This window comes from Pseudomonas sp. GW823-FHT02C02, from assembly GCF_058797635.1.
Genome location: NZ_JBXAJV010000020.1, coordinates 1 through 55,782, shown reverse-complemented (window position 1 = coordinate 55,782; position 55,782 = coordinate 1). Strand labels below are relative to the sequence as shown.

Below are 55,782 nucleotides of genomic sequence, written 5' to 3'. Positions count from 1 at the left end.
GTCGTCAGCCGCTTTATCGGTCGGATTGGCGATCAGGGCCTTGAGCTCGTCGCTCATCGGGAAGTTCAGGTTCAGGCCTTTAGGCGGGATTGGCTGCATGAACCATTTTTCGTAGATCTTGTTGATCTCGCCCGAAGCGTAGGTTGCCTTGATGGCGTCATCCACCGCCTTCTTGAACGGCTCGTCGCCTTTGCGAACCATGCAGCCGTAGATCTCGTAGGACTGTGGAGTACCGGTCACGGCCCAGTCATCCGCCTTCTTGGCTTTGGCTGCTTCACCGGCCAGCAAGGCGTCGTCCATCATGAAAGCCACGGCGCGGCCGGTTTCCAGCATCTGGAAGGATTCGCCATGGTCTTTGGCGGAGATGACGTTCATGCCCATCTGCTTGTCGGCGTTCATCGACTTGAGGATGCGCTCGGACGTGGTGCCCGCGGTAGTCACGACGTTTTTGCCTTTCAGGTCGCCGAAGTCCTTGTAAGCGGAGTCTTTCTTGGAGAGAAGACGCGTACCGATTTCGAAAATGCCGACGGAGAAGGCAACTTGCTGCTGACGTTCCACGTTGTTGGTGGTGGAACCGCACTCGACGTCCACGGTGCCGTTCTGCACCAGCGGGATACGGGTTTGCGAGGTCACGAGGTTGTATTTGACCTGGAGGTTGGGCATGTCCAGGTCTTTCTTGATGGCTTCGACGATTTTCAGCTGGATATCGTGGGAGTAGCCGACCGGTTTGCCGGAAGCATCAGCGATATAGGAAAACGGGATGGAAGCGTCACGATGCCCGAGGGTGATCACACCGGACTCTTTGATCTTCTTCAGTGTGCCGGTGAGTTCGGCAGCGAAAACTGGAGTGCTAATCAGAGCGGCAGCAATGGCTGCGCCCAGGATATGGGGAACGATGCGCATCAAATTTTCCTCGACATTGTTTTTTTTATGGAGCCAGTTCATCGGCCCTTTTGTGCTTCGAATGCCTGACGGCTCCTGAAGTGGGTGCACAAGAGACATTCGTCCAAGAGTGTAGAGCATGACTCGTGCCAGGCCAGGCGAGTCAAATCAAGTTATTGATTTATAAAGGGATTAAATATTTATGGCGTTCTTTTTTTGTGAAGGATAATCCGGTTAACCGAATCGACCGACAGGTCGTGTTCGGAAAACCGAATAGTGTTTGGGGCTGCCAGCTGATTATCGAAAATCAGCTTTCCTGGCTTAGCGGCGTTTCATGCAGGTAGATCCACTGGGCGTTGCGGTGATGCAGGTCAATGATCGCCACCGAAACCCTTGAGCTTTCGCGCTGGTCGAGGCGATGGGTTTCCTTGTAGCGGATCGCCACGCTGTGGCCTTCCTGCCAGACCGTTTGCAGGTCGCTGATGATGATCTCCAGACCTGGCTTGGCGCCGATTGCACCCTTGAACATCTGTTCGACCGTCGCCCGGCTGACGACGGCGGCCGAGGTGGCGACCAAGGTGAAGTGCTCGGCGAACGCCGACATCAGCGGCTCGATCATGGCCTGTCCCTGACCGTTTGCATCGGAGAACAGGGTTTGAATCAACTCGTGCACGTGATGAACGCTGTGGTGCGCCTGTTCAACTATTTTGTTGTGCATGACAGTCCTTTTGAATGTTCAACTGACTCAGTTGAAAGAGTGGAAACAGGCCCACCAGCGCGGCGATGGCGAAGGTCGCGTGATAGGCCTGGGTGGTATCGAAGTGCTTCAAGAGCAGGTTGAAAACCATCAGGAACAGGGCGGCACCGATGCTGAATGACATCTGTCGGTTGATGTTCCAGATGACACTGGCCTTGTGCGTGTCATTGCCCTCGAAGTCCATCAGCGATGTGGTTTGTGCGGTGTTGGCACCGATGCCACCGCCAATCCCCATCAAGCTGTAGGCGATGACTATTACCCAGAGGTCCGAGGGATCGTGGACCAATAACAGGGTGGCGATGCCGGCGCTGTGCAACAGCATGCCGAGGGCAAACAACCGCTTGGCGCCCATCCGGTTGTAGGTCCGGCCACAGATCAGCATCGCGATGAACGCGCCGATGGCGTAGAGGATCATGAACATCCCTGTCAGTCGGGCGCTGAAGTGCAGGGTGTTTTGCAGGAAGAAGATGCTCATCAGGTTGACCCCCGTGAACACACCGGGAATCGCGTAATAGATAAAGATGGAGGTGCTGAGTTTTTTGCTTTTGAGCAGGCTCAGTTCAATGATCGGGTTTTTGCAGCGGCGGTAGTGCAGCCCGTACAGCAGGACAAACGTAACGCCGGCCGTGACGAAGAGGGCGGCCACCCAGGCCGGAGCGTCGCCGCCATACAACGACATGCCCATCAACAGGCTGCCGAGTGCGGCGCTGACCAGCAGCAAACCCTTGATGTCGGGCCGGGGCAAGCTTGTCGGCCGCGCTTCGTTGATCCAGAACCAGGACAGCAAAGCCGCGATCAGCGAGAACGGGATGTTGCTGTAGAACACCCAGCGCCAGGAACTGCTGTCGACGATGATGCCGCCGATGGTCGGTGAAATGGCGGGCGCTATCAGGGCAACAGCCATGACCAACGTGGATATTTTCGCCCGCTGCTCACCCTTGAACAGGTTGAATGTCAGTGCCTGGCCGACTGGAATCAACAGACCGCCGCCCATCCCCTGGACGAAGCGCCAGATCACCAGCTCGTTGAAACTGTCGGCCAGCCCGCACATCCACACGGAGGCTGTGAACAGGATCATCGAGGCGGTGAGGATTTCCCGACTGCCAAAACGACCGGCCAGCCAGGTGCTGACCGGGATGATCAGTGTCAGCCCCAGAATATAAGCGTTAGCCACCCAGGCAACGTCTGAAGTACTAACGTGCAGCGCCGCCGATAGAGTCGGTAGTGCGACCGCCGATATAAAGATGTTAATGCAGTCTATAAAAAAGCCGATGAGAAATATCAGTGCAACTTTGTAGCGATAGGTCATGTTGTTTCCCCTTTGTCGCAAAGCATAGGGGCGATGGACTTGAACTGTCGATACGACTATCCTTGAAACAGTGTTTGACGGGATTGAACAGTGAGCTCTATTGCTATGCACACTCATCTTAATCGGGTACAGACATTTCTGGCGGTGGTCGATTTTGGTTCTTACACCAAGGCCGCCAATTACCTGAATATCAGCAAAGCCATGGCCAGCCTGCATGTCAAGGCGCTGGAGGATGTGCTGTCCGCGACGTTGTTGATTCGAAATACCCGAAATATCTCCCTCACGGAAATAGGTCAGGATTTTTATGAATCGTTCAAAGGTATTGTCGGGGACATCGATAGTGCCTTCGATAATGTATTGAAAGGTCATAATCGTGTCACCGGCAAGTTGCGGTTCAGTTCCACCATAGAATACGGCGAGGCTTATATCCTTCCGTTGATACCGCAATTTATAGAGCGCTATCCGGAAATAAAACTTTGCTATGACTTTAACTCTTCACTCAATGATCTGGTGGCGGAAAAGTTAGACCTGGTTATTCGTCTGGGCAACTTGGCAGACTCGGCTTTCAAGAGCCGTAAGCTGGCGGATTATGAAATTGTCCTGGTGGCTACGCAGACGTTCCTTGCGCGTCACCCGGTGCAAACGCCTCAGGACCTGAACTCGGTGCCGTGGATCGCCAACAGCAACCTGCAGGCACCGACCCAGTGGACGTTGCGTCATCCGCAATCAGGGGCTGTCGAGATCAACGGGATCAATCAGTTTGAATCCAACTCTTCCACGGCCATTCGCTCCATGACGGTGTCGTCGCTGGGCGTCTCGGTGCTGCCCGCCTGGGTGGTCAAGGACGACATCGCCAGCGAGCGGCTGATTCGCCTGTTGCCCGACTATTCGCTGCCCTCGCAGTCCGTCAACGTGGTGTTTCCCAACAGCCCGCATTTGCCCCACAAAACGAGGGCGTTCATTGATTTCCTGTTGCTGCATCTGGCGCAATGAGCGCCTGCAAAAAAGCCCCTGAATCGTCGGATTCAGGGGCTTTCATTTAAACGGATGGCGATCAGGCCGCTTCGATCTTGCTGCGGTTCTGCTCGACCTTGCTCAGGTAATCCACCAGTTTCTGCTGTTCCGCCGGGGTAGTGAACAAGCCCAATTTGCTGCGGCGCCACAGAATGTCATGGGCGGTGGTTGCCCACTCTTCGCTGCACAGGTAATCGACTTCGCGGGTGTAGAGACCGCCGCCGATGTGGTCGCCCAGGTCGTTGAGGTTCTGCACGCCTTCCATCATGCGCCAGGTGCGGCTGCCATAGGTGGTTGCCCAGCGGCGTGAGATTTCAGTCGGAACCCAGTCGAACTTGTCGCGAATCAGCGAGCTCAGCGCCTGCGGGGTGGTCATGTCTTCGCCGCCCGGCAGGGTGGCGCTGGCAGTCCAGCTTGGCTTGATGTGCGTGAAGTACGGCGCCAATTGTGCCAGCGCCGACTCGGCCAGTTTGCGGTAGGTGGTCAGCTTGCCGCCGAACACCGACAGCAACGGCGCTTCTTCGCCAGTGCCCGAGAGCGCCAGGGTGTAGTCGCGGGTGACGGCTGACGGGTTGTCGGATTCGTCGTTGCACAGCGGACGGACACCGGAATAGCTGTGCAGGATATCGTCGCGGCTGATCTGCTTCTTGAAGTGGGCGTTGACCACTTTCAGCAGGTAATCGGTTTCGCCTTCGGTGATCGCCACTTTGGCCGGATCGCCGGTGTACTCGCGGTCGGTGGTGCCGATCAGGGTGAAGTGATTGAGGTACGGAATGGTGAAGACGATGCGCTGATCTTCGTTTTGCAGAATGTGCGCGTGTTCGCCTTCATACAGTTTTGGCACGATCAGGTGGCTACCCTGAATCAGGCGAATGCCGTAGGGCGATTCCATCTTCAGGTCATCACGAATGAACTTGGCGACCCAAGGGCCGGCGGCGTTCACCAGCGCTTTGGCGCGGATCGAAAACAGGCTGCCGTCGGCGCGTTCCAGGTGCAGATGCCACAGGCCCTTGGTACGACGGGCGCTGACGCAGCGGGTCTGGGTGTGAACGTGGGCGCCTTTCTCGCGGGCAGCCATGGCGTTCAGCACCACCAGGCGCGCATCGTCGACCCAGCAATCGGAGTATTCGAAGCCTTTGGTGATTTCGCTTTTCAGCGGGCTGTCCGGACCGAACTTCAGGCTTTTCGAGCCTTCGAGTTTTTCCCGCTTGCCGAGGTTGTCATACAGGAACAGGCCGGCGCGGATCATCCAGGCTGGACGCAGGTGCGGACGGTGCGGCAACACGAAGCGCATTTGCTTGACGATGTGCGGCGCCTTGGCCAGCAGCACTTCGCGTTCGGCGAGGGCTTCGCGTACCAGGCGGAATTCGTAATGTTCGAGGTAGCGCAAGCCGCCGTGGATCAGCTTGCTGCTGGCCGACGAAGTGTGGCTGGCCAGGTCATCTTTTTCGCAAAGGAACACCGAAAGGCCGCGACCGGCGGCATCCGCTGCGATCCCAACGCCATTGATCCCACCACCGATGACGGCGATGTCGTAGACCTCAGCGAGAGGGGGCGTAGGCAAGGTAGAAGTGGGCATCGGCTGGCCTCGGGCTCTTTTGATTTTCTGTATTGGAATTCGAACATTAATGTTCATTTGCGAAAATGGTAGCCCATAAAGCCGCCCACAGCCAGTCAACTTCGATTGAAAATACTGATCGAAGGACCGAAAAAGGAAAATATACGAACATTAAATGAGGGGGGTGGAGGCTTTTGTGGCGAGGGAGCTTGCTCAGCAGACGCAAATCAGTCGACACGCTCTTCCTGAAATACAACGATTACCGGTTTCAGGGCTGCTTCGCAGCCCAGCGGGAGCAAGCTCCCTCGCCACAAGGGAGCGCGCTGTTTGGAGAGGGTTAAACGACTTCCAGCCGAATCTTGTGCTGACTCAGCAGTTGCGCCAGCGCCGGCGAAGGTTGTTGGTCGGTGACCAGGCAATCAATCAGGCTGATCGGCCCCAGGCGAATCATGGCGTTGCGCCCGAATTTGCTGGAGTCGGCCGCCAGAATGACCTTCCGGGCGTTGGCGATGATCGCCTGGGATACCCGCACTTCCTGATAATCGAAGTCCAGCAGGCTGCCGTCTTCATCGATACCGCTGATGCCGACCAAGGCAAAGTCGACTTTGAACTGGTTGATGAAATCGACACTCGCCTGGCCGACCACGCCACCGTCGCGCCGCACATTGCCGCCCGTCAGCAGAACGTCGAAGTCGTCCTTGGCGCTGAGCATCGAGGCCACGTGCAGGTTGTTGGTGATGATTTTCAAGTGGTTGTGGTTGAGCAGCGCCCGGGCAATCGATTCGGTGGTAGTACCGATATTGATGAACAGCGAGGCGTGATCCGGGATCTGAGCCGCAATGGCTTCACCGATACGCTGCTTCTCATCGCGCATCTGGTCGGCGCGCATGGCGTAGGCGGTGTTCTCGACACTGGAATCGTAGGCTGCGCCGCCATGGTAGCGACGCAACAAATTGGCTTCCGCGAGCTGATTGATATCGCGGCGGATGGTTTGCGGTGTAACGACGAACAGCGTAGCCATTTCCTCGATGCTGACATAGCCGCGTTCGCGGACCAGTTCGAGGATTTGCTGCTGACGGGGAGGCAGATTCATGGGGCTTCCTTTGGCTGCCGTGCAAAATTTGCCCATGATGCCGCAGGAATCTGCTCCCTACCAGTTACATACCGATACGAGTACTCAGGTTGGCTTATTCAGCGCCTTCATGTGGTTCCCAGTCGCGGGTGCGGCTGACGGCTTTTTTCCAGCCGGCGTAGAGTTTTTCCTTGGCGGTTTCGTCCAGGGTCGGTTCGAATTCGCGTTCGATCACCGCCTTGCCGCGCAGCTCATCCAGGCTGCCCCAGAAGCCACACGCCAGGCCGGCCAGGTAAGCGGCGCCCAGTGCAGTGGTTTCGCGCATTTGCGGACGCTCGACCTGAGTGCCGAGGATGTCGGCCTGGAACTGCATCAGGAAATTGTTCGCAACCGCGCCGCCGTCCACGCGCAGGGATTTCAGACGTTCGCCGGAATCCTGTTGCATGGCGTCCAGCACGTCGCGGGTCTGGTAGGCAATCGACTCCAGGGCTGCACGAATAATGTGATCCACACGCACGCCGCGGGTCAGGCCGAACAGGGCGCCACGGGCATACGGGTCCCAGTAAGGCGCGCCGAGGCCGGTGAAGGCTGGCACCAGGTACACGCCGTTGCTGTCCTTGACCTTGTTGGCGAAGTATTCGGTGTCGTGGGCGTCGTTGATGATCTTCAGTTCGTCACGCAACCACTGAACGGTCGAACCACCGTTGAACACCGCGCCCTCCAGTGCGTAAGCCACTTCGCCGCGCGGGCCGCAAGCGATGGTGGTGAGCATGCCGTGCTTGGATTTCACGGCTTTGTCGCCCGTGTTCATCAGCAGGAAGCAGCCGGTGCCGTAGGTGTTTTTCGCCTGGCCTGGCTCGACGCACATCTGGCCGAACAGGGCGGCCTGCTGGTCGCCGGCAATACCGCCGATGGCGATGCCGCTTTTGGTGTGGCCGTAGATTTCGGACGAAGATTTAACTTCCGGCAGCATCTCGCGCGGAATATCCAGTATCTCCAGCATCTTCGTGTCCCACTCAAGCGTGTGGATGTTGAAGAGCATGGTGCGCGAGGCGTTGGTGTAGTCGGTGACGTGGACCTTGCCGCCGGTAAATTTCCAGATCAGCCAGCTGTCGACGGTCCCGAACAGCAGTTCGCCGTTGCGCGCACGCTCGCGGCTGCCTTCGACGTTGTCGAGGATCCACTTGAGCTTGGTGCCGGAGAAGTACGGGTCGGTGACCAGGCCGGTGGTCTCGCTGATGTATTGCTCGTGGCCGTCGCGTTTGAGCTGCTGGCAAATCTCGGTGCTGCGGCGGCACTGCCAGACGATCGCGTTGTAGATCGGGCGGCCGGTGGTCTTGTCCCAGACCACGGTGGTTTCGCGCTGGTTGGTGATGCCGATGGCCGCGACCTGGTCGTGATGCAGGCCGGCTTGAGCCAGGGCTTCGACCATCACGGCGCTTTGGGTGGCGAAGATTTCCATCGGGTCGTGTTCGACCCAACCGGCTTGCGGGTAATGCTGGACGAATTCGCGCTGGGCGGTGCAGACCACGTTCGCGTCGCGGTCGAAAATGATCGCGCGGGAGCTGGTCGTACCCTGATCGAGGGCAATGATGTAGTTCTTATTCTGAATGTCGGTCATGTCGATTGCCTTGGACGAAAAAAGGAAGAGAGGTCCGGCGCGTGATCTTATGGGCAGGATCACGCGCCTACGGTATCAAGAAGTTCTTGGTTTGCCGTCAATGGCCGGTGTTACGTCCTGTGTAGCAGGTGTGGCGCTGGGCAGATGACGGGCAATCAGCCCGCGATAAGCGGCAGCGCCGAGGCAGGCACCGACAATCGGTGCAAAAATCGGAATCAGGAAATACGGGATATCGCGGCCGCCGGTGAGGGAAATTTCACCCCAGCCGGTGAAGAAAGTCATCAGCTTCGGACCGAAATCACGCGCCGGGTTCATCGCGAAACCGGTCAGCGGGCCCATCGAGCTGCCAATCACGGCGATCAGCAAGCCAATCAGCAGCGGTGCCAACGGCCCTTTTGGCAGGCCATTGTTGTCATCGGTCAGGGACATGATCACGCCCATCAGGATGGCGGTGATGATGACTTCCACCAGGAAAGCCTGGGCGGTGGACAGGGCCGGGTTGGGGAAGGTGGAGAACACCGACGCCAATTCGAGGCTCGCCTGGGTGCCACGGACCATATGGTGAGTTTGTTCGAAATCGAAGAATAGATTGCTGTACAGCGTGTAGACCAAAAATGCGCCGCAGAACGCGCCAGCAATTTGAGCGAGGATATAGAACGGCAGTTTGCGTTTTTCGAAGTCGGCGAAAATGCTCAGTGCGATGCTCACGGCGGGATTGAGGTGAGCCCCGGAAACCCCGGCGGTCAGGTAGATCGCCATGCTCACGCCGACGCCCCAGATGATGCTGATTTCCCACAGGCCAAAGCTGGCACCCGCGACCTTGAGAGCGGCAACACAACCGGTGCCGAAAAAGATAAGCAGTGCGGTGCCCAGAAACTCGGCCATGCATTGGCTTGAGAGCGACGGTTGTTGTAAAGCAGTTGTCATTGAAAACCTCGTTTTTGTTGTTGTCTGGCGCTTCTTTCATCATGGCCAAAGCGCGTTTTCCACCGAGGCAGAATCCCCATCCTGTTCTCGGCCTGCTACTGGGGTGCTGCGATGACACATTCGTACAGTATTCAGATTCGAAAAAATATAGACAAGAAACGCTGCTGTCAAAGGTCGAAAGTGAACTGTTGGTCACAATTCAACTATTAGTCATGTGAATGATCGTATTGTTCACGCGTCCGGCCTGGCACGGACGAACGGTAGCCTGTGCCGTCAAGCCGCTGAAACAGTGGCGCAATAGAGCCTTTTGCCGACCAATGTCCTAGAATCCAGCGCAGGATTTTTCTACTGCCGCCCACTCTGGAGCTGCCATGACCCCCGCATTGGATTTGTTGAAAAAAGTTCGAGCCGAACATCGCGTGCACAGTTATGAACATGATCCAAAGGCTGCGTCCTATGGGCTGGAGGCCGCGGAGAAACTGGGGCTGAACCCGGCGCAAGTGTTCAAGACGCTGCTGGCCGCCAGTGAGAAAGGTGAGTTGCTGGTAGCGGTGGTGCCGGTCGTCGGAACTTTGGACTTGAAGCATCTGGCTCACGCGGCGGGCGTGAAAAAAGCCGAAATGGCCGATCCTGCCGCTGCGCAGCGCGCGACGGGTTATCTGTTGGGCGGGATCAGTCCGTTAGGGCAGAAGAAGCGCTTGCGCACGTTTATCGATAACTCCGCTCAGCCCTTTGCGACCATCTTCGTCAGCGCCGGCCGGCGCGGTCTTGAGGTTGAATTGGCGCCGGCGGTGCTGGCCGAACACACTCAGGCCAAGTTTGCCGATATCGGCCGCGCCTGAATCAGGGAGAAGGTTATGCAGCTTGAATTTCATCAAGTCGATGCGTTCAGTGATCGTCCGTTCAGTGGTAACCCGGCCATGGTGTATCGGCTCGAGGCGTGGCTAGCCGATGAGTTGATGCAGAAGATTGCCGCCGAACATAACCTCGCCGAAACCGCCTTCGTGGTGCGTGAAGGGCAGGGTTGGCACATTCGCTGGTTTACCCCGACGACCGAAGTGCCATTGTGCGGCCATGCGACCCTGGCCAGCGCGCATGTGTTGTTTGACATCTATAAGGAGCCGGTCGAGCGCCTGGACTTCATCTGCAAGTCCGGCCCGTTGAGCGTAAGCCGCGAGGACGGGCGCTTGTGGCTGGATTTTCCGGCCGTCGTGCCATCTGAAGTGGGCGTGACCCTGGATGTCGAGCGCGCCTTGGGCGTCGAAGTGGTCGATGTTCTGGGTTCCAACGAGTTGTTCGTGGTGTTGGAGTCCGAGCAGGCCGTGCTCAACTGCCAGCCAGACATGATCGCCCTGGCCAAGCTGCCGTGGCCGGGTGCAATCGTCACCGCCAAGGGGAGTCAGCATGATTTCGTGTCCCGGTACTTTGCCCCGGCAATCGGCATCAATGAAGACCCGGTGACCGGTTCGACCCATTGCAGCTTGATTCCGTATTGGTCGAAGCGGTTGGGCAAGACGAGTCTCAGCGCTTATCAGTGCTCGAAGCGAGGCGGGGCGTTGTTCTGCCGACTGGAAGGGGACCGGGTGAAGATTGGCGGGAATGCGACGCTGGTTGCGAGCGGAACACTCATTCTCGGTTAACCCAAATTTGATGTGGGAGTGAGCAGCCACGCTCCCACATTTTTTGTCCGTGTGTATTAGCTGGCGGTGCTGTAGCGCCGGACACCCGACTCTACCACCGGAATCTGCGCAGCCGTGCTGCCCGATGCCTGGAACAGCACCAGGTGTTCAGCCGCGACTCGAATACCCACTTCGGCACCGACTTGATGATCGGCATGGCTCGGGAAAATCGACTCCAGTTGCGCCCCGGTCGGCAGCTGCAAACGGTACAACGTCGAGGCCCCCTGGAACGACTTGCCGACAATCCGCGCCTTTAAACCGCTGTCGGGTGCATAAACGATATCGTCCGGACGCAGCAACACATCCACCGCACCGCCCACGGGCCAGGTGTAGGCACGATTGCCGCGCAACTCACCCAATTCGGTCTGCACCGACTCGGGGCTGCTCAGCTGGCCGCGAATGAAATAACCCTGGCCAATGAAGCTGGCCACAAACGGCGTCAGTGGTTCGTGATACAGGTTGTAGGGCGTGTCCCATTGTTCCAGTCGACCTTCCTTGAACACCCCGACATGATCGCTCACCGCGAAGGCTTCTTCCTGGTCGTGGGTCACCAGAATCGCGCTGGTGCCACGGGCCTTGAGAATGTCGCGCACCTCATGGCTGAGCTTGCGTCGCAGTTCGCCATCGAGGTTGGAGAATGGTTCGTCGAGCAACAGCAATTGCGGTTCCGGTGCCAGTGCGCGGGCCAGTGCGACACGCTGCTGCTGACCACCGGACAACTCGTGCGGAAAGCGCTTGCCGAGGTTTTTCAGGTTGACCAGCTCCAGCAACTCTTCGGTGACACGATCCTTTTGCGGGTGCTTGCGGATCCCGAAGGCGATGTTCTCGGCCACGCTCAAATGCGGAAACAGCGCGTAGTCCTGGAACACCATGCCGATCCGGCGTTTCTCCGGGGCAAGGGTGAAACCGGCGCGGGAGATGGTCTCGCCTGCGAGGGTGATTTCACCTTCCTGCACCGGTTCGAAACCGGCAATCGCCCGTAGCGTGGTGGTCTTGCCGCAGCCCGAGGAGCCCAGCAGGCAACCGATGTCACCGGCATTCAAATGCAAGTTGAGGTTCTGCACGACGCGCTGGTCTTGATAGCCGCAGGCGAGGTTGCGCAGGTTAAGCAGTAATGGAGGGCTCATGCGTGGTGATACGCCGGCTCGACGAGGAACTCGAGCAGGGCCTTTTGTGCGTGAAGGCGGTTTTCCGCCTGGTCCCAGGCGACCGAGCGCTTGTCATCAAGCACGTCGAGGCTGATTTCCTCGCCACGGTGGGCCGGCAGGCAGTGCATGAACAGCACATCCTCGGCCGCCAGGTCGAGCAGGGCGCGAGTCACCTGGAACGGCGCGAACAGCTTCAGGCGCTTGGCGGTTTCTTCTTCCTGGCCCATGGAGGTCCAGACATCGGTGCTCACCAGGTGGGCGCCGCGTACGGCATCCTTCGGATCGCGGACGATGGTCACGCGATCGCCGGCCATGGCCACGAACTGCGGGTTGGGTTCAAACCCTTCAGGGCAGGCGATGCGCAACTGGAAGTCGAACTGGATCGCCGCTTCTATATAGCTGTTGCACATGTTGTTGCCGTCGCCGATCCAGGCCACGGTCTTACCCTGAATCGAGCCGCGATGTTCGAGGAACGTCTGCATGTCGGCCAGCAACTGGCACGGATGCAGGTCATCGGACAGGCCGTTGATCACGGGAACGCGGGAATTGGCAGCGAATTCGGTCAGGGTGCTGTGGGCAAAGGTGCGGATCATCACGGCGTCGAGCATGCTCGACATCACGATGGCGCAGTCGCCGATCGGCTCGCCACGGCCCAGTTGCGTGTCGCGCGGCGACAGGAAGATGGCCTGGCCGCCGAGCTGGATCATGCCGGCTTCGAACGAAATACGGGTACGGGTCGAGGACTTCTCGAAAATCATCCCGAGCACGCGGTTTTTCAGAGGCTCGAACAGTACGCCGCGGTTACGCAGGTCTTTGAGCTCAACGCCTCGACGGATCACGCTGACCAGCTCTTCGGGCGTGCAATCCATCAGGGAGAGAAAGTGCCTTGCGCTCATCATTGACTACCTTTTTGCAACAGACCGCAGATACTCAAAGCCTTGTTTAACTGAAAAACGGGCGAGACCTGCGGCGTAAGCCGCACGGGGCGACGAAATAGGGGGAGGCGCGATATTGACATTAAATGTCGCGTTTTTCCAATAGGAGGCTTTTTTTACGGTTTCCAACATGTTTCAAGCGATACAACGCGATCCGCGTTGCGAGTTTGTGAGCAGCATTTGTACACGGTGCCGAAGCTCGATTGCAATAACTGCCGTGATCTGGCTCGATATCCGGCGAAGAATGGAAGACCCGCTGAACAGCGCCCTCCGGGCCCCTTACAAGCTCGCGGAGTTGTTTGCTGTTACGTTTTCAGGTGCCGGGTTTCGGATTGCGCTCAGGTATTATCCGCCTCATTGCGGATTCTCGACTGCGTAAAGTCAAACACTCCCAGGGAGGGAGCGCTGTATGGCGATCAATAAACCCGGACACACTGGTCTGACGCGCCTTCGTCGTGTTTCGCCGGCCTTCGATATGGCTGTCATTTCTACGGTCATGGGCTTCGCGATTATCGCAAGCACGATTTATCCGGGTGTTCCGAGCGCAGTGGTGGGCGCCATCGTCGGCGCTTTTATCGGCGTGAAGAATTTCAGGGATGACGCGATTGCAGATTGATTCGACCCAGTTTTTGGTAGTGGGGGGATTGGTCGCAATTGGAATCTACCTGGGAGCTTCGCTACTCGCGCGATCGACGCCGGACCTGAAGCATGGAGCTGCCCTGGTGGTCGCGTGGTTCACAGTGGTGAGCGTCATTGATATCGCGTTGCAGGTCTATCAAGCCGAGCCTCATCAGCTGGGCATCCTGGCAAACCAGAAAGCTATCATCCTGATCGGGTCCGGCGTGATGCTTTGGCTGGCGGTCGGCGGAATCTGGACGGCCTTGGCCTCACCGCTCAAAAAGAAGGCGTCGAAGATTTCTCAGCCTCAGTGAGCCTGTCTGTGTGGTCGAACGCAGGTTTTGACGAGGTCGTTTCGTGTCTTGTCTGTTGTTCAAGGCGCCGGTTGTCACCGTGTTCTGGATGAAACGTTTGCTAATACAAAGTGCTGGGTTATAACTAACTCACGAGTGACGCAGGAAGCCTTCGGAATGGAATCGAAAGAACAGCTTTTAATGGATTTACTCGGCCTCACGGCCCGCTCCTTGACCCACCTCACCGCTTCCATGACGTCGATGTCCTTCGAATTGATGCGCAGTGAAGACGAAGTGACCAAAGCAGCCGGTCGACGCATGATCGATCGCATGGCAACCATTAGTACCGGGCTCGACGAACACTGGCGACTGATCGGCGAGCTCACCGGCGTACATATCGCCCAGGAACAGATCGAAACCATTCAAGAGATCCAGTTGCAGGCGCCGCCGCCCAGGTTGCCGCCGAATTGATCGTGCACGGCCATCGGCTAGCCTGATGGTCGTCGATTCACAAGACGAACGTCGCTGGCGCAGTCGCGGGTCAGGCGCCATAGTTTTGTTCCCGCGGCTGATATTGCCCGCCCAGAACAAAACAGAGACTGGCCATGACCAAGACTCTCCATCACCGTGCCTGCCACCTGTGTGAAGCCATCTGCGGCCTGACCATCGAGACCTCCGAGGTCGAAGGCAATGGCGTGCAGATCACCTCAATCAAGGGTGACCCGCTGGATACGTTCAGTCGTGGGCACATCTGCCCCAAGGCGGTTGCCTTGCAAGACATCCAGAACGATCCGGATCGCCTGCGTCAGCCGATGTTGCGAGTGGGCAGCGAATGGCAGCCTATCGAGTGGGAAGACGCTTTCAGCCTGGTCGCCGAACGCCTGGCGGCGATTCAGGAGCATCACGGGCAGAATGCGGTGGCGGTTTATCAAGGCAACCCCAGCGTGCACAACTATGGCTTGATGACCCACAGCAATTATTTCCTGGGCCTGCTGAAAACCCGCAACCGGTTTTCCGCGACCTCGGTCGATCAGTTGCCTCATCACTTGACCAGCCATTTGATGTACGGCCACGGCTTGCTGCTGCCGATTCCGGACATCGACCACACCGATTTCATGTTGATCCTCGGGGGCAATCCCCTGGCCTCCAACGGCAGCATCATGACCGTGCCGGATGTGGAGAAGCGTCTGAAGGCGATTCAGGCCAGGGGCGGCAAAGTGGTGGTGGTCGATCCGCGCCGCAGCGAAACGGCAGCGATAGCCGATCAGCATCTGTTCGTGCGCCCAGGTGGCGATGCGGCGCTGTTGTTCGGGTTGCTCAATACCTTGTTCGCAGAAGGTCTGACTCGCGACAGCCATTTGCCGGTCGACGGTCTGGATGAAGTCCGTCAGGCGATCAGCACATTCACTGCCGACACGATGAGCCCCTTGTGCGCGGTGCCGGCAGAACAGATTCGTCAGTTGGCCCGGGATTTCGCGGCGGCGCCGACAGCGGTCTGCTATGGCCGGATGGGCGTCTCGACCCAGGCCTTCGGCACGCTGTGTCATTGGCTGGTGCAACTGATCAACCTGGTCACCGGTAACCTCGACCGCGTCGGCGGTGCCTTGTGCACTGAACCTGCGGTGGATCTGGTGGCTTCGACGTCGGGTGGGCATTTCAATCTGTGGCAGAGCCGGGTGTCCGGGCGTCCCGAGTACGGCGGTGAGTTGCCGGTGTCGGCCCTGGCGGAAGAGATGCTGACGGGCGGGGAAGGGCAGGTTCGTGCGCTGATCACCGTGGCCGGCAATCCGGTGCTGTCCACACCCAATGGCCGGCAACTGGAACAGGCGCTGGACGGTCTGGAGTTCATGGTCAGCATCGACCTGTACATCAATGAAACCACGCGCTATGCCGACCTGATCCTGCCGTCGACTTCCGCACTGGAAAACGATCACTACGACACCACGTTCAACATGTTCGCGGTGCGCAACGTCACCCGTTTCAACCGGGCGATCCTGGGCAAGCCCGAAGGTGCATTGCATGACTGGGAGATCTTTGTCGGCCTGGCCCAGGCTTTTGCGGCGAAGACCGGCAAGGAGCTGAAACCGACCATTGCACCGGCGCAGATGATCGATCGTGGGCTGCGGATGGGGCTTTATGGCGATGCCTCGGCGCACAAGCTTTCGTTGGCGACGCTGTTCGATCACCCGCACGGCGTCGATCTGGGCGCGCTCAAATCGAACCTGGCGCCACGCCTGAAAACCGCCAACCAGCGAGTCCAGGCCGCGCCGGCTGCGATTCTCGCTGACCTTGCCCGTTTCGCCGCGCTGCAAGCACCGGCTGCCGACGAATTGCTGATGATTGGTCGTCGCCATGTGCGCAGCAACAACTCGTGGATGCACAACTATCACCGTCTGGTGAAGGGCAAGCCGCGCCATCAATTGTTGATGCACCCGGATGACCTGGCCAGTCGTGGACTCGGTGACGGGCAGCGCGTGCGGGTCAGTTCGCGGGTCGGTGTGATCGAAGTGGAAGTGCTCGCCAGCCTGGACATGATGAAAGGCGTGGTCAGCCTTCCTCACGGTTGGGGGCATGCACGGCCCGGCGTGCAGATGACGATCGCCAGTAGTCAACCGGGCTCCAGCGCCAACGACCTGACCGATGAATGTCAGCTCGACGAGTTGTCGGGGAATGCTGCGTTGAACGGTGTTCCGGTGACGGTGGCGGCGGCCTGATTATGTCTGTCGGGGAGACCGAGCATGGCGCTCGGGTTTCCGTTACAATGCGCCACCGTGCCGACCTCTGAGTCGGAAAGTTCAGCCGAGGTGCTCCATGGATATCATCGAAACGATTAAAGAGCAGATTGCTAACAACACCATTCTGCTTTACATGAAAGGTTCGCCGAATGCCCCGCAGTGTGGCTTCTCCGCGAAAGCCGCGCAGGCCGTGATGGCATGTGGTGAAAAGTTTGCTTACGTGGACATCCTGCAGAACCCGGAAATCCGCGCCAACCTGCCAAAATACGCCAACTGGCCAACCTTCCCGCAACTGTGGGTCGGTGGTGAGCTGGTCGGCGGTAGCGACATCATGACTGAAATGTCGGCTGATGGTTCGCTGCAGGCCACGATCAAGGCTGCCGTTGAAGCGGCTGCTGCGAACAAGACCGAAGCCTGACCCGGTACCTGTAGGCGCGAAGCTTGCTCGCGAAAGCGGTACAACATTCAGCACATAAGTTGACTGGACTACCGCTTTCGCGAGCAAGCTTCGCTCCTGCAGATGTTTCGTCCTGAAACAGGTGCAAACCTTGTTCAGGACGAGACAAAGGGCATTAAAAAGCCCCGCCTCTATAAAAGAGTGCGGGGCTTTTTATTGTCTCGAGTTTAGCGGGCGCTAACTTACTCTTCGCCCATCTGCGATTGCAGATAGTTCTCAAGACCGATTTTATCGATCAGGCCCAGTTGAGTTTCCAGCCAGTCGATGTGTTCTTCTTCGGACTCAAGGATATCTTCGAGCAATTCACGGCTACCGAAGTCACCCACGGTTTCGCAATGAGCGATGGCAACCTTGAGGTCGGCATGACCAGTTTTCTCAATACGCAGGTCGCATTCGAGCATCTCCTGGGTGTGTTCGCCGATCTGCAGCTTGCCCAGGTCCTGGACGTTTGGCAGGCCTTCGAGGAACAGGATGCGCTTGATCAGCTTGTCCGCGTGTTTCATCTCGTCGATGGATTCGTGGTATTCGTGCTTGCCGAGCTTGTTCAGACCCCAATCTTCGTACATGCGCGCATGCAGAAAATATTGATTGATCGCGACCAGCTCATTGGCAAGGATCTTGTTGAGATGCTGGATGACTGTAATGTCGCCTTTCATGATGGGGTCCTGCCCTGTATTAGCTGTCAATAAGGCGGAGTTTGAGCCGCACAACTAAGAGTGTCAAACCTAAGTTATTGAAACTTAAATGAAAATTAATCGGAATAAGAATGTTTGTGTTCCGCGTCTGGAGCGTAAGCAGTTGATTTTCAGACATAAAAAAACCGGACATCAAGTCCGGTTCTTTGGAATAGGGTAGTTACGCGGCAGTAAATTCTACAGGGAAAGGAATCGCAGCCTGGGCCGATTGCAATTTGGTCAGGGTTTCACGCACCACTTCCTTGGCAAGGCAGGCGCATTTACCGCATTGGCTGGCTACGCCAGTGGCCTGGCGGACTTCTTTGTAGCTGCAGCAACCTTCATAGATTGCATCGCGGATTTGACCGTCGGTGACGCCAGTGCAGAGGCAGACATACATAAGCTAAGAACCGTCGCTGGTGGTGACTCAGTTGCGATGGATCTTAATGTTAACGAGAATGATTGTCAAAGTGCTTTCTGAAAGCTTCGCGTTATAAGCGAGTATGACTGACGAACGGTTTTCATCCGGGCTTCTGCCATCACCTGTCGCGACGACCAATTTGACGCGCGGTTGAAAAACCGTTGAGGACAGCCCAAAAACGCCGTGTATGATGGTCGGTCCTTGCGAAGGGGGGCGTGTCACAGGGCTGTCGCCTGAGGGTGGCAGGCTGACACGAACCCAGTTCTTCACGATATATAGACCAGGAGATATTCAATGAGCGTACTCGTAGGCAAACAAGCCCCGGACTTCACCGTACCTGCCGTCCTCGGCAATGGCGAAATCGTTGACAGCTACACCTTGTCCTCGGCCATCAAAGGCAAATACGGCCTGGTGTTCTTCTACCCACTGGACTTCACCTTCGTTTGCCCGTCCGAGCTGATCGCTCTGGACAACCGCATGGCTGACTTCAAGGCGCGCAACGTTGAAGTGGTCGCGGTGTCGATCGATTCGCACTTCACCCACAACGCATGGCGCAACACCCCGGTGAACAATGGCGGTATCGGCCAGGTTCGTTACACCATGGCTGCCGACATGAAGCACGAAATCGCCAAGGCCTACGACGTTGAGTCCGAAGGCGGCGTGGCTTTCCGTGGCGCGTTCCTGATCGACGACAAAGGCGTTGTCCGTTCGCAGATCATCAACGACCTGCCGCTGGGCCGTAACATGGAAGAGCTGATCCGTCTGGTCGACGCGCTGCAATTCCACGAAGAGCACGGCGAAGTCTGCCCTGCCAACTGGAAAAAAGGCGACAAAGGCATGACTGCTTCGACCGAAGGCGTCGCGGCTTACCTGACCGAGAACGCTGCTGCGCTGTAAGGCACGTTCGAGGCATAAAAAAACCGGCCACTGAGGCCGGTTTTTTTATGGTCGGGAGAAATTCAGCGACCGGGATCAGTCGTTGAAGTCTTCCCAGCCGCCCATTTGTTTCCAGCGATTGACGATGCCGCAGAACAGCTCGGCCGTCTTCTCGGTGTCGTAGCGCGCCGAGTGAGCCTCACGACCGTCGAAGTCGATGTCCGCCGCCTGGCAAGCCTTGGCCAGTACGGTTTGACCGTAAGCCAGGCCAGCGAGGGTCGCGGTATCGAAACTGGAGAATGGGTGAAACGGGTTACGTTTCATGTCCAGGCGTGCGACAGCGGCGTTGAGGAAACCCAGGTCAAAGCTGCTGTTGTGCCCAACCAGAATTGCCCGTTTGCAGCCGTTGGCTTTCAGGGCCTTGCGGATACCACGGAAGATATCGGTCAGGGCCGTTTCTTCGCTCACCGCCATACGCAGCGGGTGATCGAGTTTGATCCCGGTGAATTCCAGCGCCGCGGCTTCAATGTTCGCGCCTTCAAAAGGTTCGACGCGGAAGAAATAGGTGTGATCGGGATACACAAAGCCTTTTTCATCCATGGCGATCGTGGTCGCGGCGATTTCCAGCAGGGCGTCAGTGGCAGAGTTGAAACCACCGGTTTCAACGTCGACAACAACTGGCAGGTATCCACGGAAGCGCTCAGCCATGGGGTGGCGCGAACCACCTCCGCCGCCTTGACCGTCCTGTTCGTCGTCGAAATGGTCTTCACTCACGCGTGTTCCTCCAGCAGGCGCCAGCGCAGTTTTTCACCGGCGCGCAGCGGGATTACGGTCAGCTCGCCAAATGGCAGGCTGGTTGGGGCGGTCCACTCATCGCGGACCAGGGTGATGCGATCGGTGTTCACCGGCAGGCCATAGAAGCGCGGGCCGTTGAGGCTGGCGAAGGCTTCAAGCTTGTCCAGCGCGTTGCGTTGTTCAAAGGCTTCGGCGTACATCTCGATCGCCGCATAAGCGGTGTAGCAACCGGCACAGCCGCAGGCCGCTTCTTTGGCGTGCTGGGCGTGAGGCGCCGAGTCGGTGCCGAGGAAGAACTTGTTGCTGCCGCTGGTGGCGGCGTCGAGCAGGGCTTCCTGGTGGGTGTTGCGCTTGAGGATCGGCAGGCAATAGAAGTGCGGCCGAATCCCGCCCACCAGCATGTGATTGCGGTTGTACAGCAGGTGATGCACGGTGATGGTCGCGCCAACGTTGGCCGAAGCCTCGTTGACGAACTGCACGGCGTCCGCGGTGGTGATGTGTTCAAACACCACTTTGAGCGTCGGGAAACGCTCGACCACACGACGCATATGCTCATCGATGAAGATTTTTTCGCGGTCGAACACATCGACATCGCCGCGGGTGACTTCACCGTGAATCAGCAAGGGCATCCCGACGTCGGCCATGGCCTCAAGTGCAGGGAAGATCTTGTCGATACTGGTGACACCCGAGTCCGAGTTGGTGGTCGCGCCGGCCGGGTACAGCTTGGCGGCGTAAACGAAACCGCTGGCCTTGGCCTCGCGAATTTCGTCGGGCTGGGTGCGGTCGGTCAGGTACAGCACCATCAACGGTTCGAAACGACTGCCGGCCGGACGTGCAGCGAGAATCCGCTGGCGATAGCCGTCGGCTTCAGCGGCGTTACGCACCGGAGGTACCAGGTTGGGCATGATGATGGCGCGACCAAAGGTGCGCGCGACATCCGCAACGGTATTGGTCAACACAGCACCATCGCGAAGATGAATATGCCAGTCGTCGGGACGCAGCAGGGTCAGGCGGTCGGACATGAGGGGATTCCAGGCGGGTCAAACTCTGGGGAATGCTACCGGAAAAGACTCTCTCAGGCACTCGCTATCAAGTTTTGCAGGAAGCTTCCGATATCCAACAGGTATGCCGTAAATATGTGTGTCGGTCTTTTTGTTGTAGAAGCCAGTGGAGCCTCCCGTGCGCCAGCGTTATTTAGCCTTGCTCAGTGTGTTTGCCAGCCTCCCTGCGATGGCGCTCACTTTCCAGACACGTCTGGAGAGCATCGAGTGGACGGTCGAAGGTGACAAGTTCGAATGCCGCCTGACTCAACCGATTACCGATTTCGGTTCGGGTGAATTCGTGCGCCGCGCCGGCGAGCAGGCGACGTTTCGTCTGAAAGCCTACAACGCGATGATCGGTGGCGGTTCAGCAACCCTGCTGGCGGCCGCTGCGCCGTGGCAACCGGGACGTGGCGACATCAATCTGGGATCGGTGAGAATCGGCAGCGGCAACGTGTTGTTCAACAGTTCGCAAGTTCAGGCCGGGCGCCTGATCAGCGGGTTGATGGATGGCCGCAGTCCGGTCATCCGGCATTCCTCTGGTGATGGCCGCGTCTCTGAAGTGCGCCTGTTGCCGGTCAAGTTCAGCAAGGCCTTCAACGACTACCAGGGTTGCGTGGCGAAACTGCTGCCGAAGAATTTCGAGCAGGTCAAACAGTCCGAGATCGGTTTCCCGGGTGAAGGCGTTGATCTTGATTCGCAAGCCAAGGCGCAGTTGCAGGTGATGCTGGAGTTCATGAAAGCGGATCCGACGGTCAATCACATCGAACTCGACGGGCACTCCGACAACAGCGGCAATCGCCTGACCAACCGCGAGCTGTCACGCCGCCGGGCGTTGGCGGTGATGGACTATTTCAAGGCCAATGGCATCCAGGAATCGCAGATCACCCTGCGTTTCCACGGTGAGCGCTACCCTGTGGCGCCGAACACCAGCGCCGCCAACCGCGCGAAGAATCGCCGGGTCGCGGTGCGCCTGGAGCGGGTGGCACCGACCGAGAAAGTCGCGCCTCAAACCACGACGCCGGGAAGCTCTTCGGCGACATCCTGAGTTTGCTGAATTCGTCGCTCGCTCGACAGAATCTGTCGCTTCGTCGTCATAAGCTGTCGCGCCTCTGTAAATTATTCCGTATGACCGGTAGACTTCACGGCTTTCCGTAGAACCCCGTGGAGTGATGGCATGGCGGACGTAAACAAGGTCGTTCTGGCGTATTCCGGCGGCCTGGACACTTCGGTGATCCTCAAGTGGCTGCAGGATACTTATAACTGTGAAGTGGTGACCTTTACCGCTGACCTGGGTCAGGGCGAAGAGGTTGAACCTGCACGCGCCAAGGCTCAGGCCATGGGCGTGAAAGAGATCTACATCGACGATCTGCGCGAAGAATTCGTGCGCGATTTCGTTTTCCCGATGTTCCGCGCCAACACCGTTTACGAAGGCGAGTACCTGCTGGGTACTTCCATCGCTCGCCCGTTGATCGCCAAACGCCTGATCGAAATCGCCAACGAAACCGGCGCTGACGCCATTTCCCACGGCGCCACCGGCAAGGGTAACGACCAGGTTCGTTTCGAACTGGGCGCCTACGCACTGAAGCCAGGCGTGAAAGTGATCGCCCCTTGGCGCGAATGGGACCTGCTCTCGCGTGAAAAGCTGATGGATTATGCTGAAAAGCACAATATCCCGATCGAGCGTCACGGCAAGAAAAAGTCCCCGTACTCGATGGATGCCAACCTGCTGCACATTTCCTATGAAGGCGGCGTGCTGGAAGACACCTGGACCGAGCACGAAGAAGACATGTGGAAATGGACCGTCTCCCCGGAGAAGGCTCCAGACAAGGCGCAGTACCTGGAACTGACCTACCGCAACGGCGACATCGTGGCACTGGACGGCGTCGAAATGACCCCGGCCACCGTGCTGGCGACCCTGAACCGTATCGGTGGCGAACACGGTATCGGCCGTCTCGACATCGTCGAGAACCGTTACGTGGGCATGAAGTCCCGTGGTTGCTACGAAACTCCTGGCGGCACCATCATGCTGCGCGCTCACCGTGCGATCGAATCGATCACTCTGGACCGCGAAGTGGCTCACCTCAAAGACGAGCTGATGCCTAAATACGCCAGCCTGATCTACACCGGTTACTGGTGGAGCCCTGAGCGTCTGATGCTGCAGCAGATGATCGATGCGTCCCAGGCACACGTGAACGGCGTTGTGCGCCTGAAGCTGTACAAGGGCAATGTGATCGTCACCGGTCGCAAGTCCGACGAATCGTTGTTCGATGCCAACATCGCGACCTTCGAAGAAGACGGCGGCGCCTATAACCAGGCCGACGCGGCGGGCTTCATCAAGCTCAACGCCTTGCGCATGCGCATTGCTGCGAACAAAGGCCGGAAGCTTTTCTGAGATCTTTGAAGCTGCAACGACGGTAATGGAAATGTGGCCTTGTCAGTGACAAGGCCACATTTCTGAAAGAGGGATTTTTCCTGCCGGGTATCATGTATCAACTTTCTTGTTGTTGTTACAAATAAGCTTTCGTCTGCTTTACTCTCCGACTGCCCGTCGCAATCGGTCTTCTGCTATTGGTGCTCAAGCCATCGTCGTCATGCCATGTGAGCTCAAATTGTAGGCAACCCAGAACGTAGTGCTGTTGCGTTTCTTTGTTTGTTTCGAATGCTTGTGTGCGCCTTCCTTCAGTAACGCCTCTGAATCAGTACAGGTTAGGAACACGATCACGCGCGCAGGGTTTTCCTGTGGTTGCTGGATCTTTTCCATCAAAGTGTTGAAGTCCATTTTGTTGCTCATCCATCGTGCATCGACGATGTGCAGATCCTTTAGCAACACCGATGAGCGTAAGGGGTGCTCAATCAAATGCTCGGGTGTATTGAATTGCGCGTGATCGGCATCGGTCATGGCCTTGATGAAATGCTTGCCTTTCTCAAAATCAGAGGGCGCGTAAAGCGATCGATAGTTGAAGTTGAGTGTGGCGAAGAATAGGAAGAGCAAATAAAAGGGAAAGCTGATAAGGAACCAGATATAGATCTCTCGTTCCTTATTGTCGAGAAATGGAAGAGAGATAGCAGCCGAAGTTTCAGACAGTGTTGCAAATATTGCAATGATTGTCATGGGGTTGGAAATTCTTATTTTGAGTTTGTTCATGTTGTTTGCTCATGGAAGATTGTCTGTTCTCGATCAATTTATGGAGAGGTTTCGGGTGTTGGTAAGTTGTCGGAGTCGGGAAGGCGGTCTGCTGTTTTGGTGGTGTCCTTTTAGTGGGTTTGTTAACGGGAGTCATAGTAGCTGTATTATTTGCGCCTCGGGTATTTTTGTTATTGTTGTTTTGGTAAGTGTGGCGTTTATTGCTGTTTCTGAAGTGTTGCCTGGTGTAAGGGTTGTTGTAAGTTGATTAGTGGTCACGTCTTGATTTTTAACGAGTGAGTGTGAATGTTCGCCTGAAAATATCGGTTGTTTTTTAGCGTAGCTCAATCGTCAGCGTCTGTCGGATCCTTCGGTCAACCTCTGGTTTCTTTGATTTCCTGATGTAAATCGATACAAAAACACTTTTGAAAGCACCGTGCCGCCGGGGCGATAAAATTTAAGACACACAGTATTCGTCTGATTTTTGTAAGACATGTCCTGCTTGTTTGTAGGGAATGTCTTTCGCTGCGGGTGGCCGAGGGGGGCGGCATGCCACGGATGAAACGACTAGGCTATTGTGCGGGCTCTAAAAATTCGAACAGCGAAATTGGACTTGCCCATGAATAAAGTGCTGATCGTGGATGATCACCCCGTCATTCGTCTTGCGGTACGTATGCTGATGGAACGTCATGGCTACGAAGTCATTGCAGAAACAGATAACGGTGTGGATGCGTTACAACTTGCCCGCGAACTTATGCCGGATATTGTCATTCTGGATATTGGGATACCGAAGCTGGACGGGCTGGAAGTCATTGCGCGTCTGACCACAACAGCGATGCCTCTTAAAGTGCTGATCCTGACCTCTCAGGCCCCCGGACATTTTTCCATGCGTTGCATGCAGTCGGGGGCCGCGGGGTATGTCTGCAAACAACAGGATCTCACTGAATTGCTCAGTGCGATAAAGGCCGTGCTTTCGGGCTACAGCTACTTTCCGAATCAAGCGCTGCATACCGTTCGCTCCAGTCTCGGGAATGCCAGTGAAGCCGATATGGTGGATCGTCTATCCGGGCGCGAAATGATGGTGTTGCAACAGTTGGCTCGAGGAAAGACAAACAAGGAGATTGCCGATGGCATGTTCCTCAGCAATAAAACGGTCAGTACTTACAAGACACGCCTGTTGTTGAAGCTCAATGCTCGCTCATTGGTTGATCTGATCGAACTCGCTCAACGTAATGGACTGGTATGAGCGCACTGGCGATTGACGAGGCGTGATGAAAGGGCGTTCATCGGGGGGCGGGCAGCACCCAGTAAAAAGCCTCCGTTTCGGGAGGCTTTCAGGTGTCAAAGGTCAAAATCGTAATCGGCCAACTGCTTTTGCAGTCGACGCTCCTCCAGCAGATTGTCGATGGTGCGGCGTTTGCTCAGGTTGGTCTTCGCCACTTCAACCACCGGTTCAGCGTCATCGGTCTCAACAGGTGTGAAGTCGTCTTCTACGTCCAATTGCTCTTTGCCAGTGCTCATAAGGTTAACTCCAGGCTAAGACTGCCTTTGGCGCTCCTTATATCGACAAACTCCCGGCGGGTAAAAAAGATTTTTTCAATCGATGGATCAATAAAACTAATACTGCCTCAATCGTCCGAGGTCTTTTGCTTGTATTCGCACAGGTCTTCGATCCGGCAGCTCCCGCAACGAGGCTTGCGGGCCAGGCAAACGTAGCGTCCATGAAGGATCAGCCAGTGGTGTGAATCGAGCAGGTATTGCTTGGGGACAAACTTCATCAGCTTCATCTCCACCTCGACCACGTTTTTGCCCGGTGCAATGCCCGTGCGGTTGCTGACTCGGAAAATGTGGGTATCCACGGCCATAGTCAGTTGCCGGAAAGCGGTATTGAGCACCACGTTGGCGGTCTTGCGGCCGACGCCGGGCAGCGCCTCCAGTTCCTCTCGGGTTTGCGGAACCTCGCCACCATGGCGCTGAACCAGCAAACGACAGGTTTCGATCACGTTTTTCGCTTTGCTGTTGAACAGGCCGATGGTCTTGATGTATTCCGACAGCCCTTCGACGCCCAAGGCATAGATCGCCGCCGGCGTGTTGGCCACCGGATAGAGTCTGGCGGTGGCTTTGTTCACACCGACATCGGTCGACTGGGCGGACAGAATGACCGCAATCAGCAATTCGAACGGCGAGGAATAGGCCAGTTCGGTCTTCGGTTCCGGGTTGTCTTCGTGAAACCTGCGGAAAATTTCCAGACGTTTTGCGGCATTCATGGACAGTGCGTTTCCTCGAAGTCGGTCAGTGTGAGGGAGTCGGTCGGTGCCAGGCCTGCCAGGCGGCGATCAGCAGTCCCAAGAGAATGAATCCGCCAGGGACCAGCGTGGCCAGGTGCAGACCGCCGTTGCCGATCACCTCGCGCAGCAGGCCTAGCCCCACCAATAGCGCGCCAAACAGGCCACACAAACGCAGGCGATCAAGCCGCGGTTCCTGGAAAAAACCATTGTGCTCCAGCACCACACATTGCAAGGCGATCAATCCTGCATAGATCCCCGCGTGCTGATGCCATTGAAGTGACCCGACCTGCGAGGCCAGTTCCGCGCAACTGGTCAACGTGGCGGCCAACAGGATGCTGGCAAGCAAGCGGGTGGACGGGATCAGCCGTGCTCGCAAGATGGCCATGCTGAGGTCATATGCATTGATCACTACGAAGAACATCAGCCACAGGCCGAGAGCGGTCGGCCAGGCCTGCGTAGCGCCGATCAGAGGCGCAAGCATCAGAGAGTTGCGCAGTGTCGATGTCTTATTCATGCGCACTGCTCCCGATTAGCTGTTGCGGGTGTTCGTCGAAGAAACGCAACGCGTCATGAACGGCGCTGATTACCGCCCGTGAAGTAATGGTCGCGCCCGCTATCTGATCGAATTGACCCTGGTCTTTTTTCAAGGCCCAGCCGGTGTCGCCGGGGTCGTTTCGCGACTTGCCAGTAAACACCTGAAGCCAGGTATTGGGCCAGTCGGCGATCTTGCCGCCCAGGGCTGGGGTTTCCGATTGCTTGAGGGTCTTGACCCCCAGCAACTTGCCGTTGGCGCCGATGGCGATCAGCAGCTCGATGGAGCCCTCGTAGCCCAAGGTCTGGCTGCGCAGCAACACCGCGCTCGGTTGGCTGGCCTTGGTCGCCAAATAGCCGCCCAGCAGCGTGCTGTTGGGCAGCCGGATGTTTTCGAGGGCGAGTGGCTGGTCCAACGGCTGATTGTCGTAGCTGTCTGGCGGTAGCAGGTCCAGCAGGTTGCGGCTGTCGATCAAGCGCTGTTGCGCACTGATGCGCGGTTCGCTGGCGTGCTGCACGACGTACGTCACGCCAATTCCCAACCCGGCCAGCAACACCAGCATCACAACGCTCGTCGCTCGGTTCATGGGGCCATCTGCTCCTGCCTGGACGCGACTAACCGCTCCAGCGCCGGGACGCCAAGGTTCATCAGCAACACGGCAAACGCTATACCGTCGGGGTATCCGCCCCAAGTACGAATCAGGTAGGTGAGTAATCCCACGCCGGCACCGAACAACAGTCGGGCACCGGGGCTTTTCGCGCCGGACACCGGCTCGGTGGCAATAAAAAACGCGCCCAGCATGGTCGCGCCGGTGAGCAGGTGAAACAGCGGCGAGCCATGGGAGTCGGAGCCCGAACCGTTCCAGCACAGCAGGCTGATGATGAACAGACTGGCAAGCATGCCGACCGGTGCGTGCCAGGTGAACACCCGCCGTTGCAGAAGAAACGCGCCGCCAGCGAGAAAGGCCAGGTTGACCCATTCCACACCGCGTCCGCCGAAATGGCCGAACGCCGGATTGCTCGCGAAGAGTTCATCCATGGTCAGGCTTTTGTTGATTCGCAGGCTGTCCAGCGCCGTGGCCTGGGCCCAGGCATCTGGCGCCTGACCGAAGCCGAAGACCTGTTGCAAGCCACCGAGCAGACTCATGCCGTGGGCCGACGGCCAGAGGGTCATCTGTTGGGGAAACGTAACCAGCACCAGGGCAAAACCAAGCATCGCCGGGTTGAACGGATTTTTGCCAACCCCGCCATAAAGTTGTTTACCGAGCAGGGCGAATGCCGCCGCACTGACCGTCAGCCACCACGGGCAATAAGGCGGCAAGGCCAAGGCCAGCAACGTCGCGCTGACGAGCGCGCTGCCGTCGCTCAACGTTGGCTTGATCGATTGCTTGCGCAGGTGCAGCACCGCAGCTTCAACCGCCAATGCGGTAACAGCCGTCAAAATCAGGTTGATCAACACGCCCCAGCCATACAACCAGAACAACGCCAGCATGCCCGGCACCGTGGCCAGCAACACCAGCTTCATGGCCTGCTGAAGGCGTTCGTCCACCGATTCAAGGGGCGACATAGGCATCCACCTGACGCTCGGCGTCCATCACAGCGCGTTCCAGCGCTGCAATCTGTTCAGCTGCGGCTTCGCCGGTTCGCGCCTTGTTGAGTTCGGCGCGGCGCATGGCCAGCTGGATCTTCGCCCGTTTCAGCTCGGCATCCTTCGCTGGCGCGGCGGGTGCCGGTGCGGGGATGGGCGGCGCGCTGCTTTCCAGCTTGGCCAAGGCTTGCTCTGCCATCTCGAATTGCTGTTGCAGCACGATCAATTGCGACTGCTGCTCGAAGGTCGGCGGATGCCCGAACGCCTTGAGCGACTTGTTCAGTTGCGCACGACTCATCGCCAGGTCGATCTTGGCTTTTTTCAACGCCGCATCGGCGTTTGCCGCTTTCTGCGCACGCACCCGCTCAAGCGCAGCCTGAACCGGGTCGAGCGTGGGCACTTCGTTTTGCGGCGTGGCGCGTTGAGCGCGGGCCTGACGTTCGGCGAGTTTCTGCTCTTCCTCGCGGCGCAAACGGGCGTTGCGCTGTTCGAAGCGACGCCGCGCATGATTGCGTTTGGCGGTGCGCGCCCGTTGTTCCTCAAGGCTGAACGCCAGGCCACCAACAATCGGCAGCACCGTGGCCAAAGGCAGTGGCCGCATTTCGATGCAATCCACCGGGCACGGCGCGACACACAGGTCGCAACCGGTGCATTCGTCGATGATCACCGTGTGCATCAATTTGGCGGCACCGACGATGGCATCCACCGGACACGCCTGGATACATTTGGTGCAACCGATGCATTCGGCTTCGCGGATGTAAGCGATCTGCGCCGGTGCCGAGCCGCGGCTGACGTCCAGTTCCAGCACCGGCACTTGCAGCAACTCGGCCAGCGCCGAGATGGTTTCGCTGCCCCCTGGCGGGCACTTGTTGATCGGCTCGCCGCTGGCGATGCCTTCGGCGTAAGGCTTGCATCCGGGGTGGCCGCACTTGCCGCATTGGGTTTGCGGCAAGAGGGCGTCGATGCGTTGAATCAGACTCATGTTTTGATCAGCCCGCTGAATCCGAGAAAAGCCACTGCGATCAGTCCGGCGCCGATCAGTTCGATCGGCAGGCCGCGAAAGGGCAGGGGAATATCATTTTCGATTGTGCGCTGGCGCAAATCGCTGAACAGGCTGAGCACCAGCCAGAACCCCAGTCCTGCACCGAGGCACAGGGCGGTGGCGTGGAAGAATCCTTTGTCGTCCTGAGCGTTGAGCAATGCCAGCCCCAGCACACCCGCGTTGCCCAGCAGCAACGGCCAGAGGCCATCAAACGCAAGCTTTGGAAGTAACCGGGAAAGCGCTTTCAGCAGCGGGCCGATCAGCAATACGCTCAAGGGCAGGAACACGAAAAGACGCAGCGAAGTCAGTTCCAGCGGCACCAGCAGCCAGTGATAAGCCGGGTAGCCCAGTATGCCGACCATCAGCATCAGACACGTCGTCGCAATACCCAATTTATGAACCTGATCGCGCTCGCTGCCCAGCAGCGGATCGACGCCCAGCGGCCAGTGCAACACGAGGTTGTTGATCAGGGCGGCGCTGATAAGCGTAAGCAGCATCTCGGTCATGATTGTGCCGGTAGAAAGAGGGCTTTTTAACAGAGCGTTCTAAAAAGCTTAGGCATTATCCGGGAAGGACGGAGGGTGGGGCCTGATATGAAAATCCCACAGTCGCGCCAGGCACGACTGTGGGATCGATTTAGCGCAGAAACTTACTTGATGCGCTGACCCGGCTTGGCGCCGCTGTCGGGGCTGAGCAGGTAGATTTCTTCTCCACCAGGGCCGGCTGCCATCACCATGCCTTCGGAGACGCCGAACTTCATTTTCCGTGGCTTGAGGTTGGCGATCATCATGGTCAGACGGCCATTGAGCTTGGACGGATCCGGGTAAGCGCTCTTGATCCCGGAGAACACGTTGCGTTGCTCGTCACCGATGTCGAGGGTCAGGCGCAGCAGCTTGTCGGCACCTTCCACGTGTTCGGCCTTGACGATCAAGGCAACGCGCAGGTCGATCGCGGCGAAGGCGTCGAAATCGATTTCGGGCGACAGCGGATCCTTGGCCAGTTCGCCATTGCCGGCAGGCGCGGCATTGCCGGTGTCGGTTGCGCTGGCGGTCAGGTCTTCTTTCGAGGCGTCGCTCATGGCTTGGACTTTTACCGGGTCGATACGGGTCATCAACGGCTTGAACTCGTTCAGTTGATGGTTGCTGAGCAAGGTCGCGTGGTCATTCCAGGTCAGCGGCGCGACGTTGAGGAACGCCTCGGCGTCGGCGGCCAGCAGCGGCAGCACCGGTTTGAGGAAGATCACCAGTTGGCGGAACAGGTTCACGCCCAGGGCGCAGATGGCCTGGACTTCGTCCTGCTTGCCTTCCTGTTTGTTCAGCGACCACGGTGCCTTGTCGGCGATCCAGGCGTTGGCACGGTCGGCCAGGCCCATGATCTCGCGCATGGCACGGGCGAAGTCGCGCGCCTCGTAGGCCTCGGCAATGCTTGGCGCTGCGGCCAGGAACGCTTCGGTCAATTCCGGTGCGGCGTTGCCGGCCACCAGCACACCGCCGTTACCCTTGTGGATAAACCCGGCGCAACGGCTGGCGATGTTGACGACTTTGCCGACCAGATCGGAGTTGACCTTCTGCACGAAGTCTTCGAGGTTCAGGTCCAGGTCATCGACGCCACGGCTCAGCTTGGCCGCGTAGTAGTAACGCAGGTATTCCGGCGACAGGTGGTCCAGGTAAGTCCGGGCTTTGATAAAAGTGCCGCGGGACTTGGACATTTTCTGACCGTTGACGGTCAGGTAGCCGTGCACGTTGATGCCTGTCGGCTTGCGGAAACCGGCGCCTTCGAGCATCGCTGGCCAGAACAGGGCGTGGAAGTTGACGATGTCCTTGCCGATGAAGTGGTACAGCTCGGCGGTGGAGTCCTTACCCCAGAACGCGTCGAAATCCAGTTCCGGACGGCGGGCGCACAGGTTCTTGAAGCTGGCCATGTAGCCGATCGGCGCGTCCAGCCAGACGTAGAAGTATTTGCCTGGCTCGTCGGGGATCTCGAAGCCGAAGTACGGCGCATCGCGGGAGATGTCCCACTGTTGCAGGCCGGCATCCAGCCATTCGGCGATCTTGTTCGCCACGGCTTCTTGCAGGGTGCCGCTGCGGGTCCAGGCTTGCAGCATTTCCTGGAAATCCGGCAGCTTGAAGAAGAAGTGCTGGGAATCCTTGAGCACCGGAGTGGCACCAGAGATCGCCGACTTCGGATCCTTCAGGTCGGTGGGTGCGTAGGTTGCACCGCATTTTTCGCAGTTGTCGCCGTACTGGTCTTCAGTGCCGCATTTCGGGCAGGTGCCCTTGATGAAGCGGTCGGCCAGGAACATTTTCTTTTCCGGGTCGAAGTACTGAGTGATCGAGCGCTGGGCGATGTGCCCGGCGTCGCGCAGCTTCAGGTAGATCTGGCTCGACAGCTCACGGTTTTCTTCGGCGTGAGTGGAGTGGAAGTTGTCGAAGTCCACCAGGAACTCGGCAAAGTCGGCGCTGTGTTCAGCCTGGACGTTGGCGATCAGTTGTTCCGGGGTGATGCCTTCCTTTTCCGCGCGCAGCATGATGGCCGAACCATGGGCGTCGTCGGCGCAGACATAAATGCATTGGTTGCCGCGGTGCTTCTGGAAGCGCACCCACATATCGGTCTGGATGTATTCCAGCATGTGGCCAAGATGGATCGAACCATTGGCATAGGGCAGGGCGCTGGTGACGAGGATCTTGCGTGGCTCGGACATGGGGCTCGGCTACTTGATGAAACGGAGGCCGGCCACTATAAAGCGCTGGCGCATATTTTTCACCCCGTCAGCCTGTTTCCGGTTGCATCGAATGCCCAAACCTGTGCACCGGCAGTATGAGCGTGAAAATGCTTCTGTGGCGAGGGAGCTTGCTCCCGCTGGGTGGCGAAGCCGCCCCAAACCCTCCAACCCGTTTTTCGGCGCAAGGAGTGCATCTGCCTGATTGCGACTGCTTCGCAGCCGAGCGGGAGCAAGCTCCCTCGCCACAAATGTATGTCCGGCGTAGGATACCCCCCTGATTTTCCAGTCTTGCTATCGGAGTTGCCCATGAGCGCCGTCAATCGCGCAGCGGTGGAAGCCGTCCTTCGCCAATACACCGACCCTTATCTGAACCAGGACCCGGTCAGCGCCGGGTGTGTGCGCAGCATCGACATCCAGGGCGATCGCGTCAGCGTGCAACTGGAACTGGGCTACGCCGCCGGTCTGTTCAAGAGTGGCTGGTCGCAAATGTTGCAAATGGCGATCGAAGGCCTCGACGGCGTGACGAGCGCGCGCGTTGACATCACCAGCGTGATCGCCGCGCACAAGGCCCAGGCGCAAATCCCGGGCCTGGCCAACGTCAAGAACGTGGTCGCCGTGGCGTCCGGCAAGGGCGGCGTGGGCAAGTCCACCACCGCCGCCAACCTCGCGCTGGCCCTGGCCCGTGAAGGCGCCAAGGTCGGGATTCTCGACGCGGACATCTACGGTCCGAGCCAGGGCATCATGTTCGGCATCCCCGAAGGCACCCGACCGAAGGTCAAGGATCAGAAATGGTTCGTGCCGATTGAATCCCATGGCGTTGAAGTGATGTCGATGGCGTTCCTGACCGACGACAACACGCCGATGGTCTGGCGTGGGCCGATGGTTTCCGGCGCATTGTTGCAACTGGTCACGCAAACCGCCTGGGGCGATCTGGATTACCTGGTCATCGACATGCCACCAGGCACCGGTGATATCCAGCTGACTCTGGCGCAGAAAGTCCCGGTGGCTGGCGCGGTGATCGTTACCACGCCGCAAGATCTGGCATTGCTGGACGCACGCAAGGGCGTGGAGATGTTCCGCAAGGTCAACATCCCGGTGCTCGGTGTGGTGGAAAACATGGCCGTGCACATCTGCTCCAACTGCGGGCATGCCGAGCATCTGTTTGGTGAGGGCGGAGGGGTGAAGCTGGCCAACCAGTATGGCGTCGAACTGCTGGCGTCGTTGCCGCTGGCAATGGCTATCCGTGAACAGGCCGATGGCGGCAAGCCAACGGTGATCGCCGAACCTGACAGCCCGATTGCCCTGGTGTACCAGGAACTCGCCCGCCACGTCGGCGCGCGGATTGTGTTGCAGGAAGCGGTGTCGCCGGCGATGCCGAACATCACCATCAGCGACGATTGATGGCCTGAAACACAACTAACTGTGGGAGCTAGCCTGCTAGCGATAGCGGATTCACATTCAACAAATAAGTTGACTGAACCCGCTCAATCGCTAGCAGGCTAGCGCCCACATTGATCTATGAGGCCTTAGATCCGCAGCCCGCCATCCATTTCCAGAATCCGGCCGGTGTAGTAGTCGTTCTCGAAAATGTACGCCGCCGAATGGGCGATCTCTTCCGGTTTGCCCATGCGCTTGAGCGGGATCCCGGCCGTCATCTTGTCCAGCGCTTCAGGCTTCATGCCCAACGTCATCTCGGTTTCGATAAAGCCCGGTGCAATGCCAGCCACGCGAATGCCATAACGCGCCAGTTCCTTGGCCCAGGTCACGGTTGCCGCGGCCACGCCAGCCTTGGCGGCGGAGTAGTTGGTCTGGCCGACGTTGCCGGCGCGGGAGATCGAGGAGATATTGATGATCGCGCCGCTGTTGTTCAGCTCGACCATTTTTGCCGCGACTTCACGGGTGCACAGGAACACGCCGGTCAGGTTGACGTCGATGACCGCCTGCCATTGGGCCAGGCTCATCTTGGTCATTTCGCCATCCTTGACCTTCAGCAGCAGGCCGTCGCGCAGGATGCCGGCGTTGTTGATCAATCCATGAATCGCGCCGAAATCTTCGGCCACCTGGGCGACCATATGCGTCACTTGCTCTTCGTTGGCAACGTTGCACAGGTAAGCCCGAGCTTCTGCGCCCTTGGCTTTGCACGCCGCGACGGTGTCGTCGAGCTTTTCCTGGTTCAGGTCCACCAGCGCCAGCTTCGCGCCTTTACCCGCGAAATACTCGGCCATGGAACGGCCTAAACCCTGGCAACCGCCAGTGATAATGATTACTTTGTCAGTGAGTTGCATTCGCATGCCCCAATAGCAGGTTCAGAGTGGTTTCCTTCCTAGAGGGCCTCTCGATCTGCACCTGATGTGGCCTGGTTGCACATGAGAACTGCCCCGATGGCGTACTGGAACTTATCCCCAGGCGCCTGTCCGTTTTTTCGACGGATTCTATATAAGGAGTCATAAATTGAGCGTTGAAGCGGCCAAGAATGCCCGAGAATTGCTTCTCAAGGAATACCGCGGGGTGCTGTCGACGCACTCCAAGTCGATGCCCGGTTTCCCGTTTGGCTCCGTGGTTCCGTATTGCCTGGACGAGCAGGGCCGGCCGCTGATCCTTATCAGCCGCATCGCCCAGCACACCCATAACCTGCAGAAAGATCCGAAATGCTCGCTTTTTGTGGGCGAACGTGAGGCCGACGATGTGCAAGCCGTTGGTCGCCTGACTTATCTCGCCGAAGCAGAAAAGCTCGAAGACGAGGCCGCGATCGAAGCGGCCGCCGAGCGTTACTACCGCTATTTCCCGGAGTCGCAGAGCTACCACAAGGCCCACGATTTCGATTTCTGGGTGCTCAAGCCTGTGCGTCACCGTTACATCGGCGGTTTCGGTGCAATTCACTGGGTCGACCAACTGACCCTGGCCAATCCGTTCGCCGGCAAAGCCGAACTGAGCATGGTCGAGCACATGAACGCCGATCACGCCAAAGCCATCGCCCACTACGTCGATTTGGCGGGGCTGCCGAAAAACGAGCCGGCGCAACTGGCGGGTATCGACAGCGAAGGCATGCACCTACGCATTGGCCAGGCCCTGTACTGGCTACCGTTCCAGGCAACTTGTAATACGCCGACACAAGTGCGCGAAGCCTTGGTTTTCCTGGCTCACGCCGAGCATTGGCCGAAAAATGAAGTGGCTGACGCTTGAATTCACGAAACGGCGACGTCATCTAGGGAAGACTGGCAAGGCATTCTTGCGTTGAGGAACCATTTGATGCGCCCTTTTTTATTGCTCTTTGTACTGTTTCCGGTGTTGGAGCTGTTCGTATTCGTCAAGGTCAGCGGGGCCATCGGGTTTTTCCCGGCCCTGCTGCTGATCATTCTCGGCTCGATGCTCGGCGTGTTCGTGCTGCGCATCGCCGGTCTGGCCACTGCGTTGCGTGCGCGTGAAAGCCTGAACCGCGGCGAGTTGCCGGCCCAGACCATGCTTGAAGGCTTGATGCTGGCCCTGGCGGGCGGTCTGTTGATTCTGCCGGGCTTCGTCACGGACGTGCTGGGTCTGATCATGCTGCTGCCGATCTCCCGTCGACTGCTGGCCAATAAAATGCGCCAGCGCGCTGAAGAGGCAGCGATCCGCCAGCGGGCGTTTGCCGATGATCTTCAACCACGTGGCGGTCCTGCTCCGCAGCAGCCGCTGGGCCGCGAGCCGAACGTAATCGAAGGCGAGTTCGAACACCGCGATTCCAAGTAAAGCGTTTCAGCTGCACGGCACCTTCGGGTGCCGTGTTCGTTTTCGGGGCATTGATGCAAAAAAATTTCGATCCCCGCCCTTGTAATAAGCTTATGCGCCCTTATGTAACGGTCACCGCAAGGTTTCTGGCGATCACGCCAGACAGACTTCCGCGGTTCGCTTGACGAACCGCACCCGGCACCGCCGGATTTGTTAAACCCGCCGGGAATACACCGGCCGATGAAAACCACAATTAGGAGAGATCGACAATGAAGCTTCGTCCTCTGCATGACCGCGTCGTCGTCCGTCGCAGCGAAGAAGAAAAGAAAACCGCTGGCGGTATCGTCCTGCCAGGTTCGGCTGCTGAAAAGCCAAACCAGGGCGAAGTCCTCGCTGTAGGCCCGGGCAAAGTCCTGGACAACGGTGAAGTGCGTGCGCTGTCCGTGAAAGTGGGTGACAAGGTTGTGTTCGGCCCTTACTCCGGCAGCAACACTGTGAAAGTTGACGGCGAAGACCTGCTGGTCATCGGCGAGAGCGAAATCCTCGCTGTTGTCGAAGGCTGATTCCCCGCTCATTTTCCCGTTACTACAAAGTATTTAAGGAATATCGATCATGGCTGCTAAAGAAGTTAAATTCGGCGATTCCGCCCGCAAGAAAATGCTCGCCGGTGTCAACGTCCTGGCTGACGCAGTAAAAGCGACCCTGGGCCCTAAAGGCCGTAACGTGATCATCGAGAAGAGCTTCGGCGCTCCGACCATCACCAAGGACGGCGTGTCCGTTGCCAAAGAAATCGAGCTGAAAGATCGCTTCGAAAACATGGGCGCGCAGCTGGTCAAAGACGTTGCCTCCCGTGCCAACGATGACGCAGGCGACGGCACCACCACCGCTACCGTTCTGGCTCAGTCGATCGTCAACGAAGGCCTGAAAGCCGTCGCTGCCGGCATGAACCCGATGGACCTGAAGCGCGGCATCGACAAAGCGACCATCGCTATCGTCAAAGAGCTGAAAGCCCTGTCCAAGCCTTGCGCTGACACCAAGGCCATCGCTCAGGTCGGCACCATCTCGGCCAACTCCGACAGCTCCATCGGCGACATCATTGCCGAAGCCATGGAAAAAGTCGGTAAAGAAGGCGTGATCACCGTTGAAGAAGGCTCGGGCCTGGAAAACGAACTGTCGGTTGTTGAAGGCATGCAGTTCGACCGTGGCTACCTGTCCCCGTACTTCGTCAACAAGCCAGAGACCATGACTGCCGAGCTGGACGGTCCGCTGATCCTGCTGGTCGACAAAAAGATCTCGAACATCCGCGAAATGCTGCCAGTCCTGGAAGCCGTTGCCAAAGCCGGCCGTCCACTGCTGATCGTGGCCGAAGACGTTGAAGGCGAAGCCCTGGCGACTCTGGTTGTGAACAACATGCGTGGCATCGTCAAAGTCGCAGCCGTCAAGGCTCCAGGCTTCGGCGACCGTCGCAAGGCCATGCTGCAGGACATCGCTGTTCTGACTGGCGGTACCGTCATCTCCGAAGAGATCGGCCTGAGCCTGGAAAGCACTACCCTGGAACACCTGGGTAATGCCAAGCGCGTGATCCTGTCCAAAGAAAACACCACCGTGATCGACGGCGCCGGCGTTGAAGCTGACATCCAGGCTCGCGTTCTGCAGATCCGTCAGCAAGTGGCTGACACTTCGTCCGACTACGACCGTGAAAAACTGCAAGAGCGTCTGGCCAAGCTGTCCGGCGGCGTTGCAGTGATCAAGGTTGGCGCCGGTTCCGAAGTTGAAATGAAAGAGAAGAAAGCCCGCGTTGAAGACGCCCTGCACGCTACCCGTGCAGCCGTTGAAGAAGGCGTGGTACCTGGCGGCGGCGTGGCACTGGTTCGCGCTCTGCAGGCAATCTCCGAGCTCAAAGGCGACAACGATGACCAGAACGTTGGCATCCAGTTGCTGCGTCGCGCTGTAGAAGCGCCACTGCGCCAGATCGTTGCCAACTCCGGCGACGAGCCAAGCGTTGTGGTCGACAAGGTCAAGCAAGGTTCGGGTAACTACGGTTACAACGCTGCGACCGGCGAATACGGCGACATGATCGAAATGGGTATCCTGGACCCGGCTAAAGTGACTCGTTCTGCTCTGCAAGCGGCTTCGTCGATTGCCAGCCTGATGATCACTACCGAAGCCATGATCGCTGAGATCAAGGAAGACGGCCCAGCGGGTGGCGGCATGCCAGACATGGGCGGTATGGGCGGCATGGGCGGCATGATGTAAGCCAGCCTTACCCCGTACATGAAAACCCCGCCGGTGATGAACCGGCGGGGTTTTTTATTGCCCGGCATAAAGTTGTGTGGTTTTTAAGGGCCTCTTCGCGGGCAAGCCTCGCTCCTACAGGTCCAGCGAAATCCCTGTAGGAGCGAGGCTTGCCCGCGAAGGCGTCAGTTCATACGCTAACCGGTTGTGCTTCGGACGCTTTCTCAGCCTTGGACGCCGGTCGATACAGGATGTAGTAGTAAGACCCCAGACAGATCAGCCAGCAGAAAATCGCCGTCCACACGTTATGCGAAAAGAAGTGCGCCCCCTGCATCATCCGGCTCACGGAAAACACCGTCCCCAGTGCAAATGCAAACACAAACGCCTGGCGCGCGAGTCGCGGACGACGGTCTCGCAGTACAAAGAACAGCGCAAACAGCGTAAACCCGGTGGCGGCATGACCCCCAGGCCAGCAACGCCCAGGCTTGTCGGTTTGCGGACGCGGGCTGAGCAGTTCGCTGTAGGTTTCGTGGCCGCCGAATTGCTCGAGGCTCCACGGGCATTGCACGGCCGTCACCGCTTTCACTGGGGTCACGAACGAGGTCGCCAGCGCCAGCGACATCACCAGGCAACCCAGTTCGCGTTTGAACGGCTTGAGCCTGGCGATGAAAAACGAGCCGATAAAGCCGATGATCGCAAACACCGAAAAGGCGATGACCAATTGCTTGGCTCGGTCATGCAGGATGTCTTCAAGGAAGTAACTGTGGCGTCCGATGAATTCCCCGGCGACCGGGTCGTAGAACAGTTTGGCCAGGTTCATGTCCAGAGACGTCAGCTCAAGCAGCACCAAACTGATCGCTGTGATAGCGGGCACACCCAGACACACCCAAAAGTTGAGCGGTCTGGAGGCGGGGCGGGCAGCGGTCGAAGCCATGGCAGTTCCTTGGTCGGTGAAGGGGTATGAAGTGCGCATCCGCGCGGAGTCTGAGCCCGGCGCTGTCATTGGCGTGTGAATCGATAGTGAAAAACTTGTTAAGCCTTCATCGGTTTTTCTATCGGATTGACAACTGCACGCAGTCCTAGCCCTGAGCCACACTTGGCCTTAAGCTGCGCGGGCCATGACGGCCGTTACTGTGTGCGGAGGAGGTGCCCATGCGAATTCTATTGGTTGAAGACAACCGCGATATCCTGGCCAATCTGGCCGATTACCTGGGGCTCAAAGGCTACACCGTGGATTGCGCGCAGGACGGTTTGTCAGGCCTGCACCTGGCGGCCACCGAGCACTATGACTTGATCGTGCTCGACATCATGTTGCCCGGCATTGACGGCTATACGCTGTGCAAACGCCTGCGCGAAGACGCCCGCCGCGACACGCCGGTGATCATGCTCACCGCGCGCGATCAGCTGGATGACCGGCTGCAGGGCTTCAAGTCCGGTGCCGATGACTACCTGATCAAACCGTTCGCCCTGTCCGAACTGGCGGCGCGTATCGAAGCGGTCATGCGTCGTGCCCAGGGTGGCGGTCGACGCGCCTTGCAGGTGGGTGATCTGAGCTACGACCTCGATACCCTGGAGGTGACCCGCGAAGGTCGCCTGCTCAAGCTCAACCCGGTCGGCCTCAAGTTGCTGGCCGTGCTGATGCAGAAAAGCCCGCATGTTCTGCGCCGCGAAATTCTCGAAGAAGCCCTCTGGGGTGATGACTGCCCGGACAGCGACAGCCTGCGCAGCCACGTCCATCAACTGCGCCAGGTGATCGACAAGCCCTTCGCCAAGCCCTTGCTGCAAACCGTGCACGGTGTGGGTTATCGCTTGGCCGAGAGTCGCGATGGAGTTTAAGCAGAGCCTCGCTCAACGGATCATCATCGCCTTTGCGCTGATGAGTGCATTGGTGGCAGGCGCCTTCGCCATGGGCATTGTGGCGACCGTGCACCTGGTGGAAGAAAAGCTGATTTCAGCCGGGCTGGGTGGCGATCTTCAACGGCTCCTGCTGATGGACAGCGTCTCTGACTGGAGCCATCGCCCCGAGCCGGACCAGATGTTCTATTTCAGTGGTGGGCCGGGGGACTTCGAGTTGCCCAAGGATTTACGGCATCTGGAGCCCGGTTTCCACGAGGTCTTTCGCGAGCAGCTGTCGTATCACGCGATGGTTGAAGTGGTCGATGGCCGGCGTTACGTATTGCTGCAGGATCAAAGCGATTTCGAAGAACGTGAGCGAGTGCTGTTTGCCGTGGTGCTGGTGGGCTTCGTACTGAGCCTGGCGCTGGCAGTCTTTCTCGGTTGGGTCCTGGCGCGCAAAGTGATGGCGCCGGTGGTGCGACTCGCCCGCCAGGTGCGTCACCGCGATCAATTGCTGGGGCTGGCGCCACCCCTGGCACCGGATTATGCCGCTGACGAAGTGGGCGAGCTGGCGGTTGCCTTCGATGCCACCCTTGGGCGGCTCCGCCAGGCATTGACCCGTGAGCGATTGTTTACCAGTGACGTCAGCCACGAACTGCGCACGCCCCTGATGGTGCTGGCCAGTTCCTGTGAGCTACTGTTGGAAAACCCCGGTATCGACCAGCGTGGCCATGCCCAGGTCGAGCGAATTGCCCGCGCGTGCGCCGAGATGCGCGAACTGGTGCAAACCTTCCTGATGTTGGCCCGGGCCCAGCGAGAAGACGCGAGCATGTCGCCGCAGCAGACGTTGAGCCAGGTCGCCGACGGGCTGCTCAACCAGTGGCGCGAACCGATCGAAGCCAAGGGGCTGAGCCTGATCTTCGAACCGGGTAATCCGCTGGACACCTGTTACAACGCAACCCTCTTGCACGCCGTCATGGGCAACCTGTTGCGTAACGCGCTGCATTACACCGAGCGCGGGTTTATCCGCTTGACCCTCACGGCCACAGGTTTCACGGTCGAGGACAGCGGTGTGGGCATTCCCGAGGAAAAACGCGAGGCAATGTTCGAACCTTTCGTTCGCGGCAGTGAAAAGCGCGGCGAGGGCCTGGGACTGGGGTTGTCGCTGGTGCAGCGGATTTGCGAGAACCAGGGCTGGAGCGTCAGCTTGACCAATATGGAACCTAATGGCTGTCGTTTTCAGGTGCAATTGAGCCAAAGCTAGCGGTTGCTTGAGCAGTCGGGGCTCCGAGCCATGCTGGTCAACTTGAAAAATCTTGTAATGATTCAACATTTCCTTAACAATTTTTTCACAAAGGTATGACCTGACACCGACACTACGCTACCTAAGGTGGGCGTCATCAGAAGTTCAGGAGACCTTAATGATGGACGGCCCGATCAAACTCGATTTTTCCGAGAAGTACGACGATCAACATGCACAAAGGTATTTGCAGAAGCACCAGGATGGTCTTGGTCGTAAGCTATCCCACTGGCGTGACGTGCAGTTGGCGCGAAAGGCGCTGAAGCTGGTCGGTGAGCCAGGGCTGGTCCTCGATTTGCCGTGCGGGGCAGGGCGTTTTTGGCCAATGCTGGCGGAGAAAGCCAATCGAGCGATCATCGGGGCCGACAACTCCGAGTCAATGTTGAAGATTGCAACCCAGGCGCAACCGGCTGACGTGGTGAAACGGGTACAACCCTTGCACACTTCCGCATTCGACATTGCTTTGCCCGACAACGCTGTCGACAGCATTTTCTGCATGCGTTTGCTGCATCACATCGGTGAAGCCGAGCATCGACTGGCCATTCTGCGCGAATTTGAACGAGTCACGCGTGACAGCGTGATCCTTTCGTTGTGGGTGGACGGCAATTTCAAGGCCTGGAAACGCAAGCGCTCAGAGAAACGGCGTGGGCAGGAAGGTTACCAAAACCGGTTTGTGTTACCGGCGGCCACGGTAGAAAAAGAGTTTGAACAAGCGGGGTTCCGTATTCAGGAACGATTGGACTTTTTACCGCTCTATGCCATGTGGCGAGTTTACGTATTACGCAAGAGGTAACAGGATGGCAGTGCAATGTGCAGCAGAGACGGACGTCGCCTCTCAGGACCGCTTCGACTATTTCTGGAATCAGCGCGGTGAATGGGTAGAAGAACCTAACGTCCGTCGCGGTGGAGAAAGTGGCGTGCAGCGGGTCATGGGCAACGATGGTCAGCTGCTCTACGCCAAGCGACAGACCGGACATATCTATCGCAGCTGGTTGCACCCCTTCGGTCGTCCGACCGTGTTGCGCGAGCGTGATGCGCTCATTGGCCTGCGCGCGCTTGGGGTGGGAGTTCCGGAAATCGTTTTCTGCGGCGCACAGCGCGACCCCGTGCACAAATGGCGCGCATTGCTGGTGACCAAGTCGCTGGACGGCTTCGAGGAAATCGAACACTGGTACGCCGGCGGCGGTCGCGAGCGTCACGGCGAGGCGGTGCATGACCGAGTCTTGAAGGACCTGGCCGAAAACCTGGCCCGCATGCACAAGGGCCGTTGGCAGCACAGTTGCATTTACATCAAGCACGTATTCGTACGGGTGACCGGTGAAGGCGAGTCGGCCAAGGTCGAAATCGCCTTGATCGACCTGGAGAAATGCCGGCAGCGCTTGACCGCTTATCGCGCGGCGGCTCATGACATGAAGCAGCTGCGTCGCCACTCGTCGTTCAGCACGGCGGACTGGCGCAAACTCGTCTACTTTTATGAGACGGCGTTTGGCAGCGCTATCAAAGGTTTATAGCAATGAAACTAGAAATTGCACGAGGTGTGTTTCTGATAGGAGCCTTGGCAGTTGCTTCATTGGCGGTGGCGGCGTGGGAGCAGCCCCGCACGCAAGTTCTCAGTTCAGTGAACGGTGACGCGCACTGTCCGTTGCCACGGGTTGCCAAGGCATCTGTGGCATCTCAACCCGATCATGATTTATTGCTGTTCATGTTCGGACTTTCTCAAGGAATGAGGCCGCAGAGTTGAACAGATTGAAGCCAAAATAAAAGGCCTCGCCAATTCGAGGCCTTTTTTTGTGCCGAATTTCAAGCCGTGCATGGCCCAAGGTGGGATGGAGCCTGCTCGCGATGACGGCGGCATAGTCAACATTGAGGTGCCTGACACACCGCCATCGCGAGCAGGCTCGCTCCCAAATGGATTATGAGTGTTCTTTTGCGTCGGGTTTGGCCAGCAGGGTGTAGATGCACGGCAACACGAACAGCGTAAATAACGTCCCGATCGACATTCCGGTTGCGATCACCATGCCGATATCAAACCGGCTGACCGCGCCCGCGCCCGTGGCGATGATCAATGGCACCATGCCGAATACCATCGCCGCCGTGGTCATCAACACCGGGCGCAGCCGGATTGCAGCAGCTTCTTCCACAGCTTCGCGAGGTGTCAGGCCTTTCTCTCTGCGCAGCTGGTTGGCGAACTCGACGATCAGGATCCCGTGCTTGGTGATCAGGCCGATCAAGGTCACCAGGCCCACTTGGGTATAAATGTTCATGCTCGACCAACCCAGGAACAGTGGAATCAACGCGCCACAGATCGACAGCGGCACTGTCACCAGAATCACCAGCGGGTCACGGAAGCTCTCGAACTGGGCCGCGAGGACCAGGAAAATGATCGCCAGCGCCAGGGCGAAGGTCACCCACAGCGCGCTGCCTTCCTGGACATATTGGCGCGAGGCGCCGGCGTAATCCATGGCAAAACCGGCCGGCGCTTCTTCCAGCGTAATCTGGCGCACGACATCGATGGCTTCGCCCATGCTGACCAGCGGCACACCTGACAGGATGGCCGAGTTGAGCTGCTGGAACTGGTTCAACTGCCGTGGACGCGCCCGATCGCTGACGGTGATCAGGGTCGACAGGGCCAGCAGTTGGCCTTGGTTGTTTTTCACGTAGTAGTTGTTCAGCCAGTCCGGGTTGTCGCGGAACGGTCGTTCGACCTGAGCGATGACCTTGTAGCTACGACCCTCAATGGTGAAACGGTTGATTTCCGCCTGTCCCAGCAATGTGGCCAGTGTTCCGCCCAGGTCCTGCATGGACACGCCCATCTGCGCGGCCTTGGCGCGATCGATGTCCACGACGACTTCGGGTTTGTCGAAGGCCAGGTCGACATCGACAAAGGCGAACTTGCCGGACTCCATCGCCCGTTTTTTCACCCGGTCCATCACTTGCAGCAGCGCTTCGTAATCGTTGGCCGTGTTGATGACGAACTGAAACGGCAACCCTTCACCCGTGCCGGGCAACGAGGGCAGGTTGAAGCCGAAGACCTGCAGACCGGCAATGCCCTCCAGTTTGCGCTGGACCTCGGGCAGGATGGCCATCTGCGTGCGGTCGCGTTCATTCCACGGTTTGAGCAGGAAACCGCCAATCCCCGATTGCACGCCGTTGAATCCATTGATCTGGAACGAAGAGTAGTACTCGGGAAACTCCTTGAAGATCGTGATGAATTCGTCAGTGTAAGTGTTCAGGTAATCGAGGTTGGCCGGTTGCGGGGCGTTGGCCAGCATGAAAATGATGCCCTGATCTTCATCGGGCGCCAGTTCCGACTTGGTGAACTTGAGCAGCACCGGAATCAGGCACAGCACAATCACCGCAAACACCAGGACCACCGGCCGGGTGTTGAGGGTGCCGTGGAGCATGCTTTGGTATCGGCGCTTGAGGCCTTCAAAAATCAGGTCCAGGCGATGCGCGAGGCCGCTGGGATTTTCGTCGTGGCGCAGGAGCAAGGCACACATCATCGGCGACAGGGTCAACGCGACCACGCCGGAAATCACCACCGCACCGGCCAGCGTCAGGGCGAACTCCTTGAACAGCGCCCCCGTGAGCCCGGTCAGAAAACCGATGGGCGCATAGACTGCCGCCAGGGTGATGGTCATCGAGACCACCGGCATGGCGATTTCCCGGGCGCCTTCGATGGCCGCATCCAGCGGCTTCTTGCCTTCCTCGATGTGTCGGTGAATGTTCTCCACCACCACAATGGCATCGTCCACCACCAACCCGATCGCCAGCACCATCGCCAGCAGTGTCAGCAGGTTGATCGAGTAGCCCATCATCTGCATGAAGAACATCACGCCGATCATCGACAGCGGAATGGTGACCACCGGGATCACCACCGAACGCAGCGCCCCGAGAAACAGAAACACCACCACGATCACGATCAGCACGGCTTCGAAGAGGGTTTTCACCACTTCATCGATTGAGGCCTGGATGAACAGCGTGGCGTCGTAAGCGATTTCTCCTTTGAGGTTCGGCGGCAACTGGGCTTCCAGCTCCGGCATGATCTTGCGCACTTCCTTGATCACGTCCAGCGGGTTGGCGCCCGGCGTGGCCTTGATGCCGATGTACACCGAGGGAGTGCCACCGAACGAACTGATCGAGTCGTAGTTTTCCGCGCCCATCTCAACCCGCGCCACATCGCTGAGCAGCACCCGGCTGTCACCCTCGACCTTGAGCGGAATCGCAGCGAACGCTTCAGCGGACTTGAGTTCGGTGTTGGCATTGATGCTGGTGACGACGTACTCGCCTTTCACTTCACCGGCCGCAGAGAGGAAGTTGTACTGGCGCACCGCGTTGGTCACGTCGCTGGCGGCCAGGCCGAAACCGGCCAGCTTTACCGGGTCCAGCCACAGGCGCATGGCGAACACCTGGTTGCCGAGAATCTCGGCTTCGGCCATGCCCGGCAGAGTCGCCAGTTTTGGCTGGATGACCCGCGACAGGTAATCGGTAATCTGCGGGTTGCTCAGCTCCTTGCTGAAGAAACTGATGTACATGAGGGCCGAGGCGTCGGCGGCTTCCTTGCTCAGCACCGGGTCTTCGGCGTCCTGGGGCAGCCGGTTCTTCACCTCGTTGGCCTTGGCCAGCAGCTCGGTGAACAGGCGGTCGCTGTTGGAGCCGATGCGCGCGTAGATCGAGATCACCGAGAAGTTCTGGCGACTGACCGAGGTCATGTAGTCGATGCCCTCGGCGCTGGCCAGGCTTTGCTGCATCGGTTGGGTGATGTAGCCCTGGATGGTTTCGGCGTTGGCCCCGGGGTACGCCGTGGTCACCGTTATCAGGGCGTTTTCCATTTGCGGGTATTGGCGCAGCGGCAGCTTGCTCCAGGCCTGGAAGCCCAGCAGCACAATCAACAGGCTGACCACGGTGGCGAGCACCGGGCGGCGGATGAACGGATCGGTAAAAGCCATGAGGATTCCTTGATCAGTCAGTACGTGGCTGACTGTTCTTATCGGTCAGGGTCTTGTCGTCGCTGATGGCAATGTGTGCGCCGTTGTCCAGTTTGATCTGACCGGCCGTGACCACTTTTTCGCCGTTCTGCAAGCCTTTGGTAATCACCACGAGCCCGTCGCGACGCTCGCCGGTTTCGATGAAACGCCGTTCGGCGATCAGGATCGGCTGGCCCTTGTCGTCTTTTTCGAGGCTGCCGTCTTCGGCTTTTTTCTGCGCGACGACGTAAAGCGAGTTGCCGTACAGCGTGTACGTGATCGCGCTTTGCGGCACGACGATGCGCGGCTGCGGGTCGGGCAGCATCACCTGCAGGCTGGCGTACATGCCCGGCAGCAGTTTGCCGTCGGGGTTGGCCAGGGTTGCGCGGACCTGAACATTGCGGGTGCTGTTTTCGACTTTCGGGTTGATCGCGCTGATGGTGCCGGGGAAGGTCTGTGTCGGGTAGGCCGAGACAATGATCTGCACCGACTGGCCGACGCCGATCTTCGGCACCGACTGCTCGGGCACGAAAAAGTCGACGTAGAGGCTGCTGAGGTCTTGCAGGGTGGCGATCATGGTGCCGCTGGCGAGATAGTCACCGATGTCCACCTGACGAATACCGATGGTCCCGCTGAACGGTGCGAGCAAGCGTTTTTTGGCCAGCGCCGCCTTGAGCTGATTCACCGTGGCCCGGCTCTTTTTCAATATCGCCGAGAGCCGGTCAAATTCGCCTTTGGAAATGGCTTGGCTGCCGACCAATTGGCTGCCGCGACCGTAATCGAGCTGCGCCAGCCCCAGGTCGGCTTGAGCGGTTTCGAGCAGGGCGGTTTCTACCACGCTATCAAGCAGAAGCAGCGGTTGGCCGGCTTTGACCTTCTGGCCTGACTCGAACTGCAAATCGATGACGGTGCCGTCGGTCTCCAGGCTCAGGTCCACGCCTTGCAGCGCCTTGAGGGTGCCGACGCTTGGCAGGCGAGCTTGCCACGGACGTTCCACGGCAGTGGTCGCGGCGACACTGATCGGCGGTTTCGGCGCGGAAAAGCCTTGAATCATCGTGTAGATGGAGAAGGCTTTATAACCGGCCAGGATCAGCACGATCAGCAGAACAACACCCAACATGATCAGCATGCGGCGACGCAGCATATTTCCACTTCCTTGGAGAAAATCAGGTGAGACAGTGGGGCACATTATCTGAGTCGCAGGGTGATTCCAACTGGAAGAAATTACAGGCGAGGCCTTGGAGCGCCTGTCACTCAAGGGGACTAACGAACGATGAATAACCTGTGGCGAGGGAGCTTGCTCCCGCTGGACTGCGCAGCAGTCCCATTTTGGGGCCGCTTCGCAGCCCAGCGGGAGCAAGCTCCCTCGCCACAGGAAACGGGCTCAGATGAGGTGAAGGTGGTTATCCCAAAGCCCCGCCGGAAGCTCCAATGGTTTTGCAACCAGCGTTGTCTGACGGCAATCGTAATACCGGCAGCGGCCCTGACCCGAGGTCACGACAAACCCGTCAGCCACGGCGCCAACCCCGGCGCAATCGGGAAGCGGCGCATCCAGGCGCACTTCACCGCTGTCCAGGTCCCAGATGAAAAAGCGGTTGCCGCGCGGCGCAGTCAACGCGACCAATCGCAAGTCACTGTGGACCGCCACGCTGGCGGTGTAATGCCCCATCGCCTGCAACTGATGTTCAGGCACCGCAAACGCCACGAACGGTTGGCCCGGACGCTTGATCGCCAGCAACTCTGAGGACTCGTGGGACGGCCCCATGAATTGCTGGCCGGCGACGATGGTGCCATCGCTGGCGATCCCCAGGTGACGCACGCTGTTCATTTGCTGGGCGAGGGTTTCCTTGCTCAGCAGGGTGCCGTCGCGTTGCATCAATACCAGGCTCGGCTCCATGGCGTTGAGGTTCATCTCGACCCGGCTTTCAGCCTCGGTGCGAATGCCGCCGTTGGCCACCACCAGCGTCTCGCCGTCTGGCATCCACGACACCTGATGGGGGCCGATGCCATGGGTGGATATCTCGCCGCTGTGCACCAGCCGTTCACCTTCGAACTTATACACACCCAACAGTCCGCGACCCGGATCGGAGGTGTCATTTTCGGTGGCGTACAGCCAGTCGCCGCTCTTGTGAATCACCGCGTGCCCGTAGAAATGCCGGTTGGGCAGCGAGGCCACGGTTTGCAGCAGCGCGCCGTCGCGCAGGTCGATCAGATAGCTTTCGGTGCCCGGACGTCGTGCGACGAACAGCGCAATCGGCAGCGTCGGGTGGTTGATGATGTCGTGGCAACGCTGCCCGACCTGGGTGGCGAACACCCGGGTGCCGTCCAGCCGATAACCGACGGCGTAATGCTTGCCGTCGCTATCGTCCCGCGCCGAAAGCAGCAGCGGGCTCTTATCCTTTTGTTTGAACAGCGTCCAGCCGCCCAGTGTCACTGCTCCCAGCAGCAAACTACCTAAAGTCAGAGCCTGACGTCGCAGCATGGCATTTGCCCTCATCAGTCACCGTCGTTGGCGTTGAAGCCCAGTTGGATGCCCAGCGCCTTGGCCAGTTCGCCTTCGTGCAGGCGATGGACGACGTTGAGGCTGTCGTAGAGATCGTTGAGTTGCTGGCGGCCGGCATCGTCGTTGAGCATCTCGGTCAGCGAACGCTGGTTGCTGGCGAACAGTTTCAGGGACGCGGCGTAAGCGGCGTCGATCTTGTCGGCCAACGGTTTTTGCTCACTCGGCAACAGGCCGCGCAGGCCTTTGTTGTCGACGCCTTCCCACACGGTTTTGGCGGCGGCGAGACTGGCTTCAAGGCCGGCCAGGGACGACTGGCTGCGCCAGGCATCGGCCTGGAACGGTTGCGGCACGCCCTTGCTCTGGCGGCCCATCGGCGTACCGAGTTTTTTCTTCAAGGTGTCGAGGGCGGTGACCTGGACGCGCAGCAGGTCGGCGATGGCTTCGTGGGAGTCGGCGTAGCGCTGGTTCGGGAACTTGCTCATCTGCGCGAGCATGCCGTCGGTGTTGTTCCAGCTTTGCAGAATCTCTTCGGCCAGCAGTTTCTGACGCTCGCCAATCGCCTTCAACAGTGGGCAGTACTTGGCTTTTTGCGCGTCGTTGGCCACGTCCGGCTTGCTGTCGAACAGGATGTATTCATAGGCCGAGAGACCTTGAACCACGACGCTGGACTTGGCCAGGGTGGCGGCATCGATCTGCGGCTGCGCGGTGACCAATTGCTCGACCTGACGGCCGACCAGGTTTTTCTTGTCCGGCCAGAACTGCACCTGCCAGGCGCGATTGCCTTCGGCCAGCGGCCCGATCAGCAGCGGTTGCAGCTCGGCCCAGGCTTTCTGCGCGTGCAGGAAGTCGGCACGGGCGGTGTCGAGGTTTTCCTTGCCTTCGCAATAGGCGAGGGCGCTGACGGCCAATTGGCGGTCGGCTTCAACCCAGCGGGTGTACGTTGGCAGGATCACCGATTTGGCGATGGCGGCCGAGGTGACGGCTTGCGGGTCCTGTGGCGAGCAAGCGCCGAGGGCGAGTGCTGCGAGGCTGGTGAACAACAATTTGGGACGGAACATGTCGGGCTCCCGCTATGGAATACGTATTAAAGGGAATTCAAAAACGCCAGCAACGCAGCGCGCTGCTCGGCATTGAAAGACAAAACCTGTTGCTGGGCCGCTTTCGCTTCGCCGCCATGCCAGAGCACGGCTTCGAGCAGATTGCGCGCGCGGCCGTCATGCAAGAACTGGGTGTGGCCACTGACCGCTTGCGTCAGTCCGATGCCCCACAACGGCGGGGTGCGCCAGTCGCGGCCACTGGCCTGGAATTCGCTGCGGTTGTCGGCCAGGCCGTCGCCCATGTCGTGCAGCAGCAGATCGCTGTAAGGGCGAATCACTTGATTGGCCAGTTCAGGTTCGGCGGCGTTGGCGGCGGTGGTGTATTTCGGTGTGTGACAGGACTGGCATCCGGCCTGGAAAAACAGGTTCTTGCCGGCCAGCACTTCGGGCGCATTGACGTCGCGACGAGCCGGTACAGCCAGGTTGCGGCTGTAGAACAGCACCAGGCGCAGGATGTTATCGCTGACTTCCGGCTCGCCATTCGGGCCGTTGCCGGTCGGCGCCTGTTTGCAGGCTGTTTGCGCCTCGGTGCAGTCGTCGAAGGGGCGCAGGCTGGTGGTCAGGCCCATGTCACCGGAGAACGCGTGAACGTTCTGTTGATTGAGGTTCGGTTGCCCGGCCTTCCAGCCAAAGCGGCCGAGGACGGTCTTCTGCTGCACGTCGTCCCAGACCCGGTTCGGTCGCCCGGCGATGCCGTTTTTGTCCTTGGCCTGAGCCTCGGCGTTGGCCAGGATCGCTTCGTCGGGGATGGCTTCGAGCAAGCCCAGGCCAATCATTGGCGGGGCAACGCGTGCCGAGAAACGGGTGTCGGGGTGCATCGGGCCGTAACCCAGTTGGGTGATGTTCAGGCTGGGCTTGCGCAACTCGATTTCGGTGCCGTCCTTGAAGCGGACCGGAACGGGGGTGTAATCGACCCGCACTTTGCCCTCCGGGGTCACGCCGGGTATGGCCATGTCCTGGAACTGGCCGCCGTAGACCGGCTCCGGGACCACGCCGAGCTGCTCGATGACGTTGGCATAGGCCGGTGCATTCGGGATCGACAGGCGCACCAGCATCGATACCGCGTTCGCCGCATCGGGCGTCGGCGGATGACCGCGACCGTCCTTGATGTGACAGCCCTGACAGGCGTTGGTATTGAACAGCGGACCGAGGCCGTCCCGGGCGGTGGTGGTCGAAGGGGCGATCACCCAAGGGTTGCGGAAGAAACTGTTGCCGACGCTGAAATCCACGCGCCGTGACGGCGACAGGTTCGCGGAGGGCAGTGAGAACGCATTTTGATCGGTCTTGCGCACAGTCGCCGCGCCACCGGACCGGGCTTCACCGGGTTCGGCCTTGGTAAAACGCGGGGCGTCATCGCAGGCACTCAGGCCCAGGGCCAGAAACAGTGCGGACAAGCGAAGAAGCAGCGAGGGCATCAGACATCCTGCAAGACGAGCAAAACAAGGGCGCAAAGTCTAACAGGGCAACGGAGTTTGAATAAGAGGAATTATCGTTTGGTTGATGTGGGGCAGGTTTTCACAGGGGGCCGAGGCGCCGCCATCGCGGCAGGCTCGCTCCCACGGGTTCAGCGCAGCCCCTGTAGGAGCGAGGCTTGCCCGCGAAGGCGGTATTGAATTCAACATGGAGGGTGACTGACACGGCGCCATCGCGAGCAGGCTCGCTCCCACAGGTTCAGCGCAGCCCCTGTAGGAGCGAGGCTTGCCCGCGAAGTCGGTATTGAATTCAACATGGAGGGTGACTGACACGGCGCCTTCGCAAGCAGGCTCGCTCCCACGGGTCCAGCGCAGACCCTGTAGGAGCGAGGCTTGCCCGCGAAGGCGGTATTGAATTCAACATGGATGGTACTGACACGGCGCCATCACAAGCAGGCTCGCTCTTACAGTGGTGCGTGTCAGGCAGGCATGAAAAAGGCGACCCGAAGGTCGCCTCTTTAGTCACTCAGCCAGCGTTGATCAGAATTCGTGATCAGCGTTGTCCGGGTTCAGGTCGCTGATACCCAGTTTGCCAGCGGCGGCTTCGATCGAACCGGTCTGCTTGACCAGGGCGGCGATGGCGTCGCGCACGATCTGGTTGCCAGCGGTGTTACCGGCGGCGATCAGCTGGTCGTAGTGCTCACCCTTGTTGGCGTGATCGACGATGACCTGCATCTTGGCTTCGGTTGCAGCCAGGTCGGCTTTCAGCGCGGTGTCGGCAGCCGGGTCGGCTTTGGCCACCAGGGACGACAGGCTGGCGCCGGTCATTTTGGTGCCGTCTGCGCGGGTGTATTCGCCCAGGTACACGTTGCGGATACCCTTGGCATCGTAGAACTGCGAGTTATGGGTGTTGTCGCTGAAGCAATCGTGTTCGTCTTCAGGGGAGTTGGCTTCCAGGGAAACCTTCATGCGCTCGCCCGCCAGTTCGCCCAGGGACAGGCTGCCCATGCCGAACAGCATTTTGCGCAGGCCCGAATCAACCGGTTCCGCTTCCAGGGTGGCGCGGTAGTTGTCGGCCACGTTCGGCTTCCAGTTACCGACCATTTCTTCCAGGTCGCTGACCAGCAGCTGGGTCACGGACTTCAGGTAAGCGCGGCGACGATCGTTGTGACCGCCGGTGGCGCCTTTGCCTTCCAGGTAGTCGGAGGCTGGACGGTTGCCGGCGCCAGGGCCGGTGCCGTTCAGGTCCTGGCCCCAAAGCAGGAATTCGATGGCGTGGTAGCCGGTGGCGACGTTGGCCTCCGAACCGCCCAGTTCGTTCAGGCTGGCGAGTTTTTCCGGGGTGATGTCTTTGACGTCGATCTTGTCTTCGCCGACCTGCACCTGAGTGTTGGCGATGATGTTGGCTGTGGCGCCCGGGTTACCCAGTGCGTGCTCGTAGGATTTGTCGACGTAGTCGATCAGGCCTTCGTCCAGTGGCCAGGCGTTCACCTGACCTTCCCAGTCGTCGATGATGGTGTTGCCGAAGCGGAACACTTCGCTCTGCAGGTAAGGAACGCGGGCAGCCACCCAGGCAGCCTTGGCGGCTTTCAGGGTGTCGGCGTTCGGCTTGGCGAGGAAGGCGTCGACGGCGGTTTGCAGGGTTTTCGCGGTGGATTCGGCATCGCTGTAAACGGCGTAGACGATGTCGGCGTAGTGCGCGACAACGGCTTTGGCGGCGGCTTCGTCGACTTTGCTGGTAGCGGCCGGGGCGGCAGCTGGAGCCGCAGCGGTGCTGGCGGCCGGCGTCGGCGTAGCGGCGTTCTTGTCTTTGCCTTCGCCACAACCGGCGAGGGAAATAGCGATGGCCAACAGACTGGCGGTAGCCAGAGGCATACGAATCATGGCGAACATCCTGCTTCGAGAGGGGGGTATGGCGCAGCGGGTGCGCAAAACTGCGACATAATGCAAATCTTTCGCATTATCTGTAAAGGGTTGTAGCTGGAAATATTTCTTATTCGTACAAGCGTTGTGTCGTGGATCAAAAAACATCGCAGCCCCGTTTCACTCGACAGCGGCTACAAGCACACGGACCCGTAGTAGCTGTTGAGTGGAACAAGGCTGCGATTGTTTGATCTCTACAAAATGGCTGCGTTACTGCGCTGCGCCTGTTTCAGGTAGGCGCTCAATTCCCGTGCCGGCAGCGGTTTGCTGTAGTGGTAGCCCTGACCTTCGTGGCAGCCTTCGGAGATGATGTAGGCCTCTTGCTCGGCGGTTTCCACGCCTTCGGCAATCACCTGCATGCCCAGGCTCTTGCCCAGCTGGATGATCGCCCGAACGATGGTGGCATCGTCGTCGTCATCGAGCAGGTCCTGCACGAAGCTCTTGTCGATCTTGATCTTGTCCAGCGGCAGGCTTTTCAGGTAGCTCAAGGACGAATAACCCGTGCCGAAATCGTCGATCGCAATCAATGCGCCGGAGCGGCGCAGGCTCAACAGATGCTGGGCGGCGGTGCTGATGTCTTCCATCAGGCCGGTTTCGGTGACTTCCAGCTCCAGGCTGCGAGGGGGAAGGCGGTACATCTGCAGCAGGTTGTTGACCACTCGCGGCAATTCGGCGTGGTGCAGTTGCACGGTCGACAGGTTCACCGCCATGCGCAGATCCGGGAAACCCTGATCGTGCCATTCGCGCAATTGCTTGCAGGCTTGATCCAGTACCCATTCGCCGATGGCGATGATGGTGCCGTTCTGCTCGGCGAGCGGGATGAACAGGTCCGGCGGCACCAGACCGTGTTCGGGATGCTGCCAGCGAATCAGTGCCTCGACACCCACCACCCGGTGATCGCGGTAGCTGATCTGCGGTTGATAGACGAGGTAGAACTGGTCCCGCCGCAGGGCGTCGCGCAGGTCTTTTTCCAGTTCCCGACGGCGACGCATCTCGGTGTCGACGCTGGCGATGTAGAACTGATAACGGTTGCGCGAGCGGGTTTTCGCCAGCGTCATGGTCTGCTCGGCTTTTTGCAGCAGTTTCTCGGTGCTGTCGCCGTCCTCGGGAAACAGAGTGATGCCGATGGTCGCGCGCAGGCGGATTTCCTGATGATCGAGGGCAAACGCTGCTTCCAGATCATCGAGAATGCTTTGCGCCAGTTCGGCGGCTTCGTAAGGTTGTTCGATATCGGCCTGGACCAGGGCGAACTGGTCACCACCGAGACGAGCGAGGGCGCCGAGGCGACCGCTGTGAGCGCGCAGACGATCGGCCAGGGCCAGCAGCAATTGGTCGCCGGTCTGATAGCTGAACTGTTCGTTGATGCCTTTGAAGTCGTCCAGGCCCACCACCAGCACCGCAACCCGGCGTTGCAACTTGCCGGCGTCAACCAGGATCTTGTCCAGTTGTTGCTGCAATTGCTGACGGTTCGGCAGACCGGTTAGGAAGTCGTACTGGGCCATGCGCAGCAGGCTGTTTTCCGCTTCGTGGCGCAGGTGGGTGTTGCGTTCGATGGATTCGAGCAACTGGTTGGCGGTGTTGATCCAGATCCCCAGTTCGTTCTTTTCGTGACCCTTGAGCAGTGGGATCTTGTGTTCGCTGGGGCGGTCCGGATTGATTTCGGTCAGGTGTTCGATGATGCGCGACAGAGGTTTGGTCAGCAGCCAGTGGTAGACCAGGTACAACACCAGGCCCATGGCGAGGGCGCGCAATACGCCGGAAATGAAGATGATCACCGAGTTGACGATGAAACCCTGCCCGTAGGTGGCGGTGTCGAGGGTGATGCTCAGATCGCCGTAATACTCGCTGTAGGGGCCGCGGCCGACCAGTTGGGTGGTGAAGGTGCGTTCCTTGCCAAGAATGAGATCGGTCAGCCAGCGGCTGTTTGAATGGTGCAGCTCACGAGATTTTTGCGCGAGCATGGCTTCGTTGGGATGGCCGATGGAGGCCTGGCGCACGGCTTCGTCCTGGAACAGGCCTTCGATGACCTGCATGCCCATTTCCCGATCCAGGCTGTAGACGGCCTGGGTGGAGGGGTCGCGGAACATGTCGAGGATGCGTTGTGCATCGTTGGCCACGGCCTGGCGTGTTTTATAGGCATCGAAAACGATCTGCGCGCAGCTCAAGACTACGCCGACGATCAATGCCGACAGGAGCACGACCCGGAGCAACTTCACCGACAAGCTGTTCTTGAGTTCCAGCTTCAAAGGGTTATTCCTTGTTCCGTGCGGGTAGCATCAAGTTGCCATGAGTATTGGCAATCCCGTGATGGCAGTCAAAGGGACATTCAATCTCATGGTTTTTTGCCTGCAGCTTGGCAGAAATGCTGTTGTTTTGAGTATTTGCCCTATTAGTACTGTGTCGGTAGTTGGGTCCTTCAACTTGAGGGGGATTGGGACTATTTTTCCTTTTGTTGATGTTAGCCTGCTGTGGCGGGGGGGCAAGGGGCTGAATGCTGGTTTCATTGTCGGAGATTGGCTTGGGTTCTGCGGGTGTCCGCATTTCAACTGTGGGGGTGAGGCTGCTCGCGATGGCGGCCTTCGGGCCGACCATGTTGTGGTTGACCGGGTACATATCCGTTTCTGCGGTAACGGCGGCTGGCGGTTTCGCCCTTACGGCGAGTCCCTTTTGTCAAACGCCACAAAAGGAACCAAAA

At 58.7% G+C, this 55,782-nt stretch carries 54 protein-coding genes (1 of these 54 only partly in view); 23 read left to right on the top strand and 31 right to left on the bottom strand.

Features of this window, described 5'->3' with window-relative positions; genetic code table 11:
- From AC1ROI_RS28220 to AC1ROI_RS28210, 3 genes are all read right to left on the bottom strand, one after another.
- Positions 1-903 carry the 5' portion of a glutamate/aspartate ABC transporter substrate-binding protein gene (locus AC1ROI_RS28220; protein ID WP_042933025.1) on the bottom strand. 24 nt of this gene lie to the left of the window's left edge, so only the first 903 of its 927 coding nucleotides appear in the window; its start codon is at positions 901-903; its stop codon lies beyond the left edge, outside the window.
- Between the two features lie 286 nt (positions 904-1,189).
- The gene (locus AC1ROI_RS28215) at positions 1,190-1,600 is read right to left on the bottom strand and encodes a DUF4440 domain-containing protein (RefSeq protein ID WP_102594573.1); all 411 of its coding nucleotides are present in this window, start codon (positions 1,598-1,600) and stop codon (positions 1,190-1,192) included.
- Positions 1,581-2,948: an MFS transporter gene (locus AC1ROI_RS28210; protein WP_102594574.1), complete on the bottom strand. Its 1,368-nt coding sequence runs from the start codon at positions 2,946-2,948 to the stop codon at positions 1,581-1,583. The genes AC1ROI_RS28215 and AC1ROI_RS28210 overlap by 20 nt, the downstream gene beginning before the upstream one ends.
- A 105-nt stretch (positions 2,949-3,053) precedes the next feature.
- On the opposite strand from AC1ROI_RS28210, the gene AC1ROI_RS28205 reads away from it, so the two are divergent.
- The gene (locus AC1ROI_RS28205) at positions 3,054-3,941 is read left to right on the top strand and encodes a LysR family transcriptional regulator (protein ID WP_102594575.1); all 888 of its coding nucleotides are present in this window, start codon (positions 3,054-3,056) and stop codon (positions 3,939-3,941) included.
- Between the two features lie 61 nt (positions 3,942-4,002).
- Here the strand turns inward: AC1ROI_RS28205 and glpD are convergent, their stop codons facing one another.
- From glpD to AC1ROI_RS28185, 4 genes are all read right to left on the bottom strand, one after another.
- The gene (glpD, locus tag AC1ROI_RS28200; protein WP_010457698.1) at positions 4,003-5,541 is read right to left on the bottom strand and encodes a glycerol-3-phosphate dehydrogenase; all 1,539 of its coding nucleotides are present in this window, start codon (positions 5,539-5,541) and stop codon (positions 4,003-4,005) included.
- A gap of 316 nt (positions 5,542-5,857) precedes the next feature.
- Positions 5,858-6,613, bottom strand: a complete 756-nt coding sequence (locus AC1ROI_RS28195) for a DeoR/GlpR family transcriptional regulator (protein WP_010457697.1) — start codon at positions 6,611-6,613, stop codon at positions 5,858-5,860.
- Positions 6,614-6,707: 94 nt separating this feature from the next.
- Entirely contained in the window at positions 6,708-8,213 is a 1,506-nt protein-coding gene (gene glpK, locus AC1ROI_RS28190; RefSeq protein WP_077749900.1) for a glycerol kinase GlpK, read from the bottom strand.
- 75 nt (positions 8,214-8,288) lie between these two features.
- Positions 8,289-9,140, bottom strand: a complete 852-nt coding sequence (locus AC1ROI_RS28185) for an MIP/aquaporin family protein (RefSeq protein ID WP_010457695.1) — start codon at positions 9,138-9,140, stop codon at positions 8,289-8,291.
- 371 nt (positions 9,141-9,511) lie between these two features.
- Here AC1ROI_RS28185 and ybaK point away from each other — a divergent pair, with 371 nt between their 5' ends.
- Together ybaK and AC1ROI_RS28175 are read left to right on the top strand one after the other, a co-directional pair.
- On the top strand, positions 9,512-9,982 hold the full coding sequence (ybaK, locus tag AC1ROI_RS28180) for a Cys-tRNA(Pro) deacylase (protein ID WP_077749898.1): 471 nt from the start codon (positions 9,512-9,514) through the stop codon (positions 9,980-9,982).
- 15 nt (positions 9,983-9,997) lie between these two features.
- Entirely contained in the window at positions 9,998-10,780 is a 783-nt protein-coding gene (locus AC1ROI_RS28175; protein ID WP_010457693.1) for a PhzF family phenazine biosynthesis protein, read from the top strand.
- 56 nt (positions 10,781-10,836) lie between these two features.
- On the opposite strand, the gene AC1ROI_RS28170 is transcribed toward AC1ROI_RS28175, so the two are convergent.
- On the bottom strand, positions 10,837-11,946 hold the full coding sequence (locus tag AC1ROI_RS28170) for an ABC transporter ATP-binding protein (RefSeq protein WP_010457692.1): 1,110 nt from the start codon (positions 11,944-11,946) through the stop codon (positions 10,837-10,839).
- The gene (gene argF, locus AC1ROI_RS28165) at positions 11,943-12,863 is read right to left on the bottom strand and encodes an ornithine carbamoyltransferase (RefSeq protein WP_010457691.1); all 921 of its coding nucleotides are present in this window, start codon (positions 12,861-12,863) and stop codon (positions 11,943-11,945) included. The genes AC1ROI_RS28170 and argF overlap by 4 nt, the downstream gene beginning before the upstream one ends.
- Positions 12,864-13,311: 448 nt before the next feature.
- Here argF and AC1ROI_RS28160 point away from each other — a divergent pair, with 448 nt between their 5' ends.
- From AC1ROI_RS28160 to grxD, 5 genes are all read left to right on the top strand, one after another.
- Entirely contained in the window at positions 13,312-13,518 is a 207-nt protein-coding gene (locus AC1ROI_RS28160; protein ID WP_010457690.1) for a hypothetical protein, read from the top strand.
- Entirely contained in the window at positions 13,499-13,834 is a 336-nt protein-coding gene (locus AC1ROI_RS28155) for a hypothetical protein (protein WP_138739082.1), read from the top strand. The genes AC1ROI_RS28160 and AC1ROI_RS28155 overlap by 20 nt, the downstream gene beginning before the upstream one ends.
- Before the next feature lie 156 nt (positions 13,835-13,990).
- Positions 13,991-14,284 (top strand): PlzR type 4 pili assembly inhibitor, encoded by a 294-nt coding sequence (gene plzR, locus AC1ROI_RS28150; protein ID WP_077749897.1) that lies wholly within the window; start codon positions 13,991-13,993, stop codon positions 14,282-14,284.
- 134 nt (positions 14,285-14,418) lie between these two features.
- Positions 14,419-16,527 carry a molybdopterin oxidoreductase family protein gene (locus AC1ROI_RS28145; RefSeq protein ID WP_102594576.1) on the top strand — a complete coding sequence of 703 codons (2,109 nt, stop codon included), beginning with the start codon at positions 14,419-14,421 and terminating at the stop codon, positions 16,525-16,527.
- A 97-nt stretch (positions 16,528-16,624) separates the two neighbouring features.
- Positions 16,625-16,966: a Grx4 family monothiol glutaredoxin gene (grxD, locus tag AC1ROI_RS28140; RefSeq protein ID WP_010457686.1), complete on the top strand. Its 342-nt coding sequence runs from the start codon at positions 16,625-16,627 to the stop codon at positions 16,964-16,966.
- Positions 16,967-17,187: 221 nt separating this feature from the next.
- On the opposite strand, the gene bfr is transcribed toward grxD, so the two are convergent.
- Together bfr and AC1ROI_RS28130 are read right to left on the bottom strand one after the other, a co-directional pair.
- Positions 17,188-17,661, bottom strand: coding sequence for a bacterioferritin (gene bfr, locus AC1ROI_RS28135; RefSeq protein WP_010457685.1), 474 nt, complete (start codon positions 17,659-17,661; stop codon positions 17,188-17,190).
- A gap of 199 nt (positions 17,662-17,860) precedes the next feature.
- Entirely contained in the window at positions 17,861-18,079 is a 219-nt protein-coding gene (locus AC1ROI_RS28130) for a bacterioferritin-associated ferredoxin (protein WP_007943567.1), read from the bottom strand.
- Positions 18,080-18,394: 315 nt separating this feature from the next.
- Here AC1ROI_RS28130 and AC1ROI_RS28125 point away from each other — a divergent pair, with 315 nt between their 5' ends.
- Positions 18,395-18,997, top strand: a complete 603-nt coding sequence (locus AC1ROI_RS28125; protein WP_010457682.1) for a peroxiredoxin — start codon at positions 18,395-18,397, stop codon at positions 18,995-18,997.
- Positions 18,998-19,072: 75 nt separating this feature from the next.
- On the opposite strand, the gene rnt is transcribed toward AC1ROI_RS28125, so the two are convergent.
- Complete coding sequence (rnt, locus tag AC1ROI_RS28120) at positions 19,073-19,750, bottom strand: ribonuclease T (RefSeq protein WP_008155580.1); 678 nt, start codon at positions 19,748-19,750, stop codon at positions 19,073-19,075.
- Complete coding sequence (gene pyrC, locus AC1ROI_RS28115; protein WP_010457678.1) at positions 19,747-20,793, bottom strand: dihydroorotase; 1,047 nt, start codon at positions 20,791-20,793, stop codon at positions 19,747-19,749. The genes rnt and pyrC overlap by 4 nt, the downstream gene beginning before the upstream one ends.
- A gap of 157 nt (positions 20,794-20,950) precedes the next feature.
- On the opposite strand from pyrC, the gene AC1ROI_RS28110 reads away from it, so the two are divergent.
- The gene (locus AC1ROI_RS28110; protein ID WP_102594577.1) at positions 20,951-21,859 is read left to right on the top strand and encodes a flagellar protein MotY; all 909 of its coding nucleotides are present in this window, start codon (positions 20,951-20,953) and stop codon (positions 21,857-21,859) included.
- A 129-nt stretch (positions 21,860-21,988) separates the two neighbouring features.
- Entirely contained in the window at positions 21,989-23,206 is a 1,218-nt protein-coding gene (locus AC1ROI_RS28105) for an argininosuccinate synthase (protein WP_007898502.1), read from the top strand.
- Between the two features lie 183 nt (positions 23,207-23,389).
- Here AC1ROI_RS28105 and AC1ROI_RS28100 read toward each other — a convergent pair whose 3' ends face one another.
- A complete protein-coding gene (locus AC1ROI_RS28100) occupies positions 23,390-23,959 on the bottom strand; it encodes a hypothetical protein (RefSeq protein ID WP_077749893.1) in 570 nt (189 codons plus the stop codon).
- A gap of 598 nt (positions 23,960-24,557) precedes the next feature.
- On the opposite strand from AC1ROI_RS28100, the gene AC1ROI_RS28095 reads away from it, so the two are divergent.
- Positions 24,558-25,184 (top strand): response regulator transcription factor, encoded by a 627-nt coding sequence (locus AC1ROI_RS28095; protein WP_010457667.1) that lies wholly within the window; start codon positions 24,558-24,560, stop codon positions 25,182-25,184.
- A 95-nt stretch (positions 25,185-25,279) separates the two neighbouring features.
- Here the strand turns inward: AC1ROI_RS28095 and AC1ROI_RS28090 are convergent, their stop codons facing one another.
- The 8 genes from AC1ROI_RS28090 to metG all read right to left on the bottom strand — a co-directional run bounded on the left by AC1ROI_RS28090 (position 25,280) and on the right by metG (position 32,088).
- Positions 25,280-25,459 carry a PA3496 family putative envelope integrity protein gene (locus AC1ROI_RS28090; RefSeq protein ID WP_010457665.1) on the bottom strand — a complete coding sequence of 60 codons (180 nt, stop codon included), beginning with the start codon at positions 25,457-25,459 and terminating at the stop codon, positions 25,280-25,282.
- Positions 25,460-25,566: 107 nt separating this feature from the next.
- On the bottom strand, positions 25,567-26,205 hold the full coding sequence (gene nth, locus AC1ROI_RS28085) for an endonuclease III (protein WP_102594578.1): 639 nt from the start codon (positions 26,203-26,205) through the stop codon (positions 25,567-25,569).
- Between the two features lie 25 nt (positions 26,206-26,230).
- Positions 26,231-26,740, bottom strand: a complete 510-nt coding sequence (locus AC1ROI_RS28080; protein ID WP_102594579.1) for an Rnf-Nqr domain containing protein — start codon at positions 26,738-26,740, stop codon at positions 26,231-26,233.
- Positions 26,733-27,344, bottom strand: a complete 612-nt coding sequence (locus AC1ROI_RS28075) for an RnfABCDGE type electron transport complex subunit G (RefSeq protein ID WP_102594580.1) — start codon at positions 27,342-27,344, stop codon at positions 26,733-26,735. The genes AC1ROI_RS28080 and AC1ROI_RS28075 overlap by 8 nt, the downstream gene beginning before the upstream one ends.
- Positions 27,341-28,324 carry an RnfABCDGE type electron transport complex subunit D gene (locus AC1ROI_RS28070; protein ID WP_102594581.1) on the bottom strand — a complete coding sequence of 328 codons (984 nt, stop codon included), beginning with the start codon at positions 28,322-28,324 and terminating at the stop codon, positions 27,341-27,343. The genes AC1ROI_RS28075 and AC1ROI_RS28070 overlap by 4 nt, the downstream gene beginning before the upstream one ends.
- Positions 28,311-29,327 carry an electron transport complex subunit RsxB gene (gene rsxB, locus AC1ROI_RS28065; protein WP_083375854.1) on the bottom strand — a complete coding sequence of 339 codons (1,017 nt, stop codon included), beginning with the start codon at positions 29,325-29,327 and terminating at the stop codon, positions 28,311-28,313. Before rsxB ends, AC1ROI_RS28070 begins: the two co-directional genes overlap by 14 nt.
- Positions 29,324-29,893, bottom strand: coding sequence for an electron transport complex protein RnfA (locus AC1ROI_RS28060; RefSeq protein WP_102594582.1), 570 nt, complete (start codon positions 29,891-29,893; stop codon positions 29,324-29,326). The genes rsxB and AC1ROI_RS28060 overlap by 4 nt, the downstream gene beginning before the upstream one ends.
- A 143-nt stretch (positions 29,894-30,036) precedes the next feature.
- On the bottom strand, positions 30,037-32,088 hold the full coding sequence (gene metG / locus AC1ROI_RS28055) for a methionine--tRNA ligase (RefSeq protein WP_102594583.1): 2,052 nt from the start codon (positions 32,086-32,088) through the stop codon (positions 30,037-30,039).
- Between the two features lie 327 nt (positions 32,089-32,415).
- On the opposite strand from metG, the gene apbC reads away from it, so the two are divergent.
- Entirely contained in the window at positions 32,416-33,510 is a 1,095-nt protein-coding gene (gene apbC / locus AC1ROI_RS28050; protein WP_010457651.1) for an iron-sulfur cluster carrier protein ApbC, read from the top strand.
- Between the two features lie 125 nt (positions 33,511-33,635).
- On the opposite strand, the gene AC1ROI_RS28045 is transcribed toward apbC, so the two are convergent.
- Positions 33,636-34,394 carry an SDR family oxidoreductase gene (locus AC1ROI_RS28045; protein ID WP_102594585.1) on the bottom strand — a complete coding sequence of 253 codons (759 nt, stop codon included), beginning with the start codon at positions 34,392-34,394 and terminating at the stop codon, positions 33,636-33,638.
- A gap of 166 nt (positions 34,395-34,560) precedes the next feature.
- On the opposite strand from AC1ROI_RS28045, the gene AC1ROI_RS28040 reads away from it, so the two are divergent.
- From AC1ROI_RS28040 to groL, 4 genes are all read left to right on the top strand, one after another.
- Positions 34,561-35,292, top strand: a complete 732-nt coding sequence (locus AC1ROI_RS28040) for a HugZ family pyridoxamine 5'-phosphate oxidase (RefSeq protein WP_102594586.1) — start codon at positions 34,561-34,563, stop codon at positions 35,290-35,292.
- A gap of 66 nt (positions 35,293-35,358) precedes the next feature.
- Positions 35,359-35,835 carry an FxsA family protein gene (locus AC1ROI_RS28035; RefSeq protein WP_010457646.1) on the top strand — a complete coding sequence of 159 codons (477 nt, stop codon included), beginning with the start codon at positions 35,359-35,361 and terminating at the stop codon, positions 35,833-35,835.
- Positions 35,836-36,083: 248 nt separating this feature from the next.
- Positions 36,084-36,377 (top strand): co-chaperone GroES, encoded by a 294-nt coding sequence (locus AC1ROI_RS28030; RefSeq protein ID WP_007948593.1) that lies wholly within the window; start codon positions 36,084-36,086, stop codon positions 36,375-36,377.
- 49 nt (positions 36,378-36,426) lie between these two features.
- Entirely contained in the window at positions 36,427-38,070 is a 1,644-nt protein-coding gene (groL, locus tag AC1ROI_RS28025; protein ID WP_008155543.1) for a chaperonin GroEL, read from the top strand.
- 169 nt (positions 38,071-38,239) lie between these two features.
- Here groL and AC1ROI_RS28020 read toward each other — a convergent pair whose 3' ends face one another.
- Complete coding sequence (locus AC1ROI_RS28020) at positions 38,240-38,983, bottom strand: phosphatase PAP2 family protein (RefSeq protein WP_083375857.1); 744 nt, start codon at positions 38,981-38,983, stop codon at positions 38,240-38,242.
- A 218-nt stretch (positions 38,984-39,201) separates the two neighbouring features.
- Between AC1ROI_RS28020 and colR the strand changes: the two genes are divergently transcribed.
- From colR to AC1ROI_RS27995, 5 genes are all read left to right on the top strand, one after another.
- Positions 39,202-39,885, top strand: coding sequence for a two-component system response regulator ColR (gene colR / locus AC1ROI_RS28015; protein WP_010457636.1), 684 nt, complete (start codon positions 39,202-39,204; stop codon positions 39,883-39,885).
- On the top strand, positions 39,875-41,149 hold the full coding sequence (locus AC1ROI_RS28010; RefSeq protein WP_102594587.1) for a sensor histidine kinase: 1,275 nt from the start codon (positions 39,875-39,877) through the stop codon (positions 41,147-41,149). The genes colR and AC1ROI_RS28010 overlap by 11 nt, the downstream gene beginning before the upstream one ends.
- A 160-nt stretch (positions 41,150-41,309) precedes the next feature.
- Positions 41,310-41,978 carry a class I SAM-dependent methyltransferase gene (locus tag AC1ROI_RS28005; RefSeq protein ID WP_077749907.1) on the top strand — a complete coding sequence of 223 codons (669 nt, stop codon included), beginning with the start codon at positions 41,310-41,312 and terminating at the stop codon, positions 41,976-41,978.
- A 4-nt stretch (positions 41,979-41,982) separates the two neighbouring features.
- Positions 41,983-42,696, top strand: a complete 714-nt coding sequence (locus AC1ROI_RS28000) for a lipopolysaccharide kinase InaA family protein (RefSeq protein ID WP_077749883.1) — start codon at positions 41,983-41,985, stop codon at positions 42,694-42,696.
- Positions 42,697-42,698: 2 nt separating this feature from the next.
- Positions 42,699-42,926 carry a hypothetical protein gene (locus AC1ROI_RS27995; RefSeq protein WP_077749882.1) on the top strand — a complete coding sequence of 76 codons (228 nt, stop codon included), beginning with the start codon at positions 42,699-42,701 and terminating at the stop codon, positions 42,924-42,926.
- 172 nt (positions 42,927-43,098) lie between these two features.
- On the opposite strand, the gene AC1ROI_RS27990 is transcribed toward AC1ROI_RS27995, so the two are convergent.
- The 7 genes from AC1ROI_RS27990 to AC1ROI_RS27960 form a co-directional block, all read right to left on the bottom strand.
- Positions 43,099-46,134, bottom strand: coding sequence for a multidrug efflux RND transporter permease subunit (locus AC1ROI_RS27990; protein WP_010457628.1), 3,036 nt, complete (start codon positions 46,132-46,134; stop codon positions 43,099-43,101).
- A gap of 13 nt (positions 46,135-46,147) precedes the next feature.
- On the bottom strand, positions 46,148-47,296 hold the full coding sequence (locus AC1ROI_RS27985) for an efflux RND transporter periplasmic adaptor subunit (RefSeq protein WP_102594588.1): 1,149 nt from the start codon (positions 47,294-47,296) through the stop codon (positions 46,148-46,150).
- 240 nt (positions 47,297-47,536) lie between these two features.
- On the bottom strand, positions 47,537-48,634 hold the full coding sequence (locus AC1ROI_RS27980) for a DUF1513 domain-containing protein (protein ID WP_102594589.1): 1,098 nt from the start codon (positions 48,632-48,634) through the stop codon (positions 47,537-47,539).
- A 14-nt stretch (positions 48,635-48,648) separates the two neighbouring features.
- Positions 48,649-49,713, bottom strand: coding sequence for an imelysin family protein (locus tag AC1ROI_RS27975; protein ID WP_102594590.1), 1,065 nt, complete (start codon positions 49,711-49,713; stop codon positions 48,649-48,651).
- A 26-nt stretch (positions 49,714-49,739) separates the two neighbouring features.
- Positions 49,740-51,167, bottom strand: coding sequence for a di-heme oxidoreductase family protein (locus AC1ROI_RS27970; RefSeq protein WP_102594591.1), 1,428 nt, complete (start codon positions 51,165-51,167; stop codon positions 49,740-49,742).
- A 537-nt stretch (positions 51,168-51,704) separates the two neighbouring features.
- Positions 51,705-53,048, bottom strand: coding sequence for an imelysin family protein (locus tag AC1ROI_RS27965; RefSeq protein ID WP_010457619.1), 1,344 nt, complete (start codon positions 53,046-53,048; stop codon positions 51,705-51,707).
- A gap of 233 nt (positions 53,049-53,281) precedes the next feature.
- The gene (locus AC1ROI_RS27960) at positions 53,282-55,333 is read right to left on the bottom strand and encodes a putative bifunctional diguanylate cyclase/phosphodiesterase (RefSeq protein WP_010457618.1); all 2,052 of its coding nucleotides are present in this window, start codon (positions 55,331-55,333) and stop codon (positions 53,282-53,284) included.
- A 40-nt stretch (positions 55,334-55,373) separates the two neighbouring features.
- Here AC1ROI_RS27960 and AC1ROI_RS27955 point away from each other — a divergent pair.
- On the top strand, positions 55,374-55,782 hold a 409-nt coding region (locus tag AC1ROI_RS27955), incomplete at its 3' end, for a hypothetical protein (protein ID WP_218274058.1).

Excerpts from the sequence above, each read along its gene's own strand:
- groL (WP_008155543.1), top strand. The coding sequence starts at position 36,427 with ATGGCTGCTAAAGAAGTTAAATTCGGCGATTCCGCCCGCAAGAAAATG.
- argF (WP_010457691.1), bottom strand. The coding sequence starts at position 12,863 with ATGAGCGCAAGGCACTTTCTCTCCCTGATGGATTGCACGCCCGAAGAG.
- AC1ROI_RS28145 (WP_102594576.1), top strand. The coding sequence starts at position 14,419 with ATGACCAAGACTCTCCATCACCGTGCCTGCCACCTGTGTGAAGCCATC.
- AC1ROI_RS28010 (WP_102594587.1), top strand. The coding sequence starts at position 39,875 with ATGGAGTTTAAGCAGAGCCTCGCTCAACGGATCATCATCGCCTTTGCG.
- AC1ROI_RS28175 (WP_010457693.1), top strand. The coding sequence starts at position 9,998 with ATGCAGCTTGAATTTCATCAAGTCGATGCGTTCAGTGATCGTCCGTTC.
- metG (WP_102594583.1), bottom strand. The coding sequence starts at position 32,088 with ATGTCCGAGCCACGCAAGATCCTCGTCACCAGCGCCCTGCCCTATGCC.
- ybaK (WP_077749898.1), top strand. The coding sequence starts at position 9,512 with ATGACCCCCGCATTGGATTTGTTGAAAAAAGTTCGAGCCGAACATCGC.
- AC1ROI_RS28155 (WP_138739082.1), top strand. The coding sequence starts at position 13,499 with ATGACGCGATTGCAGATTGATTCGACCCAGTTTTTGGTAGTGGGGGGA.
- AC1ROI_RS27965 (WP_010457619.1), bottom strand. The coding sequence starts at position 53,048 with ATGATTCGTATGCCTCTGGCTACCGCCAGTCTGTTGGCCATCGCTATT.
- AC1ROI_RS28215 (WP_102594573.1), bottom strand. The coding sequence starts at position 1,600 with ATGCACAACAAAATAGTTGAACAGGCGCACCACAGCGTTCATCACGTG.
- AC1ROI_RS28100 (WP_077749893.1), bottom strand. The coding sequence starts at position 23,959 with ATGAACAAACTCAAAATAAGAATTTCCAACCCCATGACAATCATTGCA.
- AC1ROI_RS28125 (WP_010457682.1), top strand. The coding sequence starts at position 18,395 with ATGAGCGTACTCGTAGGCAAACAAGCCCCGGACTTCACCGTACCTGCC.
- AC1ROI_RS28195 (WP_010457697.1), bottom strand. The coding sequence starts at position 6,613 with ATGAATCTGCCTCCCCGTCAGCAGCAAATCCTCGAACTGGTCCGCGAA.
- AC1ROI_RS28060 (WP_102594582.1), bottom strand. The coding sequence starts at position 29,893 with ATGACCGAGATGCTGCTTACGCTTATCAGCGCCGCCCTGATCAACAAC.
- glpK (WP_077749900.1), bottom strand. The coding sequence starts at position 8,213 with ATGACCGACATTCAGAATAAGAACTACATCATTGCCCTCGATCAGGGT.
- AC1ROI_RS28170 (WP_010457692.1), bottom strand. The coding sequence starts at position 11,946 with ATGAGCCCTCCATTACTGCTTAACCTGCGCAACCTCGCCTGCGGCTAT.
- AC1ROI_RS27985 (WP_102594588.1), bottom strand. The coding sequence starts at position 47,296 with ATGCTGCGTCGCCGCATGCTGATCATGTTGGGTGTTGTTCTGCTGATC.
- grxD (WP_010457686.1), top strand. The coding sequence starts at position 16,625 with ATGGATATCATCGAAACGATTAAAGAGCAGATTGCTAACAACACCATT.
- glpD (WP_010457698.1), bottom strand. The coding sequence starts at position 5,541 with ATGCCCACTTCTACCTTGCCTACGCCCCCTCTCGCTGAGGTCTACGAC.
- AC1ROI_RS28005 (WP_077749907.1), top strand. The coding sequence starts at position 41,310 with ATGGACGGCCCGATCAAACTCGATTTTTCCGAGAAGTACGACGATCAA.
- nth (WP_102594578.1), bottom strand. The coding sequence starts at position 26,205 with ATGAATGCCGCAAAACGTCTGGAAATTTTCCGCAGGTTTCACGAAGAC.
- bfr (WP_010457685.1), bottom strand. The coding sequence starts at position 17,661 with ATGAAAGGCGACATTACAGTCATCCAGCATCTCAACAAGATCCTTGCC.
- AC1ROI_RS28160 (WP_010457690.1), top strand. The coding sequence starts at position 13,312 with ATGGCGATCAATAAACCCGGACACACTGGTCTGACGCGCCTTCGTCGT.
- AC1ROI_RS28035 (WP_010457646.1), top strand. The coding sequence starts at position 35,359 with ATGCGCCCTTTTTTATTGCTCTTTGTACTGTTTCCGGTGTTGGAGCTG.
- AC1ROI_RS28080 (WP_102594579.1), bottom strand. The coding sequence starts at position 26,740 with ATGAATAAGACATCGACACTGCGCAACTCTCTGATGCTTGCGCCTCTG.
- colR (WP_010457636.1), top strand. The coding sequence starts at position 39,202 with ATGCGAATTCTATTGGTTGAAGACAACCGCGATATCCTGGCCAATCTG.
- apbC (WP_010457651.1), top strand. The coding sequence starts at position 32,416 with ATGAGCGCCGTCAATCGCGCAGCGGTGGAAGCCGTCCTTCGCCAATAC.
- AC1ROI_RS28210 (WP_102594574.1), bottom strand. The coding sequence starts at position 2,948 with ATGACCTATCGCTACAAAGTTGCACTGATATTTCTCATCGGCTTTTTT.
- AC1ROI_RS28000 (WP_077749883.1), top strand. The coding sequence starts at position 41,983 with ATGGCAGTGCAATGTGCAGCAGAGACGGACGTCGCCTCTCAGGACCGC.
- plzR (WP_077749897.1), top strand. The coding sequence starts at position 13,991 with ATGGAATCGAAAGAACAGCTTTTAATGGATTTACTCGGCCTCACGGCC.
- rsxB (WP_083375854.1), bottom strand. The coding sequence starts at position 29,327 with ATGAGTCTGATTCAACGCATCGACGCCCTCTTGCCGCAAACCCAATGC.
- AC1ROI_RS28130 (WP_007943567.1), bottom strand. The coding sequence starts at position 18,079 with ATGTATGTCTGCCTCTGCACTGGCGTCACCGACGGTCAAATCCGCGAT.
- AC1ROI_RS27980 (WP_102594589.1), bottom strand. The coding sequence starts at position 48,634 with ATGCTGCGACGTCAGGCTCTGACTTTAGGTAGTTTGCTGCTGGGAGCA.
- pyrC (WP_010457678.1), bottom strand. The coding sequence starts at position 20,793 with ATGTCCGACCGCCTGACCCTGCTGCGTCCCGACGACTGGCATATTCAT.
- AC1ROI_RS28205 (WP_102594575.1), top strand. The coding sequence starts at position 3,054 with ATGCACACTCATCTTAATCGGGTACAGACATTTCTGGCGGTGGTCGAT.
- AC1ROI_RS28075 (WP_102594580.1), bottom strand. The coding sequence starts at position 27,344 with ATGAACCGAGCGACGAGCGTTGTGATGCTGGTGTTGCTGGCCGGGTTG.
- AC1ROI_RS28045 (WP_102594585.1), bottom strand. The coding sequence starts at position 34,394 with ATGCAACTCACTGACAAAGTAATCATTATCACTGGCGGTTGCCAGGGT.
- AC1ROI_RS27990 (WP_010457628.1), bottom strand. The coding sequence starts at position 46,134 with ATGGCTTTTACCGATCCGTTCATCCGCCGCCCGGTGCTCGCCACCGTG.
- AC1ROI_RS28070 (WP_102594581.1), bottom strand. The coding sequence starts at position 28,324 with ATGTCGCCCCTTGAATCGGTGGACGAACGCCTTCAGCAGGCCATGAAG.
- AC1ROI_RS28030 (WP_007948593.1), top strand. The coding sequence starts at position 36,084 with ATGAAGCTTCGTCCTCTGCATGACCGCGTCGTCGTCCGTCGCAGCGAA.
- AC1ROI_RS27995 (WP_077749882.1), top strand. The coding sequence starts at position 42,699 with ATGAAACTAGAAATTGCACGAGGTGTGTTTCTGATAGGAGCCTTGGCA.
- AC1ROI_RS28095 (WP_010457667.1), top strand. The coding sequence starts at position 24,558 with ATGAATAAAGTGCTGATCGTGGATGATCACCCCGTCATTCGTCTTGCG.
- AC1ROI_RS28090 (WP_010457665.1), bottom strand. The coding sequence starts at position 25,459 with ATGAGCACTGGCAAAGAGCAATTGGACGTAGAAGACGACTTCACACCT.
- AC1ROI_RS27970 (WP_102594591.1), bottom strand. The coding sequence starts at position 51,167 with ATGCCCTCGCTGCTTCTTCGCTTGTCCGCACTGTTTCTGGCCCTGGGC.
- AC1ROI_RS28105 (WP_007898502.1), top strand. The coding sequence starts at position 21,989 with ATGGCGGACGTAAACAAGGTCGTTCTGGCGTATTCCGGCGGCCTGGAC.
- AC1ROI_RS28020 (WP_083375857.1), bottom strand. The coding sequence starts at position 38,983 with ATGGCTTCGACCGCTGCCCGCCCCGCCTCCAGACCGCTCAACTTTTGG.
- AC1ROI_RS27975 (WP_102594590.1), bottom strand. The coding sequence starts at position 49,713 with ATGTTCCGTCCCAAATTGTTGTTCACCAGCCTCGCAGCACTCGCCCTC.
- AC1ROI_RS28185 (WP_010457695.1), bottom strand. The coding sequence starts at position 9,140 with ATGACAACTGCTTTACAACAACCGTCGCTCTCAAGCCAATGCATGGCC.